The organism is Streptococcus infantis, assembly GCF_047463655.1.
Classification (GTDB): domain Bacteria; phylum Bacillota; class Bacilli; order Lactobacillales; family Streptococcaceae; genus Streptococcus; species Streptococcus infantis_Z.
Genome location: NZ_JASHDM010000016.1, coordinates 1 through 44,321, shown reverse-complemented (window position 1 = coordinate 44,321; position 44,321 = coordinate 1). Strand labels below are relative to the sequence as shown.

The 44,321-nt window shown below is 35.4% G+C and carries 39 protein-coding genes, 2 tRNA genes and 1 pseudogene; 21 read left to right on the top strand and 21 right to left on the bottom strand.

Annotated features, from left to right (window positions below; all coding sequences use genetic code 11):
- Positions 1-137: 137 nt before the first annotated feature.
- The 16 genes and pseudogenes from QM877_RS09395 to QM877_RS09320 form a co-directional block, all read right to left on the bottom strand.
- Positions 138-380, bottom strand: a pseudogene (locus tag QM877_RS09395) (sigma-70 family RNA polymerase sigma factor); the annotation flags it as partial.
- A gap of 283 nt (positions 381-663) precedes the next feature.
- Positions 664-2,622, bottom strand: coding sequence for an ATP-dependent zinc metalloprotease FtsH (gene ftsH / locus QM877_RS09390; protein ID WP_001171816.1), 1,959 nt, complete (start codon positions 2,620-2,622; stop codon positions 664-666).
- A gap of 16 nt (positions 2,623-2,638) precedes the next feature.
- Complete coding sequence (gene hpt / locus QM877_RS09385) at positions 2,639-3,181, bottom strand: hypoxanthine phosphoribosyltransferase (protein ID WP_000890189.1); 543 nt, start codon at positions 3,179-3,181, stop codon at positions 2,639-2,641.
- A 4-nt stretch (positions 3,182-3,185) separates the two neighbouring features.
- Positions 3,186-4,463, bottom strand: a complete 1,278-nt coding sequence (tilS, locus tag QM877_RS09380) for a tRNA lysidine(34) synthetase TilS (RefSeq protein ID WP_414318248.1) — start codon at positions 4,461-4,463, stop codon at positions 3,186-3,188.
- Positions 4,460-5,728 carry a serine hydrolase gene (locus QM877_RS09375; RefSeq protein WP_414318247.1) on the bottom strand — a complete coding sequence of 423 codons (1,269 nt, stop codon included), beginning with the start codon at positions 5,726-5,728 and terminating at the stop codon, positions 4,460-4,462. Before QM877_RS09375 ends, tilS begins: the two co-directional genes overlap by 4 nt.
- Entirely contained in the window at positions 5,721-5,843 is a 123-nt protein-coding gene (locus QM877_RS09370; protein ID WP_045762396.1) for an SP_0009 family protein, read from the bottom strand. The genes QM877_RS09375 and QM877_RS09370 overlap by 8 nt, the downstream gene beginning before the upstream one ends.
- A gap of 6 nt (positions 5,844-5,849) precedes the next feature.
- Positions 5,850-6,218, bottom strand: a complete 369-nt coding sequence (locus QM877_RS09365) for a septum formation initiator family protein (RefSeq protein WP_000277028.1) — start codon at positions 6,216-6,218, stop codon at positions 5,850-5,852.
- Positions 6,211-6,477 (bottom strand): RNA-binding S4 domain-containing protein, encoded by a 267-nt coding sequence (locus tag QM877_RS09360; RefSeq protein ID WP_414318246.1) that lies wholly within the window; start codon positions 6,475-6,477, stop codon positions 6,211-6,213. The genes QM877_RS09365 and QM877_RS09360 overlap by 8 nt, the downstream gene beginning before the upstream one ends.
- 64 nt (positions 6,478-6,541) lie before the next feature.
- A complete protein-coding gene (gene mfd, locus QM877_RS09355) occupies positions 6,542-10,045 on the bottom strand; it encodes a transcription-repair coupling factor (RefSeq protein ID WP_414318245.1) in 3,504 nt (1,167 codons plus the stop codon).
- Positions 10,038-10,607, bottom strand: a complete 570-nt coding sequence (pth, locus tag QM877_RS09350; RefSeq protein WP_414318244.1) for an aminoacyl-tRNA hydrolase — start codon at positions 10,605-10,607, stop codon at positions 10,038-10,040. Before pth ends, mfd begins: the two co-directional genes overlap by 8 nt.
- A 72-nt stretch (positions 10,608-10,679) precedes the next feature.
- The gene (gene ychF / locus QM877_RS09345) at positions 10,680-11,795 is read right to left on the bottom strand and encodes a redox-regulated ATPase YchF (RefSeq protein WP_414318243.1); all 1,116 of its coding nucleotides are present in this window, start codon (positions 11,793-11,795) and stop codon (positions 10,680-10,682) included.
- An 85-nt stretch (positions 11,796-11,880) separates the two neighbouring features.
- Positions 11,881-12,075 (bottom strand): DUF951 domain-containing protein, encoded by a 195-nt coding sequence (locus QM877_RS09340; protein ID WP_000285188.1) that lies wholly within the window; start codon positions 12,073-12,075, stop codon positions 11,881-11,883.
- A gap of 66 nt (positions 12,076-12,141) precedes the next feature.
- Positions 12,142-13,278 carry a DNA polymerase III subunit beta gene (gene dnaN, locus QM877_RS09335; RefSeq protein WP_414318242.1) on the bottom strand — a complete coding sequence of 379 codons (1,137 nt, stop codon included), beginning with the start codon at positions 13,276-13,278 and terminating at the stop codon, positions 12,142-12,144.
- A gap of 157 nt (positions 13,279-13,435) precedes the next feature.
- Complete coding sequence (gene dnaA / locus QM877_RS09330) at positions 13,436-14,791, bottom strand: chromosomal replication initiator protein DnaA (RefSeq protein WP_414318241.1); 1,356 nt, start codon at positions 14,789-14,791, stop codon at positions 13,436-13,438.
- Positions 14,792-15,012: 221 nt separating this feature from the next.
- The gene (locus tag QM877_RS09325) at positions 15,013-15,771 is read right to left on the bottom strand and encodes a ParB/RepB/Spo0J family partition protein (protein ID WP_414318240.1); all 759 of its coding nucleotides are present in this window, start codon (positions 15,769-15,771) and stop codon (positions 15,013-15,015) included.
- A 56-nt stretch (positions 15,772-15,827) separates the two neighbouring features.
- A complete protein-coding gene (locus QM877_RS09320) occupies positions 15,828-17,012 on the bottom strand; it encodes a S1C family serine protease (protein WP_075228915.1) in 1,185 nt (394 codons plus the stop codon).
- Positions 17,013-17,196: 184 nt separating this feature from the next.
- Between QM877_RS09320 and rlmH the strand changes: the two genes are divergently transcribed.
- From rlmH to QM877_RS09290, 6 genes are all read left to right on the top strand, one after another.
- Positions 17,197-17,676 (top strand): 23S rRNA (pseudouridine(1915)-N(3))-methyltransferase RlmH, encoded by a 480-nt coding sequence (gene rlmH, locus QM877_RS09315; RefSeq protein WP_075230577.1) that lies wholly within the window; start codon positions 17,197-17,199, stop codon positions 17,674-17,676.
- A 43-nt stretch (positions 17,677-17,719) separates the two neighbouring features.
- Positions 17,720-17,793, top strand: a tRNA-Arg gene (locus QM877_RS09310).
- A 163-nt stretch (positions 17,794-17,956) separates the two neighbouring features.
- Complete coding sequence (locus tag QM877_RS09305) at positions 17,957-18,091, top strand: ComC/BlpC family leader-containing pheromone/bacteriocin (RefSeq protein ID WP_080979250.1); 135 nt, start codon at positions 17,957-17,959, stop codon at positions 18,089-18,091.
- Between the two features lie 22 nt (positions 18,092-18,113).
- A complete protein-coding gene (comD, locus tag QM877_RS09300; protein WP_414274057.1) occupies positions 18,114-19,433 on the top strand; it encodes a competence system sensor histidine kinase ComD in 1,320 nt (439 codons plus the stop codon).
- Positions 19,430-20,182, top strand: a complete 753-nt coding sequence (comE, locus tag QM877_RS09295; RefSeq protein ID WP_049530388.1) for a competence system response regulator transcription factor ComE — start codon at positions 19,430-19,432, stop codon at positions 20,180-20,182. The genes comD and comE overlap by 4 nt, the downstream gene beginning before the upstream one ends.
- A 120-nt stretch (positions 20,183-20,302) precedes the next feature.
- Positions 20,303-20,376, top strand: a tRNA-Asn gene (locus tag QM877_RS09290).
- 213 nt (positions 20,377-20,589) lie between these two features.
- Here the strand turns inward: QM877_RS09290 and QM877_RS09285 are convergent.
- Complete coding sequence (locus QM877_RS09285; RefSeq protein ID WP_414261039.1) at positions 20,590-21,132, bottom strand: TetR/AcrR family transcriptional regulator C-terminal domain-containing protein; 543 nt, start codon at positions 21,130-21,132, stop codon at positions 20,590-20,592.
- A gap of 128 nt (positions 21,133-21,260) precedes the next feature.
- Here QM877_RS09285 and QM877_RS09280 point away from each other — a divergent pair, with 128 nt between their 5' ends.
- On the top strand, positions 21,261-23,912 hold the full coding sequence (locus QM877_RS09280; RefSeq protein WP_414318239.1) for a YhgE/Pip family protein: 2,652 nt from the start codon (positions 21,261-21,263) through the stop codon (positions 23,910-23,912).
- Positions 23,913-23,942: 30 nt separating this feature from the next.
- Here the strand turns inward: QM877_RS09280 and QM877_RS09275 are convergent, their stop codons facing one another.
- Entirely contained in the window at positions 23,943-26,492 is a 2,550-nt protein-coding gene (locus tag QM877_RS09275) for a YfhO family protein (protein WP_414318238.1), read from the bottom strand.
- 61 nt (positions 26,493-26,553) lie between these two features.
- The gene (locus QM877_RS09270) at positions 26,554-28,176 is read right to left on the bottom strand and encodes an ATP-binding cassette domain-containing protein (RefSeq protein ID WP_414318237.1); all 1,623 of its coding nucleotides are present in this window, start codon (positions 28,174-28,176) and stop codon (positions 26,554-26,556) included.
- 205 nt (positions 28,177-28,381) lie between these two features.
- Between QM877_RS09270 and trpS the strand changes: the two genes are divergently transcribed.
- Together trpS and guaB are read left to right on the top strand one after the other, a co-directional pair.
- A complete protein-coding gene (gene trpS, locus QM877_RS09265) occupies positions 28,382-29,407 on the top strand; it encodes a tryptophan--tRNA ligase (protein WP_414318236.1) in 1,026 nt (341 codons plus the stop codon).
- Between the two features lie 161 nt (positions 29,408-29,568).
- Positions 29,569-31,047: an IMP dehydrogenase gene (gene guaB / locus QM877_RS09260; protein WP_414318235.1), complete on the top strand. Its 1,479-nt coding sequence runs from the start codon at positions 29,569-29,571 to the stop codon at positions 31,045-31,047.
- 54 nt (positions 31,048-31,101) lie between these two features.
- Here guaB and recF read toward each other — a convergent pair whose 3' ends face one another.
- Positions 31,102-32,193, bottom strand: a complete 1,092-nt coding sequence (gene recF / locus QM877_RS09255) for a DNA replication/repair protein RecF (RefSeq protein WP_414318234.1) — start codon at positions 32,191-32,193, stop codon at positions 31,102-31,104.
- 2 nt (positions 32,194-32,195) lie between these two features.
- Positions 32,196-32,564: a S4 domain-containing protein YaaA gene (gene yaaA / locus QM877_RS09250; RefSeq protein WP_414318233.1), complete on the bottom strand. Its 369-nt coding sequence runs from the start codon at positions 32,562-32,564 to the stop codon at positions 32,196-32,198.
- Positions 32,565-32,725: 161 nt separating this feature from the next.
- Between yaaA and yfmF the strand changes: the two genes are divergently transcribed.
- The 12 genes from yfmF to tsf all read left to right on the top strand — a co-directional run bounded on the left by yfmF (position 32,726) and on the right by tsf (position 44,122).
- Complete coding sequence (yfmF, locus tag QM877_RS09245; protein WP_414318232.1) at positions 32,726-33,976, top strand: EF-P 5-aminopentanol modification-associated protein YfmF; 1,251 nt, start codon at positions 32,726-32,728, stop codon at positions 33,974-33,976.
- On the top strand, positions 33,973-35,256 hold the full coding sequence (gene yfmH, locus QM877_RS09240; protein WP_414318231.1) for an EF-P 5-aminopentanol modification-associated protein YfmH: 1,284 nt from the start codon (positions 33,973-33,975) through the stop codon (positions 35,254-35,256). The genes yfmF and yfmH overlap by 4 nt, the downstream gene beginning before the upstream one ends.
- Before the next feature lie 37 nt (positions 35,257-35,293).
- A complete protein-coding gene (gene rodZ, locus QM877_RS09235) occupies positions 35,294-36,118 on the top strand; it encodes a cytoskeleton protein RodZ (RefSeq protein ID WP_414318230.1) in 825 nt (274 codons plus the stop codon).
- 12 nt (positions 36,119-36,130) lie between these two features.
- Entirely contained in the window at positions 36,131-36,670 is a 540-nt protein-coding gene (gene pgsA / locus QM877_RS09230; RefSeq protein WP_045762416.1) for a CDP-diacylglycerol--glycerol-3-phosphate 3-phosphatidyltransferase, read from the top strand.
- Between the two features lie 2 nt (positions 36,671-36,672).
- The gene (locus QM877_RS09225) at positions 36,673-37,500 is read left to right on the top strand and encodes an energy-coupling factor ABC transporter ATP-binding protein (protein ID WP_414318229.1); all 828 of its coding nucleotides are present in this window, start codon (positions 36,673-36,675) and stop codon (positions 37,498-37,500) included.
- Positions 37,485-38,324: an energy-coupling factor transporter ATPase gene (locus tag QM877_RS09220; RefSeq protein WP_414318228.1), complete on the top strand. Its 840-nt coding sequence runs from the start codon at positions 37,485-37,487 to the stop codon at positions 38,322-38,324. Before QM877_RS09225 ends, QM877_RS09220 begins: the two co-directional genes overlap by 16 nt.
- Positions 38,317-39,111 (top strand): energy-coupling factor transporter transmembrane component T family protein, encoded by a 795-nt coding sequence (locus QM877_RS09215; RefSeq protein WP_414318227.1) that lies wholly within the window; start codon positions 38,317-38,319, stop codon positions 39,109-39,111. The genes QM877_RS09220 and QM877_RS09215 overlap by 8 nt, the downstream gene beginning before the upstream one ends.
- A gap of 21 nt (positions 39,112-39,132) precedes the next feature.
- A complete protein-coding gene (mreC, locus tag QM877_RS09210; protein ID WP_414318226.1) occupies positions 39,133-39,954 on the top strand; it encodes a rod shape-determining protein MreC in 822 nt (273 codons plus the stop codon).
- Positions 39,951-40,445 carry a rod shape-determining protein MreD gene (gene mreD / locus QM877_RS09205; RefSeq protein WP_153224649.1) on the top strand — a complete coding sequence of 165 codons (495 nt, stop codon included), beginning with the start codon at positions 39,951-39,953 and terminating at the stop codon, positions 40,443-40,445. Before mreC ends, mreD begins: the two co-directional genes overlap by 4 nt.
- 91 nt (positions 40,446-40,536) lie before the next feature.
- Positions 40,537-41,742: a peptidoglycan hydrolase PcsB gene (gene pcsB / locus QM877_RS09200; protein ID WP_414318225.1), complete on the top strand. Its 1,206-nt coding sequence runs from the start codon at positions 40,537-40,539 to the stop codon at positions 41,740-41,742.
- A 478-nt stretch (positions 41,743-42,220) separates the two neighbouring features.
- Positions 42,221-43,003 carry a 30S ribosomal protein S2 gene (rpsB, locus tag QM877_RS09195; RefSeq protein WP_000268462.1) on the top strand — a complete coding sequence of 261 codons (783 nt, stop codon included), beginning with the start codon at positions 42,221-42,223 and terminating at the stop codon, positions 43,001-43,003.
- A gap of 78 nt (positions 43,004-43,081) precedes the next feature.
- On the top strand, positions 43,082-44,122 hold the full coding sequence (gene tsf, locus QM877_RS09190; protein ID WP_000808094.1) for a translation elongation factor Ts: 1,041 nt from the start codon (positions 43,082-43,084) through the stop codon (positions 44,120-44,122).
- The last annotated feature ends 199 nt before the right edge of the window (positions 44,123-44,321 follow it).

Genomic DNA, 44,321 nt, shown 5'->3' with positions numbered 1-44,321 from the left:
ACGGGATTCGAACCCGTGTTACCGCCGTGAAAAGGCGGTGTCTTAACCCCTTGACCAACGGACCGGAGTTGTTATTTTCAACTCTTACTATTATACCGACTTTTCTTACTTTGTCAACACCTTTTTTTAACTTTTTTTCATTTCTCCTGAATTACTTCCTTCAGCTCTCTGAGAAGGGCTTTGCGGCCTTTAAATCGTTCGTCTGCCCAGAGGCGTTCGTAGGCTTCTTGTTTATCTTCTGGTAATTTTCTTCTATAAATATTCAACAATTCATGAAGGGCGTAGTAGTCATCCAACCACAATCCTCCTTCTGGTAGGCGATGGCTGATCTCCCCTACTTCTTCATAAGCCATTCGGTCTAGGCGACGCTTTTGACTCTCTTATTTTCAGAAAATTTGAATCATTTTCTCTAAGAGAGCATTAACATAGGTGAACTTGTATTTTGTTTTCTATTATATAAATATATATAAATCTTTGATTTATAGTGGATTGAAATAAGATATGAACAGAGAAATTAGGAAAGTCAAACTAATTTCTAGAAATATTTTTAGCAGTTGTGGTGTACTCTTCTAGATTCAATCCACTATAAATTCGAGTTTCCTCAATTTTTTTATAAAAAACAGAGGAAACTTGTGCTTCCTCTGCTTATAGTATTTTAGATAATTAATTTTCTTCGCTCATTTTTGATTTTACTTCATCATAAGATAGTGCATGTGATTCCTCTTCTACTGTTTCAGGCATCTTTCCTGTTTCGTATAGAGATTTAATTTGTGTACTATCCAATGTTTCGTATTTCAATAATGCTTCTGCAATCAGCTTGTGAGTTTCACGATTTGACTGGATAATTTCAGCAGCTTTGTTTCGTGCTTCATTCAATAATGAACGAACTTCTTCGTCAATTTCATAAGCTGTTTGTTCTGAAATTGATTTTTGAGGACTTTGTGCACCAAACATGGCATGACTTCCTTCATATTGTACTGGACCAAGTTTTTCACTCATACCATACTCTGTAACCATTGCACGCGCCATCTGAGTCGCTTGTTCGAAGTCATTAGATGCTCCAGTAGTTTGGACGTTAAAGATAATCTCTTCAGCTACACGCCCACCCATTAAGCCAGCTAATTGTTCTTTCATATCTTCTTTAGATAGAAGCATTTGGTCTTCCTTAGGAAGTGCAATCATATATCCGCCTGCACGTCCACGTGGTACTATGGTAACTTTATGAACAACACGGGCATTTGACAATACTAGACCGACAATAGTGTGTCCTGCCTCATGGTAGGCAACCAATTCACGTTCTTTTTGTGAAACTGTCTTGTCTTTCTTAGATGGTCCAGCGATAACACGATCTTCAGCTTCATCAATATCAGAAGCATCAATCACTGATTTATTGCGACGAGCTGCAACCAAAGCTGCTTCGTTCAATACATTTTCCAAATCGGCACCAACAAAACCTGGAGTTTGTTGTGCTACCAATTTCAAATCTACATCTTCAGCTAAAGGTTTATTTCTAGCATGGACTTTCAAAATTGCTTCGCGTCCCTTAACATCTGGACGACCAACTAATACTTTTCTATCAAAACGACCTGGACGAAGTAGAGCCGGATCAAGAACATCTGAACGGTTTGTTGCCGCAATGACAATAATTCCTTCATTTCCTTCAAAACCATCCATTTCAATCAAGAGTTGGTTTAAGGTTTGTTCTCGTTCATCATTACCTCCACCTAAACCGACACCACGTTGTCGACCAACGGCATCAATTTCATCAATGAAGATAATAGCTGGTGCTGCTTTTTTTGCATCCTCAAAGAGAGAACGTACACGGCTCGCACCGACACCGACAAACATTTCTACAAAGTCAGAACCTGAAATACTAAAGAATGGTACACCAGCTTCTCCTGCGACTGCTTTGGCAAGTAATGTTTTACCAGTTCCCGGAGGTCCTTCTAAGAGAACTCCAGCTGGAATCCGGGCACCCAATTTTGTAAATCGTTTTGGATCTTTTAAGAATTCAACAACTTCAACAAGTTCTTGTTTTTCTTCCTCTGCGCCTGCGACATCTGAGAAGCGAACTTTGATATCTTCTTTGTTAGCAGCCTTAGCTTTACTACGTCCAAAGCTCATTGGATTACGTCCACTATTTCCGCCCATATTTCCCATCATAGAGAAGAGGAAGAAGAATAAGATAGCAAATGGTACTACTGAAACTAGGATGTTAATCCACATACCACTTGAGCTTTCGTGTTTTACTTCAATTTGTGTTTGATGTTCACTTGCTAGCTTTTGCAAATCCGCTACAGTTGTATCTGATGGGAGGACAATACTTGTAAATTTCTCTACTTTTGTAGCAGAGGGTGTAAAAAATTGAATTCCCGTTTCCTGTTTCTCTGTCTTAGCAGTTTTGTAGACACCATACACTTCAATAACACTACCACTTGGTTGGTAGGTCATTTCTTTTACATTGTCGTTAGTGATTTCCTGAACCAATTCTGAGTACTTAATTTGTTGACTATGACCAGCGGATCTGCCAGCAAAAAAGTACTGGAATCCTGTCACTAGCAAGAAAATCATCAACAAATAAAGAAATGGATTTTTTATGAAACCATTATTTTGTTTTTGCATTCAAACACTTACCCTTCTATTTTGAGTAAACTTCCTCTTTCAATACACCTACATAAGGAAGGTTACGATAGTTTTCATTATAGTCTAGTCCATAGCCTACAACAAATTCATTTGGAATTGTAAAACATGTATAATCTGCTTCGATTTCTACAGTGCGACCTTCTGGTTTATCAAGCATGGTAACAATCTTCACAGACGCTGCTTCTCTTGCAGTAAACATATCTTTCAAACTTTTCAAGGTTTGACCAGTGTCAATGATATCTTCTACAAAGACAACATGTCGACCTTTAATATCTTGAGTTACGTCTTGTTTAATATTAATGACACCACTACTTACAGTCCCACCATGATAGCTAGAGACCATCATAAAGTCCATTTCAAGATGTGTATCAATATATTTCACCAATTCTGCCATAAAAGGAATAGATCCTTTTAGAATTCCAACTAAAATCGGATTTTTACCCTCATAATCTTTTGTCAACTGAGCACCCAATTTTTTAGCTGCTTCTGTAATTTCATCTTGTGAAATCAAAATTTTCTTGATATCTTTTTCTAACATGATTTTACCTATCTATTTTTTCTATATAAAGTACAGTGTTCATTATATCATTTTTCATTTTTTTACTCAAATCACTGATTTCAATTCCTAAAACTGAACAAATTTTTCCAAATTGCTCAATGATAATAGCTTTTTCTCGTCTTTCTTTAGGAATTTTTAAATCAATAAAAAGTCGCCTTAGTTTTTTACGATGACCATTTTTTATCAAATAATCACCAGGCTGTCGATGCCTTAAAATCAACGCTGTTTCACGAGAAACATTCATCTTTTGAATACTTTCACCTTCTAGAGGGATTCCAAATGAAAATAAATAACCTTCATAATGAACTTGATTTTGATAGTTTAACACACACTCACTACTTTTTTCATCAGACTTTGGTCTGATTTTACAAATTTGAAAGTGCTGGTATTCTTTTACAAGTTCATAACCATTTTTTATACAATGGCGATATTGACTCTTAGTTTTTAAAATATGATGAATTTCTTGAAATTGTTCTCTTGTTACATTTAAATCAGCAAAACAACTAAGGTATTGTTGTAGTAAAATTCGCTGTGTTGCCTCAGAAAAGAATAAAAACTGAGTTAAATCTTCCACATTGACTGTTTGAGATAATTCAGTCAGAGCAATTTGATAGTCAGATACTTCTTTTCCAAACTCTAAAAACGCTCTCTTTACCTGAGTATTTTCTTTTTCCAGTTGTGGTAAGTAAATATTACGAACTCGATTGCGAAAATAGTAATTTTCTTCATTCGTCCTATCTTCAAAATGCTCAACTTCAGAAAAATCCTTCTTATAAAAAGATAGCAACGGACGAATTAATTCTCCCTTATCAAACGTTTGTCTTTCTTTAATAGCTGATAAGTGTTGTAATCTAACACCCCTAATCATTCGCATAAATACCGTCTCAACCTGATCATCTGCATGATGAGCTGTTACAAGGGCTGTAGAGGACGTTTTCTCCATTACTTCTCTAAAAAAATCATAGCGAAATTGACGAGCATTTGCTTCTGAAAAATCTCCAGTAAAATGAGCTACGTAAATTGGAACTCCAACTTGTTCAGCTAGTTTTCTTAATTCAATTTCTTCATCATCTGATTCTGGTCGTTGTTTATGGTTTACATGAGCTAAAAATAATTCTATCCCGAGTTCTTCTTGGTAGGTTGATAGGAGGTGAAAGAGAAACATCGAATCCAATCCACCAGACAAGGCTAGTACAACTCGTGAATGATCTTTAAAATAACCTTTTTCTAGAAAATGATTTAAAAAATCTTGGTCTCTCATTTTAGGACCTCATAGACATCCTTAGCAATTTTAGAAATGGTATCATAATCAGAATTTTTGGTAAAGATTGAAATAATGAAAGGAGAATCTGTATAGACTATTCCTACATCGTGTTTAAATTCATCTGCATCCCCAATTTTATGGGCTACCTTAGCAGAAATATTCTTAGCAATCCTCTGATTATCAAAAGCTGTTTGCGATAGAGATTCTAAAACAAAACCATTCTGATTATAAATAGATTCCATAACTTGACCAGCCATTTTAGCTGAAGCTAACTTCTCTGTTACGTTCCACTCTTCACTTGCGATAGTAGCCATTTCTTTTTTAAAGGCTTCATCTGATTTATTCGTAATATAATAAGCAAGAATATTATGAGCTACATTGTCAGATTCTTTCGCTGTCTTTGTAATTAAATCTTTGAGAGTGTAGTCTTTATTGTCCGCTGTTTTAGGGAGGCTTCCACTTCCTTCGGGTTTATAAGAACCAGGGAAATCATTTACTTCAGAAACGTACTTCAATTTCGTGTCAAGTTGGTAATCACCTTGATTGATTTTTTCTTGAACATAATAAAGATAAGGCAATTTCATAACACTAGCAGAGTACATTTTTTGATCTTCGTTAATCCCAGCTTCCTTACCCGTGCTCAATTGTTTAACATAAATAGAAAACTGTTCATTTTGATAATTCGCAGATAACAACTCTTGTACTTTCTGGATACGATTGTCATCGTTGGAAATGTAATCCGTCGAAACCCAACCAATTTGTTTGATATGTAAGAATTCATGACCTTCAGCAAAAATAGACATATCTACTTCAACCTCTTGATAAGCTGCTAAAGTAGACTTTAATTCTTGTTGATCATAAGGACTATTATAAACGACAAATCCTGGTTCTAACCATACTCGTTTAGAAAAATCGTTTACGATGGAACTATCGTATAAAAGTCGTTTATCAGCCATCACAAATTGATTATTTGACAATTTAAACACAGGCTGTCCTTGTTTATTTAATCTCCATTCTAAAACAGATAATTTTGTATCTGCATTGACTTTTCCTGATTCTTTAATCAAATCTTCTGTAGAATAAACTGACGTTTCACCATAAAATTTTGGAGATTCTATAACATCTTGATAGTAAAAATGATACGAAGCGTGGGTTAAGGAATAAACTTCTTGGTTTGGAATGATAACTGGATTCTCAGTGCTTACTACTTGTACACTTTTAAAAAAAATAGGAAGTAGTAATATCACTAAAAATTTACGCATTCTTTTTTTCCTCTTCTTCCTGTAGCCGTAACAGATGATTTTTTTGAGCTAACTCTTCTAATTTTTCATCTGATTGACTTAAAAACTTTTCTACAATATCTAATAAATTTTCCATTTTACATTACCTAGGAAGTAAGTCCGGAATAGTATAAACTTCCTCCCATGATTTTGAATAGTAATATTTTGCACGCAAATACTTGGCTGCGTATGTTTCATCCTTTAATTTGGTTGCAAGATTTGATTCTTTATCTTTTTCATCGCTCAATTCTTGATACTGTTTTTTCAGATCGGCTAACTGTTGGCGACGTTCGAGTAGTTGCTGATAACTTTGAGTCAAATTATAGGTTGGTAGGATGAACAACAACATAATCAAAATCAAAACCCAGCCCATAAAACGATTTCGTCTTTGTCGTTCTTCCATCAAGTATTTACGACGTTGGTGTTCATTTTGAATAAAAGAATTATTCATTTGTACAATTTTTTTATACATCGTTTTCTACCCTTGTTTCGCTGATAATTTCATACATACCTGCAACATCTTCTTTTTTAGTGCTATCTTTCATTTCTAACACTTTTACGAGCAACAATTTATTTCCAAAACGAATTTCAACTTGGTCATTGATTTTTAAATCTGTAGAGCTCTTTGCAAGAATACCATTTACCTTGATACGTCCCTTATCTGCAACTTCTTTAGCCACTGTACGACGCTTAATAATTCTTGATACTTTTAAATATTTATCTAATCTCATTTTTATTACCTCAAATTATTATTGTACCATTTTTCTCCTTTTTATAGAAGAAAAAAGATAACTCCTAATGTGACTCTTTTGATTCTTTTATATTTGCTAATGATTCTCCAAAAGTTAAAAGACCTTCTAAAATCTCATAATCCTTTTTATTACGAATATCAAAAACAACTTCGATTAAACCTTGATTTTCTGAAATATTAGCCTTCAAACTTGTCTGAGAAAGAGCCTGGAAATAATCTTGTGTTAAAAATAATTGTTGCGAAATTTTTTCAAATTGAATGACCAGCTTATTAACCTTTCTTTCTACACGATTGACAAATACTTTGTCAAGATATGCTTTGGCTAATCCAATTTCTAAAAGATAAGCAACCACATCTGGATATTCTCCAAAACGATCGATCAACTCATCTTGTAATTCTTCATAGTTGACACGATTGTCAATCTGACGAATTCTCTTGTAAATCTCAATTTTATGTCTTTCATCCGATATATAATCATCTGGGAGATAGGCATCGATTTGTAGGAGTAACTCAGCATTTCCTTTTTCACGTTTTTTGTCAGTTCCATTTTTCTTAGCTATTGCTTCTTCTAACAACTGAGAGTACAACTCAAAACCAACAGAATCGATAAATCCAGACTGAGAGCTTCCTAAAAGATTTCCAGCTCCACGAATGGATAAATCACGCATAGCAATTTTGAAACCAGAACCCAGTTCAGTAAAACCTTTGATAGCTTCTAATCTCTTCTCAGAAACTTCTGTCAAAGTTTTATCTGGACGATACATGAGATAAGCATAAGCAATTCGATTACTACGACCAACACGACCTCTTAATTGATACAAGGTTGACAATCCCATATGATCTGCATTTTCTATAAACAAGGTATTAGCATTTGGAATATCTACTCCTGTCTCGATGATTGTTGTAGTTACTAAAATATCATATTGTCCTTCAATGAAATCAAGAAGTGTATTTTCTAAGCGAATTTCACTCATTTGACCATGAACAAAACCAATAGAAGCTTCTGGAATAAGTTCTTGTAACTCTGAAACCTTCTTTTCAATAGTGTCAACTTTATTGTAAAGATAGTAAACTTGACCACCACGATCCATTTCTCTCAATACAGCATCACGAATGATACGATCATTCTGTTCAAGTACGTAGGTTTGAACAGGATATCGATTTGTTGGAGGAGTCTCTATGACTGATAAATCTCGGATACCTAGCATAGACATATGAAGAGTTCGAGGAATTGGTGTCGCTGTCAAGGTTAAGACATCAACCTTCTTTTTTAATTCCTTGAGAGCTTCCTTATGCTTAACACCAAAACGTTGCTCTTCATCAATAATCATCAACCCCAAATCAGCAAACTCAACATCTTTAGACAAGACTCTATGGGTCCCTATCAAGATGTCTACTTGACCTTTTTTTAACTTCTCAAGTGTTTCAGTCTGTTCTTTTTTACTTCTGAAACGACTCAAAACATCTACGTTGACAGCAAATTGTTCAAATCTTTCCTTAAAATTACTGTAATGTTGCTGAGCAAGAACGGTTGTTGGCACTAAAACGACAACCTGTTTATGATCATTGACAGCCTTAAACGCAGCTCGCATTGCTACTTCTGTCTTACCAAAACCCACATCTCCAACTAAAAGTCGATCCATCGGTTGAGAAGCCTGCATATCTTTCTTAATCTCTTCGATACTTCGAAGTTGATCCTCAGTCTCTACATATGGGAAAGCTTCGTCAAAAGCGTTTTGTTCTTCATCATCTTTTGAAAATGCAAAACCTTTAAGTTGACTTCTCTCTGCATATAACTTAATTAAATCATCTGCAATATCTTCAACTTGACTCTTTACTTTTTGCTTCGCTTTTTTAAAACGTCCATCGTTTAATTTGTTTAACTTTGGAGCCTTACCATCACTAGAAACATACTTAGAAAGAGTCTGTATCTGCTCCACAGGGATGGAAATACGGTCTCCATTTTGATATAGAACACTTACATAGTCTCGATGAATTCCTTTTATTTCAATCGTTTCAATTCCTAAATATTGACCAATACCATGGATTTGATGAACAACATAGTCTCCTTTTTGGAGTTCATTATAATCCTTTAATCGTTCAGCGTTACTGATATTTTGTCTTCGATATTTCCGTTTAATCTTCTTTTTAAAAATTTCATATTCAGTGATAAATACAAGATTCTCATCTACAAAGTGAAATCCATGACGAAGATTTCCTTCAACAAGATTAACAGTTCCTTTACAGATTTCACTTTCATTACTATTATCAACTTTAATATCGTATTCATCAAGAATCGTTGACAGTTTCTTTAGTTCAGTTTTGCTACTTGATTGAAGAACAACCGTATACTTTAATCTTTTGTAACGTTCAATTTCTTCTTTCAGAAAAGAAAACTGATTAAAGAACTCTTGTATAGGATATTGATTGAACTGGTACAGATTATTAAATTTCAAATTTCCAAGCCCTTTTTGAAAATTTGAAAAGAAAGTCGCTGGTACATATTTTTTAAACTGACTTTCTACATCAGCAAAATATTGTAAACTTGATACTGCTTTACTGTTATGTAAATCTTCTGTAAAGTAGCTAGCTATTTCCTTATCAAAAGCATCGTACTGGTTCATGATTTTTTGAAAATCGTCAAATATAACGGGAACTTGATTCAAATAGTCTATCAAGGTCCACTGTTTTTTATAAAATACAGACAAAAACTTGCGAATATCTGCATGAAGAACTTGCTCTTTCGTACAACTAAAAACTTCTTCTAGGTAAGACTTTAAAGTTGGAGAAAGTGCCTTATCAATCTCATGTTCTAAAAATTTCTGACCACGATGATAATCTTCATTCGTTAATAAAATATCACTAGCTGGATAGATTAGTACTTGAGTTTTACTATCTTTTGATAATTGAGTTTCAGTATCAAATTCTCTAATGCCATCAATCTCATCACCGAAAAATTCAATCCGATAAGGACAAATTTGAGAGGTTTCAAATATATCTAGAATATCTCCACGAAGGCTAAATTCTCCCTGACTTTGAACTTGTGTAACTTTCTTATAACCAAGAGAAATCAAGTGATTTTTTAATTCTCTTTGTTCGCATTCTTGCCCCACTTGAAGTTCTAAGATACTATCATCAAAAACTTGAGGATTCGGCAAGAATACTCGACTAGCTGCGACGTTACAAACTAAAATCCCTCTTTGAGACTCATTTCTTAGAAACCGCAAAGCTTCAACCCGAGAAAAAATCTTTTCCTGAGATGATACCAAAAATTCAACCATTGGTGAATCATCTACTAGAAATGGATAAACCAGATCCGAACCTAATATGGAGATTAGATCATTAATCAGACGCTCAGCCTCTCCATATGTGGAAGTCATCACTAAAACCTTATCCTGACTCTTCAGACTACTAGCAATCGCTAAAGATTTTGCTGAGCCAGAAAGACCTAGCAATAATTGTCTTTGTTTCTGTGGTAAGTTCTCATGCCAAGATAGAATTTGTTTATTCTCTAAAAAGAAATCGATTAATGCCATTTCCTTATCCATTATATTTCTGCATCGTCTTTTCAAAGTTTTTTTCTTGTAAATAATAATTTACAGCATCGTCAACCTTGTCAATTGACTGTAAAATACCGATATAATCTTCCTGATCAAACTTAGTCAAAACATGATTAACTACTGACATTCCTTTTTTAGGTCTTCCAATGCCAATCTTTACACGATTGAAAACCTGTGTACCAATATGTTGAATAATCGACTTAATTCCATTATGACCACCAGCTGATCCTTTAGCACGAAGACGAATTTTTCCGACTTCCATGTCAAGATCATCGTAAATAATCAGTAAATCTTCAATATCTAAACCATAGTAGGTTAATAATGCATGAACAGCTTTTCCACTTTCATTCATAAAAGTCGTCGGTTTCACCAGATAAATTTTTTCACCGTTAAGGAAAAATGAAGCTAATTCAGCTTGGAATATTTTATCGTGTGTAAAGGATACATTCTGTTTTTTTGCTAGTTGGTCAATCAACATAAAACCAACATTATGCTTTGTCTCAAAATATTTATCCCCTGGATTTCCCAATCCTACAAGTAATTTTGTCATTAAAATTTCCTTTCAAAAGCCAAAAGGGTTGGAATTTTTTTCCAACCTAATTGACATTATTTTAAATATTAATTAAACATTAAAGCGGAATTCCATAATATCGCCATCTTGCACGACATATTCTTTTCCTTCTTCACGCAAGCGTCCAGCTTCTTTTACAGCCTTTTCAGATCCATATTTAATTAGATCATCATAAGACATGGTCACTGCACGAATAAAGCCTTTTTCGAAGTCAGAGTGAATGATACCAGCAGCTTGAGGAGCTTTCATACCACGTTTAAAGGTCCACGCACGAACTTCTTTTTCACCAGCTGTGAAGTAAGTTCCAAGTCCTAGTAGATGATAAGCAGCTCGAGTCAACTTATCTACACCTGATTCTGTCAAACCAATGGCTTCAAGAAACTCTTTTTTATCTTCATCGTCCAATTCAGAAATTTCTTCTTCAGCACGCGCAGAAATAACTACTACCTCTGCATTTTCTGTTGCTGCGAATTCACGAATTTGCTTCACATAATCGATAGATTCTGGGTCTCCAACCACATCCTCATCAACGTTAGCTACATAAAGAACAGGTTTTGTTGTCAAAAGGAAAAGACCTTTGACTACTTTTTGCTCTTCATCTGTAAATTCAATGGTACGAGCTGATTTACCGTCTTCAAGAACAGGTTTAATCTTTTGGAGAACGTTAAATTCTGCAACTGATTCCTTATCTTTTTGCGTACGCGCCATTTTTTCTACACGCGCATAGCGTTTATTGACTGATTCTAAATCAGCAAGAATCAACTCTAGGTTAATGGTATCAATATCTGCTAGCGGATCCACAAAGGCATCTTCACGACCTTGCTCACGCATGACATTTTCATCATCAAAGGCACGAACCACATGAACAATCGCATCAACTTCACGGATGTTGGCCAAGAATTTATTTCCAAGACCTTCTCCTCTTGATGCTCCTTTTACAATCCCTGCAATATCTGTAAATTCAAAGGTTGTTGGAACTGTCTTTTTAGGAGTAATCATTTCCGTCAATTTTTGGAGGCGTTCATCTGGAACTTCTACCATTCCAACGTTTGGATCAATGGTCGCAAAAGGATAGTTTGCAGCCTCTGCTCCTGCTTTTGTAATTGCATTAAATAGGGTTGATTTACCAACGTTTGGTAAACCTACAATACCTGCTGTTAAAGCCATAGTTTCTCATTCTCCGTTCACATTTCAATCTTCAATATTATAACACAAAAAGGGAAAACTTGCTAACCCTCTTACTATGGGGTTCCTAGTCGATGATTTTGTTCATTTTTCTTTCAAAATCATAGCGACTCATCATGACCACATGATCACAATTGCTACATTTTATTTTGATATCAGCTCCAACACGGGTAATTTCCCAACGATTGGCTTTTTTACCTGTTGATTTGATTGTACAAGCGTGTGGTTTTTTCATTTCAACAAAATTTCCAACTTGATACATAGTTAATCTCCTTTTCTTTTTTTGATTATATCATAAAAGAGGCGAGCTAGGCTCAACCTCTTTCCATTAATTTGTACGAACTGGCGTGATGAGCTGCATGAACTCTTCATCTGTATCAGCTGGAACCAGAGTAAATGGACGAACTGCTGAAATAAAGCTGATTGTAACTTTTTCGCTATTCAAAGCTTTTAGTGCTTCAATCAAATAAGTTGGGTTGAAACTAATTGTCAAATCAGCACCACTTACATTTTCAGTATCAATTTCTTCGTTTACTTTCCCTACTTCTGGAGAGTGAACATGAGCACTTACAACTTCTTCTTTGATTTCTAATTTAACAGTACCATTTTGTGTCGCACTTGATAAGAGGCGAGCACGTTCCATAGACTGGCGTAGTTTAGCAACATCAAAAGTCACTGTTGTATTGAAATCTGTTGGAATCAATCGATCGGTATCTGGATAATTTCCTTCTAAGAGACGTGTGTAGAAGCTAATATTTTCACTTCTAAAGAGAATTTGATTATTGGCGAAGAAAATCTCTACTGTTTCGATATCATCCGTAAAAACAGCTGAAAATTCGCGTAGCGAACGACTTGGGATGACAACATCAAAATCATCGCTATTTTTTTCAAGAGTCAACTTTTTCTGACTAAGACGGTGAGAATCTGTCGCAACTGTTTTTAATTCTTTGTGGTTGCTTAAAACAAAGTGGACACCTGTCAAAATAGGACGGCTTTCTTGGGTACTAGCTGCAAAAGCTGTTTCATTGATAATCTTTTTAAGAAGTTTTGTTTCAAGAACTAAAGGATTGCTTGCAGAAATTTCCTGAATACGTGGATATTGCTCACTATCTTTTCCTTTAAGAGTAATCTCTGATTTTCCACTAGTTAAGACAATTTGCTTTTGTTCAATCTCTTTAAAATCAAGTGTTACATCTGGAAGACTTGAAACAACATTGATAAAGAAAGAAGCTTCCAGTAGAACTGAACCTAAAGAGTTAATCAAGAGACCTGCATTTTCATTTTTTTGCGAGATAAAATTTTCGATTGAGATTTGACCATTTGATCCAATCAAGGTAATTCCTTCATTGGTAACATCAATTTTTACAGTCGATAAAATAGGAATGGCATTTTTTGAGCTAATAGCTCTCTTTGTTGTATTTAAAGCTTGTAAAAATAAGTTTTTATTAATTGAAAAATGAATCATGGATTCTCCTTTATTCTTTTTATTATTAGAAGGATAATAGTAATAATAGAGCGTGTGAAATCTGTGGAAAAACACTTGTAATCAAGAAAACTCAAGGACAGAGCCTTGTTTAAAAGATGTGGATAAATAAGAGATTTTTTAAAAAGTTACCCACAAGTTATTTAATTTTCTTTTTGATGTTTTCAATTTCTATACGTAAATTATCATCTGTTTCAAGCATGGATTTGATTTTTCCATGAGCGTGAATGACCGTTGTGTGGTCTTTACCACCAAACTCTTTTCCAATCTTAGGAAGGCTATTATCAGTCATTTCTCTGGCTAGATACATGGCAACTTGACGGGCTAAAACGATATTTTGAACACGTCTAGTTCCTTTCATTTCCTTGACACTAACACCATAGAAGTTTCCAACTTCTGTCTGGATTTTATCAATTGGAATCACGATCATTTTGCTAACGTCTTGTTTACGAGCACGAATAGCTTCAGCTGCAATGTCAACTGTGATATCGTTAATCTTTTTGACTTTGGCCATTAGGCTGATATCGTTGAGTGCTCCTTCGAGTTCTCGCACGTTAGAGTCAAATTGTCCAGCCAAATATTCGAGTGTATCATTCTGAAAATGATAGTTGAGATGTTCAGTCTTACTCTGTAAAATCGCAATACGTGTTTCAAAATCAGGTGGTGTGATATCTGTCGTTAATCCCCACGAGAAGCGCGTGACCAGACGTTCAGGTAGACTCTCTAAATGTTCAGGTCTACGGTCACTCGTTAAAACAATCTGTTTATTATTATTGTGAAGGGCGTTAAATGTATTGAAAAACTCTTCCTGAGTTTGTACTTTCTTTCCACTAAGTGATTGAATATCATCAATGAGTAGGAGGTCTAAACTACGGTAAGTTTTCTTGAATTTTTCCATATCATTAAGTCTCAAATGCTCTAGAAATTCATTAATAAAACTTTCAGCAGGTATGTATTTTACACGCGCATTTGGGCTCTTTTTTAGAATTTCATTTCCAAGGGCATTTAACAGGTGAGTTTTTCCAAGTCCAGGCCCTCCGTAGATAAATAGAGGATTGTAAGTTAATCCAGGATCTTCAGAAACAGCCAAAGCAGCAGACTTAGCCCAAACATTACCATCCCCTTGAACAAAATTATCGAAAGTATACTTTTCCTTCAGTCCAGTTTCAGAATATGGAATAGTGGATGGAATTGGTTGATAATCGTTGCCAGGTTCAGACTCGAAAGATACTTGTGAGCTAGCTTCTTCAACTTTCGTGAAGACATAATGGGCTTTTATTTCAGTATCATAGATTTCAAAACCTGCTGCTAAAAGCATTCCATTGATATTTCGTTCCCAGAATATCTGCATTTCATCGCGGGGTAAGAAAATCGTTGCAGTATCTTCTTCAACTTTAACCAGTTTTGCGTCTAAAATATAGAAATCATAAACTGACTGAGTTAATTTATCATGTGCAAGTTCTAAAAGACGATTCCAAAATTGTTTTTCCTTCAATGATTTCCTCCTCCTTTACTATAGAATTTAAAAGGTTTATTGATAGAATCATTTTACCATAGATAAGATTATTTTTCCACAAGTTGTGGAAAACAATTAACAATGTTTTTAACTGTTATCCACAAAATGTGGATAACTAAGAAAATTTCTGAAATACTGGGCTTTTAAAAACTAAAATGCAGTGGATAACTATGTTCGTTAAGAATACTAAAATAACAGCCTTATTTCAGGCTGTTAATAAATTGTTGGTATTCATCTTGGTTATGGAAGAAAATAGTAATTTTACCACTATCTTTTTTTTGAAGGCTAATCTGAACATCTAATCCGAGTATTTTTTTCAATTTTTGCTCTTCCTCTTTGACAAAGTGATCTTTTTCTTTTTTGCTGCTCTTCTTCGTTTTTTGTAGTATTTGTTCAACTTGTCGAACAGAGAGATTTTCTGTTTGAATACGATTCAAGAGTTTATCTTGTTTATCACTTGATAATTGAATGAGGAGTCTAGCATGAGCTTGGGAAATTTTTCCACTTTCAACCTCTATAAGGATATGTTTAGGTAGTCCTAATAATCGAACTAGGTTTGTAATATAAGGTCGAGATTTTCCCATTTTTTCAGCAATTTCTGTGTGGGTAAAACCTTTATCAATTAAGGATTGATATGCTTTAGCTTCCTCGATAGGATTTAAATTTTCGCGTTGGAGATTCTCAATGATAGAATGAAGCATCATATCTTGATCAGAAAGTTGCTTAACAATAACTGGAACTTCTGAAAGTCCGGCAGCTATTGAAGCACGATACCGCCTTTCTCCAGCTAAAATTTCGTATCCAAGTACTGGAGATTTTCTAACGATAATTGGCTGAATCAAGCCGTTTTCCTTAATGGATTGTGCCAACTCTTGTATTTTTTCTTCTGAAAATTCCTTACGAGGTTGATAGGGATTTTTTTGAATATCCTTTATTTGAACAATTTTAAATTCTTCCATAATTCTACATTATCATAACTTAGATATTCTGTAAAGCAACTTTACATATCTGTAAACTATTGTTCCAAATCACTAGTACTCTTATCTAATTTAATGGTAGTTGTTTCTTCTTTACCATTACGGTAGTATGTAATGGTCATGCTATCTCCGATAGAATGACTATATAGAGCACTTTGTAATTCAGTAGTTGAAGAAATAGCTTTATCATCTACTTTTGTAATGACGTCATATTGTTGTAGATGTCCATTGGCAGGCATACTAGTTATAACAGAACGAACAACTACTCCTGCAGTGACACTTGATGGTACATTCAATCTTTGTAAATCAGTGCTACTAAGATTTGAAAGGTTGACCATTTGAATGCCCAAGGCTGGTCGAGTGACTTTTCCATTCTTTTCCAATTGATTGATAATATTGATGGCATCGTTTGAAGGAATCGCAAATCCAAGTCCTTCCACAGAAGTTCCACCGTTTGTGGCTATTTTACTAGATGTAATTCCGATTACTTGTCCCTGAATATTGATTAAGGGACCGCCAGAGTTTCCAGGGTTGATGGCTGTATCTGTTTGGATAGCCTTTGTAGAGATAGCTTGTCCATCTTCAGATTTTAAAGAAACATTTCTATTTAAACTTGACACGATGCCTTGTGTCACGGTATTGGCGTATTCAGAACCTAGAGGGCTTCCGATTGCAATGGCAGTCTCTCCGACTGTTAGTTGATCAGAATCTCCAAATTCGGCTACTGTAGTCACCTTATCTGCAGCAATTTTTACAACTGCAATGTCAGAATAAGTATCAGAACCGACAATTTCACCTGGAACTTTGGTTCCGTCAGCTAAACGAATATCTACTTTTTTAGCTCCACTGATAACGTGAGTATTGGTTACGAGGTAAGCAAAGTTACCTTCTTTTTTATAAATAACTCCAGAACCTTCGCTAGAAACTTGCTCAGTATTTGTATCTGTATCAGTTTCTGCAGATCCAAATAAACTATTTTGGGAGTTTGCAGAGTAAGTAATGACAGATACCACAGCATCTTTAACTTTATCGACTGCCTGTGTAGTTGAGTTTTCATTTTTTACAGCTGTTTTGCTGACAGTGGTGGTATTTGTTGGACTAGTGTTTTGTTTTTGACTTAGTTGCAATGTCGTAAAACTACCTAAAACACCACTAAAAAAGCTAATGAGAATGACTAATAAAAGTTGTCCCCATTTTTTGGAACTAGTTTGTAAGTTTTTCATAGAAGCCTCCATGTTTTTTTAATCAATGAAAGTATAAAATAGCTAGCTTAATCCAAGCTTAAAGAAAGAAAGTTTTTCACAACTTGTGGATAACTTTCAAAAACCTGTGAATTTATTGAATTTTTTCAAAATCTTCTCTGTGAATAAGATGTGAAATTGAGTGTGAATATGTTAGAATAGAAGAATGAAAATTAAAGTGGTAACAGTTGGAAAACTGAAAGAAAAATATCTCAAAGATGGCATAGCTGAATATTCCAAAAGGATTTCACGCTTTGCTAATTTAGAAATGATTGAGTTGACAGATGAAAAAACACCAGATCGGGCTAGCGAATCTGAAAATCAAAAGATTTTGGAGTTGGAAGGGAACCGCATTCTTTCTAAAGTAGGAGATCGTGATTTTGTAGTTGTTTTAGCTATTGAAGGAACAACTTTTTCTTCTGAAGAATTCAGCAAGCAGCTTGAAAGAGCCTCCATTAATGGATTTTCGACAATCACTTTTATCATTGGTGGGAGTTTAGGACTCTCTCCAGAGGTGAAAAAGAGAGCCAATCTCTCTGTTAGTTTTGGGAGATTAACGCTTCCTCATCAACTGATGAGACTAGTCTTAGTAGAACAAATCTATAGAGCATTTTCGATTCAACAAGGCTCACCCTATCACAAATAGATGATTGACTAAGCTAGCTTTTTTTGATAAGATAGATAGGTAAGGTCTCATAGCTCAGCTGGATAGAGCATTCGCCTTCTAAGCGAACGGTCGCAGGTTCGAATCCTGCTGGGATCAGTTAAATCGTAAGCTGGGAAAAAATCCCAGCTTTTTTTGTAAAAATTTGACATTTCAGAATAAAATTTGAGCATTTGAGAAATAATTCTCTATAGGTATCGTAGATTTTATATAATATTTTTGTAAGTTAATTTACAAGAAAAACATTATAGGAGTTTATATTATGAAAAAGAATACAGATTTTGCTCAAATGAAAGATTTCCAAGAATTGAATGAAAAAGAACTGCAGGAAATTAGAGGTGGGGAATGGAGACCTATGTATACAATAAATAATTTTCTTTTTTCAAAAAGTAAGTAAGTAAAAATAAAGGTGGGAAATAATGGATTTATTCGGATTAGTAATTGCTATTGTTTATGTTTTTATTATTAGTAAAATTCATGAATGGGTTTGTAAAGCAACTAGAAAAGACCAATATTTTTTTAGTCTTTATATCTTTCTACTACCATTAGTATTAGAAGTAACTCTCCATTTCTTGAACTTAGATAGTTTTGGTTTGTCTAAATTGTTATTTCCTTTCCTCCTATTTGGTTACTTTGTTGGATTTAAGAAGTATGAGAAATCTAAGGGAATTTTTATCAGTCTATTATTTTCTCTTTTATATAATAGTACTAATAACTTTTTATCAGTAACCTTATCATCTATTACAGGAGATGAGTTTGCATTGAAGTATAACAATTATTTTTCTCTATTTATCCTGATCTTAACTTATTTGGTTATTAAAGTTGTTGTTTCTTATTTCCATCTCGAATTTAAATATTTTGATAAAGACTATCTATATCCTTTTCTGAAAAAAGTGCTCTTTACATTTATTTTTCTACACGTTGTCTCTTTCACTTCAGATATTGTGAGTACGATTCGTCACTTAAATGGTTTTGGAAGTATTTTATCATCCATTATTTTTGTTGGCCTACTTTTGACTTTCTTTTCTATGAATTCTCACAAGGTTCAAATAGAAAAAGAGATTGAATTGGAACAAAAGAAGTTTGAGCAAAAACATTTACAAACTTACACGGATGAGATTGTTACTTTATATAATGAAATTCGTGGTTTTCGCCATGATTATACAGGCATGCTTGTCAGCTTAAGAATGGCGATCGAAAGTAAAGATTTACAAGAAATTGACAGAGTTTACAGTGAAGTTCTTGTAAAGGCGAATCAAAAATTACGTTCAGACAAGTATACCTATTTCGATTTGAACAATATTGAGGATTCAGCACTTCGTAGTTTGATTGCTCAATCTATTGTCAATGCGAAAACGAATGATGTAGAGTACACATTAGAGGTAAAAGATATCATCACACCTTTGTCTATGGAATTATTAGACTTGGTGCGCGTGATGAGCGTTCTGCTCAATAATGCTGTTGAAGGGGCAGTTGAAAGCTATCAAAAACAACTAGAGGTAGCTATCATCAAATTGGATCTTGAAACCCTAGTTGTTATCCAAAACTCTTGTAAAAAAAGAAAGGTAAAATCCGAAGATTTATTTGAATTAGGATTTTCAACTAAAGGAAGACATAGAGGACTTGGACTCAATAATGTTAAAGAAATTTTAGGAAAATATGACAATGTTATTTTAGAAACAGAAATTGATAATGATGTATTTAAACAAGTGATTAGATTTAAGAGGGAACTGATATGAAAGTATTAATTTTAGAAGATATTATAGAACACCAAGTAAGGTTGGAAACAACTTTGAATAAAATCTCTAAGGAAACAAATATTCCTATCTCCTATAAAACAACAGGAAAAGTGAGAGAGTTTATGGAATATGTAGAGCATGATGAAGTTAATCAGCTTTATTTTCTAGATATTGATATCAATGGGATTGAGAGAAAAGGATTTGAGGTTGCTCAATTTATTCGTCATCGCAATCCTTATGCCATTATTGTTTTTATTACAAGTCGATCTGAATTTGCTACCTTGACTTATAAATACAAAGTTTCAGCATTGGATTTCATTGATAAAGAAACCAGTGATCAAGTTTTTAAAAATAGAGTTGCCGACTGTGTGCTTTACACTAAAACTACTTTACTTGAAAACCAATCAGTCGTTGATTATTTTGATTATAGTTATAAAGGAAATGATCTTTGTATTCCTTATCATGATATTCTCTACATTGAGACAACTGGAACTTCTCATAAATTACGAATTGTAGGTAAGAATTTTGCAAAAGAATTTTATGGAACAATGACAGATATTCAAGAAAAGGATAAGGAAACCCAACGTTTTTATCTAGCTCATAAGTCATTTTTAGTCAATATCGGTAATGTGAGAGAAATTGATCGTAAAAAAATGGAAGTTGTATTTTATGAAGATCATCGTTGTCCTATCTCTCGCCTAAAAACTAAAAAATTGAGAGAACTAATGGCTAAAAACCAAAAAAAGTAATTGACAATTTTTGATAAATTGATATAATGGTTATATCTGCTACAGGTAGAGGGTCCGTTGGTTAAGAAATCGTCTTTTCATAGCGGTAACACGGGTTCGAATTCCGTACGGACTATTTAATCCGCCATAGCTCAGTTGGTAGTAGCGCATGACTGTTAATCATGATGTCGTAGGTTCGAGTCCTACTGGCGGAGTCAGATGAAAGGAACACCAATTTGGTGTTCCTTTTTTTGATTCTTTGTCCGATGTAATGAGGGGAGGCATACCTAACATATGGATAGATAATGATTTGTGTCCGAAAATAAAACTAAGGAAATTGTATTGCCTTAGCCTAATAAGAATAACAAAATAGGCTCCATAATAATCATAGGGGGGTGATTTCCTATAAATATTATAGAGCTTTTTTATTAATTTGTATCCCCTAACATTTTCATTAAAAAGTCCGTAATTTCTTGTGGACTTTCTTTTTTTCCATGGGCAATCCAGGTTTGACAGACTCCAAAGAGAGCATTTGTCAGGTAGACGCTACTGTATTCTAATTCTATTTCATTTAGTTTGAGTTGCATAAAACGTTTTTGAAGGTCTGTGCTCAGTAGGATGTGAAGTTTATTTCTCAAGAAATTTTGAATTTCCTTGGTTCCATTTTCAGATAAAAGAGCTGCTAGAAGTGGTTCTGATTCTAAGTATTCAAATACTTCTAGAATAGCATCTCGTTTATGATTAGCATGTTTTTGAAAGATATATTCGAAGGTATGAAATAGTTTACTTTGGTAATGTTCAATCATATCGTATTTATCTTTGTAATGAGTATAGAAACTGGAGCGGCTGATTCCAGCTTTTTGTGCTAATTTAACAGTTGTAATCTGATCGAATGGTTGTTCCATCAATAATTCTACCATGGCATTTTCGATAATACGCTTGGTTTTTAATCGTTTATTACTTTCTTGCATGTTCCCTCCAGATGAACATTTTTAGACAATATGTTCAAAAATAGATTTTTTATCTTGTCTTTTTAATTTTTTTATGTATAATCTATTATATCAAAAATTTAGACAAGTAGTTTAAAAAAGGAGACAATATGTTTAAAGAATGGAAAGCAATCTTTAAAAAACCGATATTTATTATTGTCATGATAGGAATTTCCTTAATTCCAGCTCTTTACAATATCATTTTCTTATCATCAATGTGGGATCCATATGGTAAACTTTCGGAGTTACCTGTAGCAATTGTTAATAAGGATCAAGCTGCTACTTATAATGATGAAAAACTCACTATTGGTGAAGACATGGTGTCTAATTTAAAAGATAGTAATAGCCTGGATTTTCATTTTGTAGATGAAGGTGAGGGAGAAAGAGGACTGCGGGATGGAGATTATTACATGGTTGTAACGTTGCCAAGTAATCTTTCTGAGAAAGCTTCTTCTATCCTTACAAATCATCCTGAACAGATGATGATTGACTATCAGACATCAAGTGGTCATAGTTTTATTGCAAGCAAGATGAGTGATTCTGCCATGACACAAATCAAACAGACTGTAGCTACTAATGTTACTCAATCTTATATCAAAGCTTTATTTGAGAAGATGGGTGATTTAAAACTTGGTTTATCTCAAGCTGCAAATGCAAGTTTACAGTTGGCTGATGGTTCGAATCAACTTTCGGATGGGAGTCAAACCTTAACAACCAATCTTCAAACCTTAGCTCAATCGAGTTTCACATTTTCTAATGGTGCTGATCAATTATCTACAGGTTTAGGAACCTATACAGCTGGTGTAAATCAGTTAAATCTTGGTCTTGGTAATTTTAATACTGGTTTAAATCAATATACCAGCGCTATTTCACAAATCGACAATGGATTAAACCAACTGAATTCACAGACACCGGCACTGGTATCAGGATTGACTCAACTTGATTCAGGAACACAAGCCTATACAGGTGGTGTTTCTCAATTAAATTCAGGATTAAATCAATTTTCACTTGGTATTGATACTTATACAAATGAAGTTCAAAGTCTATCATCAGGTGCAAATCAGATTTCTAAACAATCAGAGACCTTGCGTACAGGACTTACCCAACTTAATCAAGGAATTCAAGAACTGTCTAGTCAATTAAGTTTATCAACTCAACAAAGAGATCAGATTAAACAATTAGTTTCTGGCTTAGAGCAATTGAATCAAGCTATTCAAACGTCAGACACAGGAGACATAACAGAGTTAACAACTCAGTTTTCTAGCAGTCTATCAACCATTGCAAATTCAGCACAAAGCATCGTTACTTCAAATCAATCTGAAAAAGAAACTACTTTATCAGCTATTCAATCTACGAGTGCTTATCAAAGCTTAACTCCTGACCAACAGGCAGAGATAACTTCTGTGGTTTCTAATCAATCATCTTCTACTAGTGAGTCAGCACGAACAATTTTAACTACAGTTCAAACGTTACAATCTTCTTTAGAGAATGTAAATAATCAAGCAAATAGCCTTAGTCGCTTAAAAACAAGTTCAGCGAAATTGTTGCCAACTACTACTGCTACCTTGACAAGTTTGTCAAGTGGATTAACACAAGTACAGACAGCAATTGATGGTCAATTATTGCCAGCTAGTCAAACTCTATCTGGCATTGACAGCTATACAAAATCTGTAGACCAAGTAGCTTTAGGAGCAAGTCAGTTGAGTTCGAAAAATTCGAACTTGACAGGAAGTTTCAATAAGTTGCTACAAGGCTCTAATCAGTTGACAGAAAAATCTTCTAAATTGACAGGTGCTACTGCTAAGTTAGCAGCGAATGGGCCAGAATTAGCAACAGGAATTGATAAACTTGCATCAGGTGTCAACCAAGTAAATAATAAAACATCAGATTTAACCACTGGATTTAATCAATTACAAGCTGGTTCTCAACAATTAGCTGATAAATCAGACCAGCTAGTTTCAGGAGCAAATCAACTGGCTAATGGTTCTGAAAAAATAGCTAGTGGAGCAGATCAACTTGCTCAAGGATCAGAAATTTTACAATCAGGACTTGGAAAATTAAGTGATGGTTCAAGTCAACTAAATCAAGGTTTGACAGATGCTGAGGGGCAATTGCAACAGGCTTCAACTGAATCAACAAATGCAGACTTACTGGCTGATCCTTTAAGTCTTTCAAAAACTGATACGGATCAAGTTGCTGTTAATGGGATTGCCATGGCTCCGTATATGATATCAGTTGCTCTTTTTGTTGCTGCTATTTCAACTAATATGATTTTTGCTAAATTACCTTCTGGGCGCCATCCAGAAAGTCGCTGGGCTTGGTTTAAGTCTCGCTTTGAAGTTAATGGTATCATTGCTGGTTTGGCAGGATTATTAGTTTATGGTGGGGTACATTTAATCGGACTGACTGCAGTTCATGAATTCAAAACTTTAGCTTTGATCATTTTAACCAGTCTTGCTTTCATGGCGATGGTAACAGCATTGACAACCTGGAATTCTCGCCTGGGTGCCTTCTTCTCTTTAATTTTATTACTCCTTCAATTAGCATCAAGTGCAGGAACTTATCCTTTAGCTTTGACGAATCAATTCTTTAAAACTATTAATCCATGGTTACCTATGAGTTATTCAGTTTCAGGTTTACGACAAACCATTTCTATGACAGGCAATATTCATAGTCAGATTATTTTCCTTATCTTTACAGTAATGATTTTTGTTGCTTTAGGAATGCTAGCCTATCAACCTAAAAAAGCTGAAGAAGACTAAAAACTATCGACCGATTTGGTCGATAGTTTTTTATCTAGAATATTTTTTTCTTTGAATATCATAAAAAATAAAGACAATAATAGCTATAAGAGAACAACTTGCACCAGCAACAAATCCTTTTGGTATAAAGGAAAGGGTAATAGTCCCTTCACCTTCAGGAACATCAATTTTCATAAATCCAGTTTGTGCCTGTTGAATTTGTAATTTTTTACCATTTTGATAAGCAGACCAACCTTGGTCGTAAGGAATTGTGAAAAAGATCGATGTTTCATTCTTTACCTTATAATTTACAATGACTTTATTTTTATATGAGCTCACTTCTACTGGATTTTCTTTTATTTTACCAATTGCCCCTGTATACTTTTTAGTATCTAAACGATAGAAAGTTGGAGATTCAAATGATACTTGAGCATTTCCTGGAAACTTAACCTGGATATCAAAAGTTTGTTTATGGTCTGTATACCCAAGATTAAAAAATGTAAAAGCATTATCTGTGGTAAAGGATTTTTTTTCACCATTGACAATGATGTCAACTTGCTTTTTCTTATCATTAGAGAAATTTAGCTTTGTCATTGAAAGATAAACCTGACTATTCTCAGGAACTTCGATACTGTAGTTGATTGTTGCATCTTCAGTATCAGTTCCGTTTAGATTGACTACGCTGTCACCAGAGTCTGTATGATGATTTATCGGATAAAAGTACTCTTCATTTAAGCCAGCAATTTGATTTAAAAATTGAGTTTGGTTATCAAGAGTATGGTCATTAAAAGTGACATCTTTATAAAGAGACTGTGTAGCAAAAGCAATTGGGAGAGCGAATTGATTTTTATAAAGGGTTAGATTATCTTTTTGATAGCTTGGATGAAAACCATATTTATCTGGATAGGCTTCAGAAATATTGTAGCTGATTCCAAATAAACTATCTGCAATGATAGTATTATTTGCATAACGAAGATTAAGGTTGGTACCTGAAGATTTAAAACCCAACTTATCTAACGTTGTACTTGCAGAACGATTACGAACAGATGAAAATTGTGAGATGCCATTGTAGTTAAATTTCATGCTATCGTTTCCAGTTTGAGTTTGTAACTTTTCAGTTCGTGTAAATGTATCTGGCTGCTGTTTGGTATACTCCAAAATAGCTTCCATACTTGGAATATCTTTATCATAGGTACTACGAGAAGCAAATCCCCATTCTTTCGTAATTCCATTTAGTTGAGATGAAGCATTAAAACTAATCTCACTTATTGTAAATATCAAAATAAGAATTGAAAAGATTTTTAGAGAAATCATTTTTTTAATAAGTGCCAATAGTAACAGTAAGTATACCACTAAGAATTCAAGAGTTAAGAGTATATTTAATTTAGTTAAAAACGAATAATGATTTTTAAAATAAATGGTTGCCAGATAACCAGATAAAAGGAAGGTTATTGAGCATAAAACATTCCATAATTTGATATCTTTAAATCTATTTAAAACTTCTGCTGAAATATAAATCAAGAGAGTAGAGAAAATCCAAGCATAGCGATGAAGAAACATATTTGGTGCGTGCATTCCTTGCCAAAATAGATCTAAGGCTTCTAGATAAAAACTAGCAATGATGATAATGAGTAGAGTTGCATAGCATAGTTTCACGTGAAACTTAATTGATTTTAATGTAAAGAATACAATTGTTAAGATAAAAGGAAGAAGGCCTACAAAAATCATTGGGATAGAACCATATTTAGTTGTATCGAAAGCACCAATAAATTGTTTAGCGAATAGATCTAGATACCAACTGGCATCTGTTTTTATTTTTGTAATAGCGGTTAGTTTTTCACCATGAGTTCTTAAATCAAACAAGGTTGGGAGTGTCATGATGAAACTTGTTAAACCAGCGAGTAAGGATGTTAGGAAAAAATCAAGGAAAGAATACTTGCGACTTTTAAAATCCCAGGAAAGTTGGCAAAAATACCAAACTACCAAAAACAGGGCAGTCATATAACCAAAATAGTAGTTTTGGATAAATAATATTGACAAACTTGTAAAGTATAGAATACGTTTTTTTTCCGTTATGAGTAGATGTAAACCAGTTAAAATTAAGGGGATTAAAATAAAAACATCCAACCAGGTTTTAATCTCAAGTTGACTAACTGTAAAGCTCATTAATGCATATGAGGTAGATAGAGCTAATCGAAGTAGGGCAGATATATTTTTGAATATTTTACTCAAGCTAAAAAAGGTTGACAGACCTATCAAGCCAAATTTCAACAAGGTTGATAGATAAACTGCGTCTGGCATGCTTGATACATCAAAAAAATAAACAAGAGGTGATAGAAAACTACCAAGATAATAACTGGACAAGGCATAAAAATTGAGACCTAGACCACTGGTAAAAGTATAAAATAGACTATCATTCCCATGTAAAATATTACGAAGATTAAGATCAAAAATAACATATTGATGAAATCCATCTCCTAATAAAGGTGAAGTATCACTATTCCAGTAGATACCTTGAGAAAGATAGACTCCGAATATAATTACTAGGGGAATGATGAAAGAAATAAAATAGGTCCAATAGTTTCTAAAAAATATTTTCATGTTACCTCATAGAATGATAGAAAACTCAGTTGGTTAATCCAACTGAGTTTTAAAGTATTATTTAGTCTTTCCAAAGTGCTTTGACTTTTGCTTGTACTTCAGCATTTTCTAAGAATTCATCATAGGTTTCATCGATACGGTCGATTACACCGTTTTTAGATAGGACAATAATGTGGTTAGCCAATGTTTGAATGAATTCATGGTCATGACTGGCGAAGATGATTGATTCTTTGAAGTTTTTCAATCCATCGTTCAAACTTGAAATAGATTCCAAATCTAAGTGATTAGTAGGATCGTCAAGTACTAGAACATTTGATTTCAAAAGCATGAGTTTCGATAGCATCACGCGCACTTTTTCTCCCCCTGACAAGACATTTACAGGTTTGTTAACCTCATCTCCAGAGAAGAGCATACGACCAAGGAAACCACGCAAGAAGGTATTGTCATCTTCTTCTTTACTTGCAAATTGACGGAGCCAGTCAAGGATAGATTCACTCCCAGCAAAATCAGCTGAATTGTCTTTTGGTAAGTAAGAGCGACTAGTTGTAACCCCCCACTTGACAGTCCCCTCATAGTCAATATCACCCATAATAGCACGAATCAATGCAGTTGTTTGAATGTCGTTTTGACCGATTAGAGCTGTCTTGTCACCTGGACGCAAGATAAAGCTGATGTTGTCAAGAATAGTTTCACCATCAATCTTGACAGATAGATTTTCTACTGTCAAGAGATCGTTTCCGATTTCACGTTCAGCTTTAAAGTTGATAAATGGATATTTACGACTAGATGGCACAATTTCTTCAAGTTCAATCTTATCAAGCATTTTCTTACGTGATGTTGCTTGTCTTGATTTAGAAGCATTAGCAGAGAAACGAGCAACGAATTCTTGGAGTTGCTTAATTTTTTCTTCTGCTTTTGCATTACGGTCTGCTAGCAATTTAGCAGCAAGCTCAGAAGATTCTTTCCAGAAGTCGTAGTTTCCGACATAGAGTTTGATTTTTCCAAAGTCAAGGTCGGCCATGTGAGTACATACTTTATTTAAGAAGTGACGGTCATGGGACACAACAATAACGGTGTTATCAAAATCAATCAAGAAATCTTCTAACCAAGTAATAGATTGGATATCCAAACCGTTGGTCGGCTCGTCTAGAAGAAGTACATCTGGTTTACCAAATAGAGCTTTAGCAAGGAGTACTTTCACTTTATCTCCATTTGCAAGTTCACTCATATTTTGGTAATGAAGATCTTCAGGGATATTCAAGTTTTGCAAGAGTTGTGAAGCTTCACTTTCAGCTTCCCAACCACCTAGTTCAGCAAATTCACCTTCAAGCTCAGCTGCACGAACTCCATCTTCATCAGTAAAGTCTGCTTTCATATAGATAGCATCTTTTTCTTTCATGATGTTGTATAGTTTTTCATTACCCATGATAACAACATCAATAACACGTTCATCCTCGTAGTCAAAGTGATTTTGACGAAGCACAGAAAGACGTTCATCAGGTCCAAGAGAAACATGACCAGTTGTAGGTTCGATATCACCAGCTAAGATTTTTAAAAATGTTGATTTACCTGCACCGTTAGCACCAATTAAACCATATGTGTTTCCTTCTGTAAATTTGATGTTGACCTCATCAAAAAGTTTGCGATCACTAAAACGTAGTGAAACATCAGATACTGTTAGCAATTTTTTTCTCCTATTATATGTAATACTCTAATTCTACTAGAAAATCAGCAAATATTCAAATTTTTATCTGTCAATTATTTGTAAAGGATATTTACAGATAGTTTACAGTTAAGGAGTTGAAATCGTAATTATTTGATAAAAAAATTATCTGTCTTTTTATCAAAAAAATGCTATAATTGAATGGACCATATCAAAGGAGAATAAGATGAATAAACCCATTATTTTAACAGGAGATCGTCCAACGGGGAAATTACATATTGGGCACTACGTTGGTAGCTTAAAAAATCGTGTCTTATTACAGCAAGAAGATAAATATGACATGTTTGTTTTTTTGGCTGACCAGCAAGCTTTGACTGACCATGCAAAAGATCCACAAACTATTGTAGAGTCTATTGGGAATGTTGCTTTGGACTATCTTGCAGTGGGATTGGATTCTAACAAATCAACGATTTTCATTCAAAGTCAAATACCAGAATTGGCAGAGTTGTCTATGTATTACATGAATCTAGTGTCTTTGGCTCGTCTGGAGCGTAATCCTACTGTAAAGACAGAAATTGCTCAGAAAGGATTTGGAGAAAGTATTCCAACTGGATTTTTAGTTTATCCAATTGCTCAAGCAGCAGATATCACAGCTTTTAAAGCTAACTATGTTCCTGTAGGTACAGACCAAAAACCGATGATTGAACAAACGCGTGAGATTGTACGTTCATTCAACCATGCCTATAATTGTGATGTTTTAGTAGAACCGAAAGGAATTTATCCTGAAAATGAAGGAGCAGGTCGCTTACCTGGTCTTGATGGAAATGCCAAAATGTCTAAATCGCTTAATAATGGTATATACTTGTCAGATGATGCAGATACTTTGCGTAAGAAAGTAATGAGTATGTATACAGATCCAGATCACATTCGTGTTGAGGATCCAGGTAAGATTGAAGGAAATATGGTTTTCCATTACTTAGACGTATTCGGACGTCCTGAAGATGCTCAAGAAATTGCTGATATGAAAGAGCATTATCAACGTGGAGGTCTAGGTGATGTTAAGACAAAACGGTATCTACTTGAAATCCTAGAACGTGAACTTGGTCCAATCCGTGAACGTCGCCTAGAATATGCTAAAGATATGGGTGAAGTGTATAATATGTTACAAAAAGGTAGTGAAAAAGCTCGAGAAGTTGCTGGTCAAACGCTATCAGAAGTAAAATCAGCAATGGGTCTAAATTACTTTCATTAATAGATAAAATACGAACTCTAAAACTATCTCTTCTTTAAAATTAAAGGGATAGTTTTTTACATTATCTATTATCAATATAATTGACAAATTTTCATAGAATGGTATGATAGATACAATACAAAAAGCGTCAAGCTCAAAAAGAAAGAAAAGAGGAAACTTCAATGTCTAATTGGGACACTAAATTTTTGAAAAAAGGTTTTACCTTTGATGATGTATTGCTTATTCCAGCAGAGAGCCATGTGTTGCCTAATGATGCGGATTTAACAACGAAATTGGCTGATAATCTGACTTTAAATATCCCAATTATTACAGCTGCGATGGATACTGTAACAGAAAGCCAAATGGCCATTGCAATCGCGCGTGCAGGTGGCCTAGGTGTTATCCATAAAAACATGTCTATTGAACAGCAGGCAGATGAAGTTCGTAAGGTAAAACGTTCTGAAAATGGTGTTATCATTGATCCATTCTTCTTGACTCCAGAGCATACAATTGCAGAGGCAGATGAACTCATGGGACGTTACCGTATCAGTGGTGTTCCAGTGGTTGAAACTCTTGAAAATCGTAAATTGGTTGGTATTTTAACAAACCGAGACCTTCGTTTTATTTCAGATTACAATCAACCAATCTCAAATCATATGACCAGTGAGAACCTTGTTACTGCTCCTGTTGGAACAGATCTTGAAACAGCAGAGAGCATTCTTCAAGAACACCGTATTGAAAAACTTCCTTTGGTTGATGAAGAAGGTCGTCTTTCTGGCTTGATCACGATTAAAGATATTGAAAAAGTGATTGAGTTTCCAAATGCAGCTAAAGATGAGTTTGGTCGTCTTCTAGTTGCTGGTGCAGTAGGTGTAACTTCTGATACTTTTGAACGTGCTGAAGCCCTCTTTGAAGCAGGAGCAGATGCAATTGTCATTGATACAGCACACGGACACTCTGCAGGGGTTCTTCGTAAAATCGCTGAAATCCGTGCCCATTTCCCAGACAGTACACTGATTGCTGGAAATATCGCTACTGCTGAAGGAGCCCGTGCCCTTTATGATGCAGGAGTTGACGTTGTTAAAGTTGGTATTGGGCCAGGTTCAATCTGTACAACTCGTGTTATCGCAGGTGTAGGAGTTCCACAAGTTACAGCTATCTATGATGCAGCAGCAGTTGCGCGTGAATATGGAAAAACGATCATTGCTGATGGTGGAATCAAGTATTCTGGAGATATTGTTAAAGCCCTTGCTGCTGGTGGAAATGCAGTAATGCTTGGATCAATGTTTGCAGGAACAGATGAAGCTCCAGGAGAAACTGAAATCTTCCAAGGACGTAAGTTCAAGACATACCGTGGTATGGGTTCAATCGCTGCAATGAAGAAAGGTTCAAGCGACCGTTACTTCCAAGGCTCTGTCAATGAAGCGAATAAACTCGTTCCAGAAGGAATTGAAGGTCGTGTTGCTTACAAAGGAGCAGCAGCTGATATCGTATTCCAAATGATTGGTGGTATCCGATCTGGTATGGGGTATTGTGGTGCAGCTAACCTTAAAGAATTGCATGATAATGCTCAATTTATCGAAATGTCAGGTGCCGGTCTAAAAGAAAGCCATCCACACGATGTGCAAATCACAAATGAAGCACCAAACTACTCAATGTAATAAAAAATCTCCTGTAAAACAGGAGATTTTTTATTGTTTACGCCGATGTAAATATCAGTTTACAGACAATTGACCGTTCTTTACAGTAAATATACTGAGATTATCAGGTAAGTTTTGAAGATGCTCTAAACTAGTTGTTGTAATAAAGGTTTGAATATTTTGAGATATAGTTTCTAATAATTTAAGTTGACGAGTATTGTCAAGTTCACTCATAACATCGTCAAGTAAAAGTATAGGCGATTCTTTTGTAATGCTCTCCATTAATTCGATTTCAGCTAGTTTAATAGAAAGAACAAGGCTACGATGTTGTCCTTGACTTCCAAAGCTTGCGTCCATTCCATTGATTAAGAAAATCATATCATCCCGATGAGGACCAACTCCAGTATTCTTCTTAAATAAATCTCTTGCTCTACTTTTTTGAAGTGCTGTATAGAAAGATTCTGCTAGATGTTCTTTGTCAGTGAAGTTTACAGATGGTTGATAACGCATTGACAACTCTTCCAATTGGTCTGAAATATCAAAGTGCTTTTCACGACCAAAAGATTCCATTTTTTTGATAAATTCTTCTCTGTGGACCATCACTCGACAACCATAGTCTACTAGCTGGTCATCCAGAACAGATAAAAATGTTTCGTCAATCTGATTCGCTGACTTTAAGTAGGTATTTCTTTGTTTGAGCACATGATTGTAGCTTGACAAATCTGACAAGTATATGGGTTTGATTTGTCCTAGTTCCATATCTATAAACTTACGTCGGATAGCAGGTGCTCCTTTGACAAGTTGTAAATCTTCGGGTGCAAATAGAACAACATTCATGTGTCCAATATAGTCAGATAGCCGAGCTTGTTTTAAGTGATTAACTTTAGTAATTCGACCTTTTGGAGTCAAATCAATCTCAAGTGGAATAGTAGCCGTTCGTTTTTGAAGAATTCCAGAAACTTGAAGCTGTTCTTCTTCAAATTGAATTAAATTCTTGTCTGTCTTTGTCCGATGACTTCTAGTTAAAGCTAAAAAGTAAATACTTTCCAGAAGATTGGTTTTTCCTTGAGCATTTCGACCCACAAATACATTTAATTTAGGATTAAATTCAATTTCGGTATCCTGATAGTTTCTAAATTGCTTGATGGATAAGTTTTTTAGCCACATACTTATCTACCTGGGAAACGTGGTGCAGTTTTTGTTTTAGCTTTCGGGATCTTTTTTGTTGGCTTTTTTTTGACCGTCTTATTCATTTCTTTGACAAGTTTAGCCACACGTTCTTTCTCAAGTTTTTCTTGGAGATATTCTTCCTGTTCTTCTAAGCTCGGTTGCGTCAGAATGATTTGGATTTTCATGTCAGGAATGTCGATAGAGTCTCCGATTCTTACTTTTTTCCCACGACGATTTTCTAATTCCCCATTAAAGTAGACATGATGCTCAGCTAAAAAGGATTTAATAGCTCCGCCACTGTGTATAATACCAAGTTCTTTCAAGAGAGCTTGGAGAGTGATAAATTCTTCAAATAATTTGTATTCCATAGTTCACCTCAATCTTTGGTATTATACCATATTTTACCTTGAAATGGCAGAGGTAAATTCGTTAGAAATGAAAGCGATTTTAATTCTAAAAGGGGTAAAGAGAACAAGAAAATTTTCTCTTTTCATGGTATAATAGAACTCTATGTAGAAGGAGGTAAGAGATGGAGTTAGTACCTGGAATTGCAGTGCATTTTATACAATCAAAAAAATTTAAAACCAATAAAATTACTGTGCGTTTCACAGCTCCATTGTCTTTGGATTCAATTTCAAGTCGCATGTTAAGTGCCAGTATGCTTGAAACTGCCAACCAAAGTTATCCAACTGCTCAACTGTTTAGAAAACGTTTAGCAACCTTGTATGGAACTGATTTGTCAGCGCACGCCTATCGAAGAGGACAAAGTCATCTTGTGGATTTGAATATTACCTATGTGCGTGATGAATTTTTAAGTAAGAAAAACGTATTAACTTCTCAAATTTTAGAATTACTGCACCAGGTTCTGTTTACACCATTGTCGGATGAGGATGGATTTGAGAAAAATGCTTTTGACATCGAGAAAAAACAGATCTTATCAAGGCTAGAATCAGAATTGGAAGACCCATTCTTCTTTGCACATAAAGAGTTAGATCAATTGTTTTTCCAAGAAGAATCAATGCAGCTAGTTCCAAAAGATTTGATTTCTAGAATTTCAGAAGAGACTTCAGAAACATGTTTTTCAAGCTATCATAAAATGCTAAAAGAAGACCAAATAGATATTTTCTTCTTGGGTGATTTTAATGAAATTGAAGTTTTAGAGTTTTTACAAAAATTTCCTTTAACAGGTCGTAAATCAGCTGTAAACATTCAATATCAGCAACCTTATTCTAATATTCTTAGAGAAGGTATTGTTAGAAAGAGATTAGGACAGTCTGTTTTAGAGATGGGCTACCATAGTTCAGTGGCATATGGTGATGAAGAACAGATGGCAGTGCTTCTTGTCAATGGTCTTTTAGGAGCCTTTCCTCATTCGAAACTATTTATCCAAGTGAGAGAAAAAGAAGGACTGGCCTATACGGTATCAAGTCATTTGGATCTCTTTAGTGGATTTTTACGACTATTTGCTGGAATTGATCGGCAAAATCGAAATAAAGTAAGAAAATTGATGAATCATCAGTTGCTTGACATAAAAAATGGCAAGTTTACAGATAAGGAAATTGATCAGACCAAACAAATGATTCGTAGATCCTTACTACTAGCTCAGGATAATCAAGATTCTATTGTCGATAAATATTATCTGTCAACTTTTTTTGGGAAAGCGAATCTTGACACAAAAACTTTAATCGATAAGCTTGACCAAGTTGATAGAGAAGCAATTTGTGAAGCAGCAAACAGTTTTAAGTTGCAGGCTATTTATTTTATGGAAGGAGCAGAATGACCAGACCTACTTTTCAAAAGAAATATTATCCTGCTGTAAAAGAAACTTTGTATCAAACTAGATTAGAAAATGGTTTGACAGTTACTTTACTACCTAAAAAGGACTTTAACGAGGTTTATGGCGTTGTAAGTGTCCAAGTCGGTTCTGTTGACACAAGGTTTACAGTGGATGATAAGGACTTACAACAATATCCACAAGGAATCGCTCATTTCTTAGAACATAAGCTTTTTGAAAGAGAAGATTCTGGAGATGTTATGGCAGCTTTTACAGAGTTGGGTGCTGAAAGTAATGCCTTTACGAGCTTTACGAACACTAGCTATCTTTTCTCGACTTCTGAAAATGTTCTAGAGTGTTTAGATTTGCTAGAAGAACTTGTCACTACTTTCAATATGACTGAAGAATCTGTGGAGCGCGAAAAGGATATCATTCAACAGGAAAGAGAGATGTATCAGGATGATCCAGATTCTTGTCTATTTTTCAAGACTTTGGTAAATCTCTATCCAGAAAGTCCTTTAGCTTCAGATATTGTTGGTAGTGAAAACTCTATTGATGCTATTTGTTTGGAGGATTTAGAAGAGAACTTTAAAGAGTTTTACAGACCTGTCAATAGTAATATCTTTTTAGTGGGGAATTTTGATTTTGAACTGCTTGAAGATTATTTTGCTAAGAAATCTCATCCTCAAGAAAAAAAACATGAGTTTAAGAGAGAAAAAATACCTTTACATCCTGTAAAGACTACTGAAAGTTTTCGCATGGATGTAGCATCTCCCAAATTAGCGATTGGTATTAGAGGAAATAAAGACATAGGAAATCGAGATCAGTATCGTTATCATCTTTTATTGAAATTGTTGTTTACAATGATGTTTGGTTGGACTTCACAAAGATTTCAAAAATTATATGAGACAGGTAAACTGGATGCTTCCCTGTCTCTAGAAATAGAAGTTGATCCTCGTTTCCATTTTGTGATGTTGACAATGGATACAAAGGAACCTGTGGCACTTTCTCATCAATTTCGTAAAGCTATTCGCAATTTTGTTAAAGATGAGGATGTAACTGAGGATCACTTGGATATTGTAAAAACTGAGATGTATGGAGAATTTCTTCATAGTATGGATTCCCTTGAATACATTGCCACTCAGTATCATCCAACCGATACAGGTTCTACCCTGTTTGACCTTCCTAAACTTTTGCAGGAAATTACTTTAGAAGATGTTCTAGAGGCTGGACATGATTTGATAGATAATAGCGATATGGTTGATTGTACAATTTTCCCGATATAATCGCTAGAAAATACACTAGAAAGAAGGAATGTTAAGTATGAGAAAAAAAACAATTGGTGAGGTCTTACGTCTTGCAAGAATTAACCAAGGACTGAGCTTAGAGGAATTGCACAGAAAGACAGATATTCAGTTGGATTTGTTGGAGGCAATGGAGTCAGATGATTTTGACAAACTACCGAGTACTTTTTATGCTCGTTCATTTTTGAGAAAGTATGCTTGGGCAGTTGAATTAGATGAAAATATCGTTCTAGATGCCTATGATTCGGGAAGTATGATTACTTATGAAGAAGTTGATGTAGATGAGATTGAACTTTCAGGACGTAGACGGTCTAATCGAAAGAAAAATTCATTTCTCCCGCTATTTTACTTTGTTCTTTTTTCTTTATCAATTTTAATTTTTGTAACCTACTATGTGTGGAATTATATTCAAACCCAACCAACTGCGTCTTCTGCGGCAACTTATAGTGTTGTGAGTTCAACAAGTAGCTCTAGTAGTGTAGCATCAAGTAGTAGTCAAGCTACTAGTTCATCAAGTTCGAGTGAGGCAACTACTTTGACTGTTTCAGGTCAGGGAGATACTTTGTCAGTGGAATATAAGACATCTAAAGATTCTGCTGAGCTTCAGTTGTCTGTAACGGATGCAACAAGCTGGATTAGTGTTTCGGATACTGATTTAGCAGGGGGAGTGACTCTTGAACCTAATAATAAAACAGCTAAAACAACCATTTCCAAAGGATCTCCAGTAACCATAACATTGGGTGTTGTTAAAGGAGTGTCGGTGAAAATTGATAATAAGGAAATTGACACTTCAAAATTAACTGGTCAAACTGGTTGGATTACTCTAACATTAAGTTCAAACTAAAGGAAGGATAACATGAAAAAAGAGAATATTCCTAATATGCTTACGCTTGGTAGAATTTTATTTATTCCGATTTTTATTCTCCTTCTATCAGTTGGACCATCTCCTGTGTTACATAAAATAGCAGCAGTTATTTTTGCTATTGCCAGTATCACTGACTATCTAGATGGTTATTTAGCTAGAAAATGGCAAGTGGTTAGTAATTTCGGAAAGTTTGCGGATCCAATGGCTGATAAATTATTGGTCATGTCAGCCTTTATTATGTTGGTTGGTCTAAAGATGGCACCAGCTTGGGTGGTAGCAATAATTATTTGTCGTGAACTTGCTGTCACCGGTTTACGCTTGCTCTTAGTTGAAACAGGAGGTACTGTTCTAGCTGCTGCTATGCCTGGAAAAATCAAGACATTTAGTCAGATGTTTGCGATTATATTCTTGCTACTTCACTGGACTGTTCTTGGTCAGATAACTCTTTATATTGCCTTGTTCTTCACAGTTTATTCTGGTTATGATTATTTCAAGGGAAGCGCATATTTGTTTAAAGGAACCTTTCGTTAGATATGGAATCGATTATTGAGATAAAAGACCTGTCTTTTCGATATCAGGCAGATCAAGAACATTATGATGTTCATAACATTTCGTTTCACGTGAAACGTGGAGAATGGTTGTCAATCGTTGGTCATAATGGTAGTGGTAAATCAACGACAGTTCGCTTGATTGATGGTTTGCTCGAGGCTGAATCTGGAGAAATTTGGATAGACGGTGATTGCCTAACTCCAGAAAATGTCTGGGAAAAAAGACGTAAGATTGGTATGGTCTTTCAAAATCCTGATAACCAATTCGTAGGAGCAACTGTTGAAGACGACGTTGCTTTTGGACTGGAAAATCAAGGAATCCCACTTGAAGAGATGAAGAAACGCGTTTCTGAGGCTTTATCATTGGTTGGGATGGCTGAATTTGTTAAAAAGGAACCAGCTCGCTTGTCAGGAGGTCAGAAGCAGAGAGTAGCTATTGCAGGTGTTGTTGCTCTGCGACCAGATATTTTAATCTTGGATGAGGCTACAAGTATGTTGGACCCTGAGGGACGATTAGAGTTGATTAAGATAGTCCAGAAGATTCGCAAAGACCATCAGATGACAGTCATCTCCATTACGCATGATCTGGATGAGGTGGCCATGAGTGACAGAGTTTTAGTGATGAAAAAAGGAGAAGTCGAGTCAACTAGCACTCCTAGAGAGTTATTTTCTAGATCGGATTTAGATCAAATTGGCTTAGATCAACCCTTTGTCAACCAATTAAAAGATTCGCTACGTACTAGTGGCTTGAAATTACCAGAGTACTACCTGACCGAGGAGGAACTTGAGGAGACTTTATGGGAATTATTCTAGAGAATGTTAGTTATACGTATCAAGAAGGAACGCCGTTTGCCTCAGCTGCCTTGTCCGACGTCAGTTTGTCAATAGAGGATGGCTCTTATACTGCGATTATTGGGCATACGGGAAGCGGAAAGTCTACAATCCTTCAACTTTTGAATGGTTTGTTGGTTCCTATAGAGGGAAGTGTTCGTGTTTTTGATACATTGATTACATCAACATCAGTCAATAAGCAAATTCGTCAAATTCGCAAACAAGTAGGCTTGGTTTTTCAGTTTGCTGAAAATCAAATTTTTGAGGAAACAGTCTTAAAAGATGTGGCATTTGGCCCTCAAAATTTTGGAGTTTCTGTAGAAGAGGCAGAAGCTATCGCGCGTGAGAAATTAGCTTTAGTGGGAATTGACGAGTCACTTTTTGAACGTAGTCCTTTTGAACTCTCAGGTGGACAAATGAGGCGGGTTGCTATTGCTGGAATTTTGGCGATGGAGCCTAGCATTTTGGTCTTAGACGAACCAACAGCTGGTTTGGATCCAATTGGTCGAAAAGAGTTGATGGACTTGTTTAAAAAGCTTCATCAAGATGGCATAACAATTGTTTTAGTAACCCACCTTATGGATGATGTGGCCGAATTTGCTGACCAAGTTTATGTGATGGAAAAAGGGAAACTAGTTAAGGGTGGGAAGCCAAGTCTTGTCTTTCAAAATGTCGAATTTATGGAAAAAATCCAATTGGGTGTTCCTAAAATCACACGATTTGCTCAAAGGCTAGTTGACAGAGGAATTTCTTTCGAACAATTGCCGATAACGATAGAGGAGTTTAAGGAGTTTATCAATGGATAATATGATTTTAGGTCGATACATACCAGGAAATTCGATTATTCATCGTCTAGATCCTCGTAGTAAGTTAGTAGCAATGATTTTATTGATCATCATTGCTTTTTGGGCCAATAATCCAATTACAAATCTCATACTCTTCATTGCAACAGGCATATTTGTCGTTTTATCAGAAGTTCCCTTATCTTTTTTTATAAAAGGTTTGCGATCTATGTTTTTTCTGATTGCTTTTACAACCCTTTTTCAACTGTTCTTTATCTCTGGTGGTCAAGTCTTGTTCGAGATGGGATTTATAAAAATCACAAGCTATGGTGTTGAGCAGGCAGGAATTATTTTTTGTCGTTTTGTGTTGATTATTTTTTTCTCAACCTTGCTAACCTTGACAACTATGCCACTCAGCTTAGCAACTGCGGTTGAATCCTTACTTGGACCTTTAAAAAGATTTAAGGTTCCAGTTCATGAGATTGGGCTCATGTTGTCTATGAGTTTGCGATTTGTACCAACCTTGATGGATGATACGATTCGCATTATGAATGCTCAAAAGGCGCGTGGTGTAGATTTTGGAGAAGGAAATGTAATTCAAAAGGTTAAGGCTATGATTCCTATTTTGATTCCTTTGTTCGCTACCAGTTTGAAAAGAGCGGATTCTCTTGCTACAGCCATGGAAGCTAGGGGGTATCAAGGTGGGAATGGACGCAGTCAGTATCGACAGTTAAATTGGATGAACAGAGACAGTATAGCGCTATTATTTGTTTGTGTATTGGGTGCAATTCTATTTTTGCTAAAATCTTAGAATGTAATATAAGGTAGAGGTATGAATCGTTTTAAAAAATCAAAATATATCATTGTTCTATTTGTCGTTGTATTAGTAGTATCCGTTTTTTTAGTGACAACACAATCAAGTGCAGTTGTAACAAAAGCTGGAGATGGCATTTCATTAGTCGATAGAATAGTGCAAAAGCCTTTTCAATGGTTTTCTTCCGTAAAATCTGATTTAGGTCGTTTGACCAGAACCTATAACGAGAATGAAACTCTCAAAAAAGAACTCTATCAGATGAAGAAGGAAACGAATGAAGCAGACAGTTTGAAGGAAGAAAATGAGCAACTACGTCAGTTATTGGATATGAAGTCAAAATTGAGTGCAACCAAGTTAATTGCTTCTGACGTCATCATGAGAACTCCTGCAACCTGGAAACAAGAGTTGACAATTGATGCAGGTTCTCAACAAGGCGTGACAAGCAATATGCTTGTGATTGCTGGTGGGGGACTGATTGGAAGCGTGGGAAAGATTGAAGATAACTCTACTGTGGTCAACTTACTAACCAATGCGGAAAATACGGAGAAAATCTCCGTTAAAATTCAGCACGGTTCTACTAGTATATATGGTATTATCATTGGGTACGACAAAGAAAAAGACTTGCTTAAAATAAGCCAATTAAATAGTAGTAGTGATATCAGTCAAGGAGACAAGGTAGTAACTGGTGGTCTTGGTAATTTTAATGCTACTGACATTCCAGTAGGTGAGGTCGAATCTGTGACGCATAGCAATGACTATCTGACAAGAGAGGTGTTAGTCAAACTTCAGTCTGATTCAATGAATACCAAAGTTGTAGAGTTAGTGGGGAATCCATCATGAGACTGTTGAAGCAGATAGGGATGTTTTTACTCTTGCCCATAGTTGTCTTAATAGACAGTCATTTAGGGCAATTTGTAAATAGTTTTTTTCCACATTTTCAAATTGTGAGTCACTTTATCTTCATCTTCTTGTTGTTTGAAACTATTGAAGTATCGGAGTATCTATTTTTAGTTTATTGCTTATTTATTGGTCTTATATACGATATTTATTTTTTCCATTTAGTAGGGATTGCTAGTCTTCTTTTTGTGATTATTGGTGCAATCATTTATAAAAATAATGCGATTATTTTATCAAATAGATGGACTAGACTATTAGCTATTTTAATGATGACTTTCTCTTTTGAATTTGGTAGTTTTCTTCTAGCGCAAATGATTGGATTAACTGCTGAAAGTATAACAGTCTTTATCGTTTATGGTCTAGTTCCGTCAATGATATTAAACTGTCTATGGATGTTAGTTTTCCAGTTTATTTTTGAAAAAATATATCTATAAGAAAGAAACAAAACTGTAATAAAGGCGTAATATTTATTAGGCCTTTTTTTGATATACTAGTATTGTCTTAAAAGAAGGAGTATTCACACTTATGAAGAAAAAAATCCTAGCATCACTTTTGTTAAGTACAGTATTGGTCTCACAAGGAGCTGTTCTTTCAAGTGTTAAAGCAAATACAACAGATGAAAAGATTGCTGCTCAAGATAGTAAAATTAGTAACTTGACAGCTCAACAGAAAGAAGCTCAAAAACAAGTAGACGAAATTCAAACTAAAGTTTCAGCTATTCAATCAGAGCAAGAAAAATTGCAATCTGAAAACGAAAAACTTCAAGAAGAATCTAAAAAACTTGAAGGTGAAATCGCAGAGCTTTCAAAAAATATTGTAGCTCGTAATGCATCGCTTGAAAACCAAGCTCGTAGTGCACAAACGAACGGAACTGCTACAAGCTACATCAATACGATTATTAACTCTGACTCAATCACAGAAGCTATTTCTCGTGTAGCAGCTATGAGTGAAATCGTATCAGCAAACAATAAAATGTTGCAGCAACAAAAAGAAGATAAGAAAGCTATCTCTGAAAAACAAGTTGCAAACAACGAAGCAATCAATACAGTCATTGCTAACCAACAAACACTTGCTGACGATGCTCAAGCTTTGACAACAAAACAAGCAGAATTGAAAGTAGCTGAGTTAAATTTTGCAGCTGAAAAAGCTACAGCAGAAAATGAAAAAACTAGCTTGTTGGAGCAAAAAGCAGCAGCAGAGGCAGAAGCTAAAGCGGCAGCAGAGGCAGAAGCAGCTTATAAAGCTAGACAAGCAAGTCAACAACAATCAGTTGCAGCATCAGCAAATACAAGCTTTGCTGCACAAGTGCAAGCAACTTCAAGTTCTTCATCATCAGATGATGATTCAAGCTACACACCTGTAGCTACTCGTACAACATCACGTCCAACATATAGTACAAATGCTTCAAGTTATCCAACTGGTGAATGTACTTGGGGAGCTAAAACATTGGCACCTTGGGCTGGAGATTACTGGGGTAACGGAGCGCAGTGGGCAACAAGTGCAGCTGCAGCAGGATTCCGTACTGGTTCTCAACCACAAGTTGGTGCGATTGCATGTTGGAATGATGGAGGATATGGACACGTAGCGGTTGTTACAGCTGTTTCATCATCATCAAGTATTCAGGTATCTGAATCTAACTACGGTGGAGATCGTACAATCAGTAACAAACGTGGATGGTTCAACCCAACTACAACTTCTGAAGGCTACGTTACTTACATCTATCCAAACTAATGAAAAAATTGAGACTCAGATTGGGTCTCTTTTCTTATTTATAAGATGATAAAATCCCAAGTTTGAGTTTTCGCTAAATACCTAAACTAAGTTCCACCGCTAGTACGAGTGGAAGTTATAGTGGATTGAACTTAGAGTAGTACAATATAGATTCTAAAACATTTTTAGAAATTAATTTGACTTTCCTAACCTCTTTGTTCACATCTTATTTCAATCAACTATAATCTGATAAAAATTGCAAAAAACAGTGGAATTCCGTGTCAGAGTAAGTTCCACTATGGTAGAAGTTAGTGTGAGACGTTTGAGTTTTCATTGAAAAACTAGCAAAATTACTTGAAAAAAAGGCTCAACTATGATACAATGTAAATTGTCGTGTAAACGATAATACTCATTCTTGATGAATTGTGAAGCTGTTGCCTTCGGGTCGTTTTGCAAGCTGAAATCAAGAAGAGGAAAAAAACAAAAAGGAGAAATACTCATGGCAGTAATTTCAATGAAACAACTTCTTGAGGCTGGTGTACACTTTGGTCACCAAACTCGTCGCTGGAACCCTAAGATGGCTAAGTACATCTTCACTGAGCGTAACGGAATCCACGTTATCGACTTGCAACAAACTGTAAAATACGCTGACCAAGCATACGACTTCATGCGTGATGCTGCAGCTAATGATGCAGTTGTATTGTTTGTTGGTACTAAGAAACAAGCAGCTGACGCAGTTGCTGAAGAAGCAGTACGTTCAGGTCAATACTTCATCAACCACCGTTGGTTGGGTGGAACTCTTACAAACTGGGGAACAATCCAAAAACGTATTGCTCGTTTGAAAGAAATCAAACGTATGGAAGAAGATGGAACTTTTGAAGTTCTTCCTAAGAAAGAAGTTGCACTTCTTAACAAACAACGTGCACGTCTTGAAAAATTCTTGGGTGGTATCGAAGATATGCCTCGTATTCCAGATGTAATGTACGTAGTTGACCCACATAAAGAGCAAATCGCTGTTAAAGAAGCTAAAAAATTGGGAATTCCAGTTGTAGCGATGGTTGACACAAACACAGATCCAGACGATATCGATGTAATCATCCCAGCTAACGATGACGCTATCCGCGCAGTTAAGTTGATTACAGCTAAATTGGCAGACGCTATCATCGAAGGTCGCCAAGGTGAAGATGCTGTTGCAGCAGTTGAAGCTGAATTTGCAGCTTCAGAAGCTCAAGCAGACTCAATCGAAGAAATCGTTGAAGTTGTAGAAGGCGACAACGCTTAATTCAAATAAGTAATCATTACCTAGGAGGGCGGGGCTTAGCCCGGCTCTCCTATTTTTAAAAAATATAGGAGAATCAAAATGGCAGAAATTACAGCTAAACTTGTTAAAGAGTTGCGTGAAAAATCTGGTGCTGGTGTTATGGACGCTAAAAAAGCATTGGTTGAAGTTGAAGGCGATATCGAAAAAGCGATCGAATTGCTTCGCGAAAAAGGTATGGCAAAAGCAGCTAAGAAAGCTGACCGTGTTGCTGCAGAAGGTTTGACTGGTGTTTATGTTGACGGTAACGTTGCAGCAGTTGTTGAAGTAAATGCTGAAACTGACTTCGTTGCGAAAAACGCTCAATTTGTTGAGTTGGTAAACGCAACAGCTAAAGCGATCGCAGAAGGAAAACCAGCTAACAACGAAGAAGCTCTTGCTTTGACAATGCCTTCAGGTGAAACTCTTGAAGCGGCTTATGTGTCTGCAACAGCAACTATCGGAGAAAAAATCTCATTCCGTCGCTTTGCTTTGATTGAAAAAACAGATGCACAACACTTCGGAGCATACCAACACAACGGTGGACGTATCGGTGTTATCTCTGTAATCGAAGGTGGAGACGAAGCACTTGCTAAACAAATTTCAATGCACATCGCTGCTATGAAACCAACAGTTCTTTCATACAAAGAGTTGGATGAGCAATTTGTTAAAGATGAGTTGGCACAATTGAACCACGTTATCGACCAAGATAACGAAAGCCGTGCTATGGTTGGTAAACCAGCTCTTCCACACTTGAAATATGGATCAAAAGCTCAATTAACTGATGAAGTGATTGCTCAAGCTGAAGCTGATATTAAAGCTGAGTTGGCTGCAGAAGGCAAACCAGAAAAAATCTGGGATAAAATCATCCCAGGTAAAATGGATCGTTTCTTGCTTGACAACACTAAAGTTGACCAAGCATACACACTTCTTGCACAAGTTTACATCATGGATGACAGCAAGACAGTTGAAGCTTACCTTGAATCAGTTAACGCTTCAGTAGTTGAGTTCGCTCGCTTTGAAGTTGGTGAAGGTATCGAAAAAGCTGCAAACGACTTTGAAGCAGAAGTTGCAGCTACAATGGCAGCAGCCTTGAATAACTAATAAAAAAGTAAGGAAGCTAATCTGCTTCCTTTTCTTTTGTTGGAAGGGGACCTATATGAATCCTTTTTTTATGGCTCTTTGTCAACTGTAGTGGGTTGATGAAAAGTTATAACCTGGAGAGGACCAACATGGTTCTCTCCTTTTTGATGTTCAAAGCAATGAGGATTCTAGTTTTAAAGTTTTCAAAGTTCCGGAAGCC

Excerpts from the sequence above, each read along its gene's own strand:
- rodZ (WP_414318230.1), top strand. The coding sequence starts at position 35,294 with ATGAGAAAAAAAACAATTGGTGAGGTCTTACGTCTTGCAAGAATTAAC.
- tilS (WP_414318248.1), bottom strand. The coding sequence starts at position 4,463 with ATGAGAGACCAAGATTTTTTAAATCATTTTCTAGAAAAAGGTTATTTT.
- QM877_RS09365 (WP_000277028.1), bottom strand. The coding sequence starts at position 6,218 with ATGTATAAAAAAATTGTACAAATGAATAATTCTTTTATTCAAAATGAA.
- QM877_RS09280 (WP_414318239.1), top strand. The coding sequence starts at position 21,261 with ATGTTTAAAGAATGGAAAGCAATCTTTAAAAAACCGATATTTATTATT.
- QM877_RS09285 (WP_414261039.1), bottom strand. The coding sequence starts at position 21,132 with ATGCAAGAAAGTAATAAACGATTAAAAACCAAGCGTATTATCGAAAAT.
- hpt (WP_000890189.1), bottom strand. The coding sequence starts at position 3,181 with ATGTTAGAAAAAGATATCAAGAAAATTTTGATTTCACAAGATGAAATT.
- tsf (WP_000808094.1), top strand. The coding sequence starts at position 43,082 with ATGGCAGAAATTACAGCTAAACTTGTTAAAGAGTTGCGTGAAAAATCT.
- recF (WP_414318234.1), bottom strand. The coding sequence starts at position 32,193 with ATGTGGCTAAAAAACTTATCCATCAAGCAATTTAGAAACTATCAGGAT.
- yfmH (WP_414318231.1), top strand. The coding sequence starts at position 33,973 with ATGACCAGACCTACTTTTCAAAAGAAATATTATCCTGCTGTAAAAGAA.
- pth (WP_414318244.1), bottom strand. The coding sequence starts at position 10,607 with ATGACAAAATTACTTGTAGGATTGGGAAATCCAGGGGATAAATATTTT.
- QM877_RS09220 (WP_414318228.1), top strand. The coding sequence starts at position 37,485 with ATGGGAATTATTCTAGAGAATGTTAGTTATACGTATCAAGAAGGAACG.
- rpsB (WP_000268462.1), top strand. The coding sequence starts at position 42,221 with ATGGCAGTAATTTCAATGAAACAACTTCTTGAGGCTGGTGTACACTTT.
- QM877_RS09340 (WP_000285188.1), bottom strand. The coding sequence starts at position 12,075 with ATGTATCAAGTTGGAAATTTTGTTGAAATGAAAAAACCACACGCTTGT.
- QM877_RS09360 (WP_414318246.1), bottom strand. The coding sequence starts at position 6,477 with ATGAGATTAGATAAATATTTAAAAGTATCAAGAATTATTAAGCGTCGT.
- QM877_RS09305 (WP_080979250.1), top strand. The coding sequence starts at position 17,957 with ATGAAAAAGAATACAGATTTTGCTCAAATGAAAGATTTCCAAGAATTG.
- yaaA (WP_414318233.1), bottom strand. The coding sequence starts at position 32,564 with ATGGAATACAAATTATTTGAAGAATTTATCACTCTCCAAGCTCTCTTG.
- guaB (WP_414318235.1), top strand. The coding sequence starts at position 29,569 with ATGTCTAATTGGGACACTAAATTTTTGAAAAAAGGTTTTACCTTTGAT.
- trpS (WP_414318236.1), top strand. The coding sequence starts at position 28,382 with ATGAATAAACCCATTATTTTAACAGGAGATCGTCCAACGGGGAAATTA.
- QM877_RS09320 (WP_075228915.1), bottom strand. The coding sequence starts at position 17,012 with ATGAAAAACTTACAAACTAGTTCCAAAAAATGGGGACAACTTTTATTA.
- QM877_RS09225 (WP_414318229.1), top strand. The coding sequence starts at position 36,673 with ATGGAATCGATTATTGAGATAAAAGACCTGTCTTTTCGATATCAGGCA.
- mreC (WP_414318226.1), top strand. The coding sequence starts at position 39,133 with ATGAATCGTTTTAAAAAATCAAAATATATCATTGTTCTATTTGTCGTT.
- QM877_RS09370 (WP_045762396.1), bottom strand. The coding sequence starts at position 5,843 with ATGGAAAATTTATTAGATATTGTAGAAAAGTTTTTAAGTCAATCAGAT.
- comD (WP_414274057.1), top strand. The coding sequence starts at position 18,114 with ATGGATTTATTCGGATTAGTAATTGCTATTGTTTATGTTTTTATTATT.
- mreD (WP_153224649.1), top strand. The coding sequence starts at position 39,951 with ATGAGACTGTTGAAGCAGATAGGGATGTTTTTACTCTTGCCCATAGTT.
- dnaN (WP_414318242.1), bottom strand. The coding sequence starts at position 13,278 with ATGATTCATTTTTCAATTAATAAAAACTTATTTTTACAAGCTTTAAAT.
- yfmF (WP_414318232.1), top strand. The coding sequence starts at position 32,726 with ATGGAGTTAGTACCTGGAATTGCAGTGCATTTTATACAATCAAAAAAA.
- rlmH (WP_075230577.1), top strand. The coding sequence starts at position 17,197 with ATGAAAATTAAAGTGGTAACAGTTGGAAAACTGAAAGAAAAATATCTC.
- mfd (WP_414318245.1), bottom strand. The coding sequence starts at position 10,045 with ATGGATAAGGAAATGGCATTAATCGATTTCTTTTTAGAGAATAAACAA.
- ftsH (WP_001171816.1), bottom strand. The coding sequence starts at position 2,622 with ATGCAAAAACAAAATAATGGTTTCATAAAAAATCCATTTCTTTATTTG.
- QM877_RS09215 (WP_414318227.1), top strand. The coding sequence starts at position 38,317 with ATGGATAATATGATTTTAGGTCGATACATACCAGGAAATTCGATTATT.
- ychF (WP_414318243.1), bottom strand. The coding sequence starts at position 11,795 with ATGGCTTTAACAGCAGGTATTGTAGGTTTACCAAACGTTGGTAAATCA.
- comE (WP_049530388.1), top strand. The coding sequence starts at position 19,430 with ATGAAAGTATTAATTTTAGAAGATATTATAGAACACCAAGTAAGGTTG.
- QM877_RS09375 (WP_414318247.1), bottom strand. The coding sequence starts at position 5,728 with ATGCGTAAATTTTTAGTGATATTACTACTTCCTATTTTTTTTAAAAGT.
- QM877_RS09275 (WP_414318238.1), bottom strand. The coding sequence starts at position 26,492 with ATGAAAATATTTTTTAGAAACTATTGGACCTATTTTATTTCTTTCATC.
- pcsB (WP_414318225.1), top strand. The coding sequence starts at position 40,537 with ATGAAGAAAAAAATCCTAGCATCACTTTTGTTAAGTACAGTATTGGTC.
- pgsA (WP_045762416.1), top strand. The coding sequence starts at position 36,131 with ATGAAAAAAGAGAATATTCCTAATATGCTTACGCTTGGTAGAATTTTA.
- QM877_RS09325 (WP_414318240.1), bottom strand. The coding sequence starts at position 15,771 with ATGGAAGAATTTAAAATTGTTCAAATAAAGGATATTCAAAAAAATCCC.